At 60.6% G+C, this 57,443-nt stretch carries 52 protein-coding genes, 1 tRNA gene and 1 pseudogene (1 of these 54 running past the window's edge); 26 read left to right on the forward strand and 28 right to left on the reverse strand.

The window, feature by feature from the left end; translation table 11 throughout:
* From U5K31_03575 to U5K31_03595, 5 genes are all read right to left on the reverse strand, one after another.
* Positions 1–205, reverse strand: a 205-nt coding sequence (locus U5K31_03575) for a hypothetical protein (protein MDZ7771806.1), incomplete at its 3' end; no start/stop codon positions are given.
* Positions 166–1,218, reverse strand: coding sequence for an AsmA family protein (locus U5K31_03580; GenBank protein MDZ7771807.1), 1,053 nt, complete (start codon positions 1,216–1,218; stop codon positions 166–168). The genes U5K31_03580 and U5K31_03575, both read right to left, overlap by 40 nt.
* 3 nt (positions 1,219–1,221) lie before the next feature.
* On the reverse strand, positions 1,222–2,325 hold the full coding sequence (gene aroB / locus U5K31_03585; protein MDZ7771808.1) for a 3-dehydroquinate synthase: 1,104 nt from the start codon (positions 2,323–2,325) through the stop codon (positions 1,222–1,224).
* Positions 2,309–2,887, reverse strand: a complete 579-nt coding sequence (locus tag U5K31_03590) for a shikimate kinase (GenBank protein ID MDZ7771809.1) — start codon at positions 2,885–2,887, stop codon at positions 2,309–2,311. Before U5K31_03590 ends, aroB begins: the two co-directional genes overlap by 17 nt.
* A gap of 19 nt (positions 2,888–2,906) precedes the next feature.
* Entirely contained in the window at positions 2,907–4,427 is a 1,521-nt protein-coding gene (locus U5K31_03595; protein MDZ7771810.1) for an NFACT RNA binding domain-containing protein, read from the reverse strand.
* A gap of 149 nt (positions 4,428–4,576) precedes the next feature.
* Here U5K31_03595 and U5K31_03600 point away from each other — a divergent pair, with 149 nt between their 5' ends.
* The gene (locus U5K31_03600) at positions 4,577–5,227 is read left to right on the forward strand and encodes a hypothetical protein (protein ID MDZ7771811.1); all 651 of its coding nucleotides are present in this window, start codon (positions 4,577–4,579) and stop codon (positions 5,225–5,227) included.
* 390 nt (positions 5,228–5,617) lie between these two features.
* Here U5K31_03600 and U5K31_03605 read toward each other — a convergent pair whose 3' ends face one another.
* Positions 5,618–5,917 (reverse strand): HU family DNA-binding protein, encoded by a 300-nt coding sequence (locus U5K31_03605; protein ID MDZ7771812.1) that lies wholly within the window; start codon positions 5,915–5,917, stop codon positions 5,618–5,620.
* Between the two features lie 202 nt (positions 5,918–6,119).
* Between U5K31_03605 and U5K31_03610 the strand changes: the two genes are divergently transcribed.
* From U5K31_03610 to U5K31_03625, 4 genes are read left to right on the forward strand one after another with little or no spacing between them, the layout of a single operon-like run.
* Positions 6,120–7,787 carry a sodium:alanine symporter family protein gene (locus tag U5K31_03610; GenBank protein MDZ7771813.1) on the forward strand — a complete coding sequence of 556 codons (1,668 nt, stop codon included), beginning with the start codon at positions 6,120–6,122 and terminating at the stop codon, positions 7,785–7,787.
* Between the two features lie 60 nt (positions 7,788–7,847).
* The gene (upp, locus tag U5K31_03615) at positions 7,848–8,495 is read left to right on the forward strand and encodes a uracil phosphoribosyltransferase (GenBank protein MDZ7771814.1); all 648 of its coding nucleotides are present in this window, start codon (positions 7,848–7,850) and stop codon (positions 8,493–8,495) included.
* Positions 8,461–9,054 (forward strand): LPS export ABC transporter periplasmic protein LptC, encoded by a 594-nt coding sequence (lptC, locus tag U5K31_03620; GenBank protein MDZ7771815.1) that lies wholly within the window; start codon positions 8,461–8,463, stop codon positions 9,052–9,054. Before upp ends, lptC begins: the two co-directional genes overlap by 35 nt.
* Positions 9,054–10,799 (forward strand): OstA-like protein, encoded by a 1,746-nt coding sequence (locus U5K31_03625; GenBank protein MDZ7771816.1) that lies wholly within the window; start codon positions 9,054–9,056, stop codon positions 10,797–10,799. The genes lptC and U5K31_03625 overlap by 1 nt, the downstream gene beginning before the upstream one ends.
* Here U5K31_03625 and U5K31_03630 read toward each other — a convergent pair.
* A complete protein-coding gene (locus tag U5K31_03630) occupies positions 10,796–12,925 on the reverse strand; it encodes an elongation factor G (protein ID MDZ7771817.1) in 2,130 nt (709 codons plus the stop codon). The two genes, U5K31_03625 and U5K31_03630, sit on opposite strands and share 4 nt — an antisense overlap.
* A 153-nt stretch (positions 12,926–13,078) precedes the next feature.
* Between U5K31_03630 and U5K31_03635 the strand changes: the two genes are divergently transcribed.
* Together U5K31_03635 and U5K31_03640 are read left to right on the forward strand one after the other, a co-directional pair.
* Entirely contained in the window at positions 13,079–14,125 is a 1,047-nt protein-coding gene (locus U5K31_03635; GenBank protein ID MDZ7771818.1) for an asparaginase, read from the forward strand.
* 14 nt (positions 14,126–14,139) lie between these two features.
* Entirely contained in the window at positions 14,140–14,847 is a 708-nt protein-coding gene (locus U5K31_03640) for a ribonuclease H-like domain-containing protein (GenBank protein MDZ7771819.1), read from the forward strand.
* Between the two features lie 123 nt (positions 14,848–14,970).
* On the opposite strand, the gene U5K31_03645 is transcribed toward U5K31_03640, so the two are convergent.
* Together U5K31_03645 and U5K31_03650 are read right to left on the reverse strand one after the other, a co-directional pair.
* A complete protein-coding gene (locus tag U5K31_03645) occupies positions 14,971–16,269 on the reverse strand; it encodes a glucose-1-phosphate adenylyltransferase (GenBank protein ID MDZ7771820.1) in 1,299 nt (432 codons plus the stop codon).
* Positions 16,266–17,777, reverse strand: coding sequence for a glycogen/starch synthase (locus U5K31_03650; GenBank protein ID MDZ7771821.1), 1,512 nt, complete (start codon positions 17,775–17,777; stop codon positions 16,266–16,268). The genes U5K31_03645 and U5K31_03650 overlap by 4 nt, the downstream gene beginning before the upstream one ends.
* A gap of 191 nt (positions 17,778–17,968) precedes the next feature.
* Here U5K31_03650 and U5K31_03655 point away from each other — a divergent pair, with 191 nt between their 5' ends.
* Together U5K31_03655 and U5K31_03660 are read left to right on the forward strand one after the other, a co-directional pair.
* The gene (locus U5K31_03655) at positions 17,969–18,889 is read left to right on the forward strand and encodes an ATP-binding cassette domain-containing protein (protein MDZ7771822.1); all 921 of its coding nucleotides are present in this window, start codon (positions 17,969–17,971) and stop codon (positions 18,887–18,889) included.
* 3 nt (positions 18,890–18,892) lie between these two features.
* Positions 18,893–20,188, forward strand: a complete 1,296-nt coding sequence (locus U5K31_03660; GenBank protein ID MDZ7771823.1) for an ABC transporter permease — start codon at positions 18,893–18,895, stop codon at positions 20,186–20,188.
* Here U5K31_03660 and U5K31_03665 read toward each other — a convergent pair.
* The 8 genes from U5K31_03665 to U5K31_03700 form a co-directional block, all read right to left on the reverse strand.
* The gene (locus U5K31_03665; GenBank protein MDZ7771824.1) at positions 20,157–21,629 is read right to left on the reverse strand and encodes a HEAT repeat domain-containing protein; all 1,473 of its coding nucleotides are present in this window, start codon (positions 21,627–21,629) and stop codon (positions 20,157–20,159) included. The two genes, U5K31_03660 and U5K31_03665, sit on opposite strands and share 32 nt — an antisense overlap.
* On the reverse strand, positions 21,577–22,566 hold the full coding sequence (locus U5K31_03670) for a hypothetical protein (GenBank protein ID MDZ7771825.1): 990 nt from the start codon (positions 22,564–22,566) through the stop codon (positions 21,577–21,579). The genes U5K31_03665 and U5K31_03670 overlap by 53 nt, the downstream gene beginning before the upstream one ends.
* 170 nt (positions 22,567–22,736) lie before the next feature.
* Positions 22,737–23,513: an inositol monophosphatase family protein gene (locus U5K31_03675; protein MDZ7771826.1), complete on the reverse strand. Its 777-nt coding sequence runs from the start codon at positions 23,511–23,513 to the stop codon at positions 22,737–22,739.
* A gap of 15 nt (positions 23,514–23,528) precedes the next feature.
* The gene (locus U5K31_03680) at positions 23,529–24,731 is read right to left on the reverse strand and encodes an aspartate aminotransferase family protein (GenBank protein ID MDZ7771827.1); all 1,203 of its coding nucleotides are present in this window, start codon (positions 24,729–24,731) and stop codon (positions 23,529–23,531) included.
* Positions 24,732–24,733: 2 nt separating this feature from the next.
* Positions 24,734–25,195, reverse strand: coding sequence for a beta-eliminating lyase-related protein (locus tag U5K31_03685; protein MDZ7771828.1), 462 nt, complete (start codon positions 25,193–25,195; stop codon positions 24,734–24,736).
* Positions 25,180–25,761, reverse strand: coding sequence for a threonine aldolase family protein (locus U5K31_03690; protein ID MDZ7771829.1), 582 nt, complete (start codon positions 25,759–25,761; stop codon positions 25,180–25,182). The genes U5K31_03685 and U5K31_03690 overlap by 16 nt, the downstream gene beginning before the upstream one ends.
* A complete protein-coding gene (locus U5K31_03695) occupies positions 25,758–26,759 on the reverse strand; it encodes a threonine/serine dehydratase (GenBank protein MDZ7771830.1) in 1,002 nt (333 codons plus the stop codon). The genes U5K31_03690 and U5K31_03695 overlap by 4 nt, the downstream gene beginning before the upstream one ends.
* A 33-nt stretch (positions 26,760–26,792) precedes the next feature.
* Positions 26,793–27,647, reverse strand: a complete 855-nt coding sequence (locus tag U5K31_03700) for a 3-hydroxybutyryl-CoA dehydrogenase (protein MDZ7771831.1) — start codon at positions 27,645–27,647, stop codon at positions 26,793–26,795.
* 140 nt (positions 27,648–27,787) lie between these two features.
* On the opposite strand from U5K31_03700, the pseudogene U5K31_03705 reads away from it, so the two are divergent.
* From U5K31_03705 to U5K31_03760, 12 genes and pseudogenes are all read left to right on the forward strand, one after another.
* Positions 27,788–30,351, forward strand: a pseudogene (locus U5K31_03705) (penicillin acylase family protein).
* 134 nt (positions 30,352–30,485) lie between these two features.
* On the forward strand, positions 30,486–33,398 hold the full coding sequence (locus U5K31_03710; GenBank protein ID MDZ7771832.1) for a glycoside hydrolase family 3 N-terminal domain-containing protein: 2,913 nt from the start codon (positions 30,486–30,488) through the stop codon (positions 33,396–33,398).
* Complete coding sequence (locus tag U5K31_03715) at positions 33,395–33,523, forward strand: hypothetical protein (GenBank protein MDZ7771833.1); 129 nt, start codon at positions 33,395–33,397, stop codon at positions 33,521–33,523. Before U5K31_03710 ends, U5K31_03715 begins: the two co-directional genes overlap by 4 nt.
* The gene (locus tag U5K31_03720; protein ID MDZ7771834.1) at positions 33,514–34,125 is read left to right on the forward strand and encodes a cytidine deaminase; all 612 of its coding nucleotides are present in this window, start codon (positions 33,514–33,516) and stop codon (positions 34,123–34,125) included. The genes U5K31_03715 and U5K31_03720 overlap by 10 nt, the downstream gene beginning before the upstream one ends.
* Entirely contained in the window at positions 34,122–34,769 is a 648-nt protein-coding gene (locus U5K31_03725; protein MDZ7771835.1) for a hypothetical protein, read from the forward strand. The genes U5K31_03720 and U5K31_03725 overlap by 4 nt, the downstream gene beginning before the upstream one ends.
* Before the next feature lie 198 nt (positions 34,770–34,967).
* The gene (locus U5K31_03730) at positions 34,968–35,150 is read left to right on the forward strand and encodes a histone H1 (GenBank protein ID MDZ7771836.1); all 183 of its coding nucleotides are present in this window, start codon (positions 34,968–34,970) and stop codon (positions 35,148–35,150) included.
* Positions 35,151–35,476: 326 nt separating this feature from the next.
* Positions 35,477–36,412, forward strand: a complete 936-nt coding sequence (locus U5K31_03735) for a PstS family phosphate ABC transporter substrate-binding protein (protein ID MDZ7771837.1) — start codon at positions 35,477–35,479, stop codon at positions 36,410–36,412.
* The gene (gene pstC / locus U5K31_03740) at positions 36,409–37,284 is read left to right on the forward strand and encodes a phosphate ABC transporter permease subunit PstC (GenBank protein ID MDZ7771838.1); all 876 of its coding nucleotides are present in this window, start codon (positions 36,409–36,411) and stop codon (positions 37,282–37,284) included. Before U5K31_03735 ends, pstC begins: the two co-directional genes overlap by 4 nt.
* Complete coding sequence (gene pstA / locus U5K31_03745) at positions 37,277–38,134, forward strand: phosphate ABC transporter permease PstA (protein ID MDZ7771839.1); 858 nt, start codon at positions 37,277–37,279, stop codon at positions 38,132–38,134. The genes pstC and pstA overlap by 8 nt, the downstream gene beginning before the upstream one ends.
* 27 nt (positions 38,135–38,161) lie before the next feature.
* Positions 38,162–38,980, forward strand: coding sequence for a phosphate ABC transporter ATP-binding protein PstB (gene pstB / locus U5K31_03750; protein ID MDZ7771840.1), 819 nt, complete (start codon positions 38,162–38,164; stop codon positions 38,978–38,980).
* Between the two features lie 89 nt (positions 38,981–39,069).
* Positions 39,070–39,747 (forward strand): phosphate signaling complex protein PhoU, encoded by a 678-nt coding sequence (phoU, locus tag U5K31_03755; GenBank protein ID MDZ7771841.1) that lies wholly within the window; start codon positions 39,070–39,072, stop codon positions 39,745–39,747.
* Between the two features lie 37 nt (positions 39,748–39,784).
* On the forward strand, positions 39,785–40,822 hold the full coding sequence (locus U5K31_03760) for a hypothetical protein (GenBank protein ID MDZ7771842.1): 1,038 nt from the start codon (positions 39,785–39,787) through the stop codon (positions 40,820–40,822).
* Here the strand turns inward: U5K31_03760 and U5K31_03765 are convergent.
* Genes U5K31_03765 through U5K31_03775 form a run of 3 tightly spaced genes read right to left on the reverse strand, consistent with a single transcriptional unit; the run spans position 40,800 to position 42,760 of the window.
* A complete protein-coding gene (locus U5K31_03765; GenBank protein ID MDZ7771843.1) occupies positions 40,800–41,669 on the reverse strand; it encodes a HAMP domain-containing sensor histidine kinase in 870 nt (289 codons plus the stop codon). The genes U5K31_03760 and U5K31_03765 overlap by 23 nt on opposite strands.
* A gap of 18 nt (positions 41,670–41,687) precedes the next feature.
* Positions 41,688–42,110 (reverse strand): cobalamin-dependent protein, encoded by a 423-nt coding sequence (locus tag U5K31_03770; GenBank protein ID MDZ7771844.1) that lies wholly within the window; start codon positions 42,108–42,110, stop codon positions 41,688–41,690.
* The gene (locus U5K31_03775) at positions 42,092–42,760 is read right to left on the reverse strand and encodes a B12-binding domain-containing protein (protein MDZ7771845.1); all 669 of its coding nucleotides are present in this window, start codon (positions 42,758–42,760) and stop codon (positions 42,092–42,094) included. The genes U5K31_03770 and U5K31_03775 overlap by 19 nt, the downstream gene beginning before the upstream one ends.
* A gap of 396 nt (positions 42,761–43,156) precedes the next feature.
* Between U5K31_03775 and U5K31_03780 the strand changes: the two genes are divergently transcribed.
* A complete protein-coding gene (locus U5K31_03780; protein MDZ7771846.1) occupies positions 43,157–44,305 on the forward strand; it encodes a sensor histidine kinase in 1,149 nt (382 codons plus the stop codon).
* Between the two features lie 13 nt (positions 44,306–44,318).
* Here U5K31_03780 and U5K31_03785 read toward each other — a convergent pair whose 3' ends face one another.
* The 3 genes from U5K31_03785 to U5K31_03795 all read right to left on the reverse strand — a co-directional run bounded on the left by U5K31_03785 (position 44,319) and on the right by U5K31_03795 (position 46,327).
* Positions 44,319–44,840: a hypothetical protein gene (locus tag U5K31_03785; GenBank protein ID MDZ7771847.1), complete on the reverse strand. Its 522-nt coding sequence runs from the start codon at positions 44,838–44,840 to the stop codon at positions 44,319–44,321.
* Positions 44,841–45,013: 173 nt separating this feature from the next.
* A complete protein-coding gene (locus tag U5K31_03790; protein MDZ7771848.1) occupies positions 45,014–45,283 on the reverse strand; it encodes a GIY-YIG nuclease family protein in 270 nt (89 codons plus the stop codon).
* A gap of 972 nt (positions 45,284–46,255) precedes the next feature.
* A tRNA-Asn gene (locus U5K31_03795) sits at positions 46,256–46,327 on the reverse strand.
* Positions 46,328–47,686: 1,359 nt separating this feature from the next.
* Here U5K31_03795 and U5K31_03800 point away from each other — a divergent pair.
* Positions 47,687–48,523, forward strand: coding sequence for a curlin repeat-containing protein (locus U5K31_03800; GenBank protein MDZ7771849.1), 837 nt, complete (start codon positions 47,687–47,689; stop codon positions 48,521–48,523).
* Between the two features lie 140 nt (positions 48,524–48,663).
* Here U5K31_03800 and truA read toward each other — a convergent pair whose 3' ends face one another.
* Genes truA through ccsA (U5K31_03825) form a run of 5 tightly spaced genes read right to left on the reverse strand, consistent with a single transcriptional unit; the run spans position 48,664 to position 53,313 of the window.
* The gene (truA, locus tag U5K31_03805; GenBank protein MDZ7771850.1) at positions 48,664–49,479 is read right to left on the reverse strand and encodes a tRNA pseudouridine(38-40) synthase TruA; all 816 of its coding nucleotides are present in this window, start codon (positions 49,477–49,479) and stop codon (positions 48,664–48,666) included.
* The gene (gene ccsA / locus U5K31_03810) at positions 49,398–51,962 is read right to left on the reverse strand and encodes a cytochrome c biogenesis protein CcsA (GenBank protein ID MDZ7771851.1); all 2,565 of its coding nucleotides are present in this window, start codon (positions 51,960–51,962) and stop codon (positions 49,398–49,400) included. Before ccsA (U5K31_03810) ends, truA begins: the two co-directional genes overlap by 82 nt.
* A gap of 6 nt (positions 51,963–51,968) precedes the next feature.
* On the reverse strand, positions 51,969–52,370 hold the full coding sequence (locus tag U5K31_03815; GenBank protein ID MDZ7771852.1) for a cytochrome c maturation protein CcmE: 402 nt from the start codon (positions 52,368–52,370) through the stop codon (positions 51,969–51,971).
* Complete coding sequence (locus U5K31_03820; GenBank protein ID MDZ7771853.1) at positions 52,367–52,648, reverse strand: hypothetical protein; 282 nt, start codon at positions 52,646–52,648, stop codon at positions 52,367–52,369. Before U5K31_03820 ends, U5K31_03815 begins: the two co-directional genes overlap by 4 nt.
* Positions 52,645–53,313, reverse strand: a complete 669-nt coding sequence (gene ccsA / locus U5K31_03825; protein ID MDZ7771854.1) for a cytochrome c biogenesis protein CcsA — start codon at positions 53,311–53,313, stop codon at positions 52,645–52,647. The genes U5K31_03820 and ccsA (U5K31_03825) overlap by 4 nt, the downstream gene beginning before the upstream one ends.
* A 144-nt stretch (positions 53,314–53,457) precedes the next feature.
* Between ccsA (U5K31_03825) and U5K31_03830 the strand changes: the two genes are divergently transcribed.
* The 3 genes from U5K31_03830 to U5K31_03840 form a co-directional block, all read left to right on the forward strand.
* Complete coding sequence (locus tag U5K31_03830) at positions 53,458–53,985, forward strand: PH domain-containing protein (GenBank protein MDZ7771855.1); 528 nt, start codon at positions 53,458–53,460, stop codon at positions 53,983–53,985.
* Positions 53,986–54,094: 109 nt separating this feature from the next.
* On the forward strand, positions 54,095–56,482 hold the full coding sequence (locus U5K31_03835; GenBank protein ID MDZ7771856.1) for a DPP IV N-terminal domain-containing protein: 2,388 nt from the start codon (positions 54,095–54,097) through the stop codon (positions 56,480–56,482).
* Between the two features lie 145 nt (positions 56,483–56,627).
* Positions 56,628–57,443 carry the 5' end (the start) of a DPP IV N-terminal domain-containing protein gene (locus U5K31_03840; GenBank protein MDZ7771857.1) on the forward strand. Its footprint extends 1,539 nt past the window's final position, so the window shows 816 of its 2,355 coding nt (coding positions 1–816); its start codon is at positions 56,628–56,630; its stop codon lies off the right edge, out of view.

Raw genomic sequence — 57,443 nt, forward strand, 5'->3', positions numbered from 1 at the left:
GAAGCGTGCCGTCGGCGCGTAGATTCTCCAGCAGCTGGTAGTGTGGCTGGGGCAGGCTGCCCGCCAGAGTCTCCACATCCTGCCGGCGCAGCACCAGGTTCAGCAGCGAGGCACGGTAGCGCAGGCTGTCGGTTCGATCCAGTCCCTCCACGAAACCGTCGGCCGTCAGGAAACTCTCGCCCAGGCCAAAACGGAATTCATCCACCCAAAGGGAGTCGACGCGTCCCTCCGCGTGCAGGCTGAAATCGAGGGGGCGTCCCACCTCGGGGATACGGGGGAGAGCTCCCGGAAATCGTCCAGCACCAGCCGGGAGGAGCCCAGGTTGAGGTCGTAATGGGCTTCCCTGAACTGTCGTGCCAGCTGGCCGGCATAGAGGTCCACTCCTTCCACCTCCCCGGAGAGCTCCAGTTCAGAGTCGCCCAGCCTCAGGGTGAAGCCGTTGAACTCCAGAAAGCGGTTGTCGTTGTAGACCTGACCGCTGAGGGCGACGTCACCCGCCTGCAGCTCGCCCACCTGCATGGAGAGCGAGCGGATATCCCAGAAACGCTGCCGCTCGGTGAGTTCCAGGAAAAAGGAGGCCTGCAGCTCACCGATTTCTAAGGGCTGCGGCAGACCCGCGCGTCCGGCGGCCCCGTGGAGACGGTCCACGTAGACCGATCCGCCGGTGATGCTGACCTCGGGAGCGATGATACGTATGTTGTGGAACCAGGAACGGGAGGTGGTTTCGGGCGCCGGGTCCCCCTCACGTTCTGCGGTGCGGATCGCGGCGGCCGTATCAGGCCGGGCAGGTGCCAGGGCCTGGGCCCAAGTGTAGGCGCCGGTGGAGTCGGTGAGCAGTCGCAGCCGCGGTCCCTGCACCGAAAACCCGGTGATGCTGAGGCGGTTGCTCAACAAACTCCAGGGATCGAGGGTTACGTCCACGCGCTCGACCGAGAGCAGGGTGTCGGCCCCGGCGGCGCCGTCCGTCCGGGCATGGGTCACGGTCACCTCATCCAGGCTGGCACGGAAAGGCAGGGTACCCCGGAGGCTGCCGACGTCAAGTTCGGAGCGGAAGGCCGTCCGGTAGTCGCGCTCCAGGCGGTCAACCAGCCAGGAACGGGTGGCTTCAAGCTGCAGCAGTCCGAAGGCAATGCCTCCGAACAGCAGCAGCAGAAGCGCCGCCCCGAAAACCAGTCTCAGCAGATAGGTCCAGGTGGTATGTAGCCAGCGTAGCAGCAAAAGTCAGGCGGGCGTGGAATTGATATTTCGAAATGCGTAGCGCCACGCCTCCCCGATCAGCTCCTCATCTTCGCAGGGTACCAGGCGTGGTTCGCCCCACCGGTCCAGCAGCACCAGCCGTATGGTGTGGTCTTTCACTTTCTTGTCTCTTTTCATGGCCTCGATCAGTTCCGGCACCCGATCGGCGTAGCGGCCGTAGGGTGCGCGGTAGAGGGGAATAAAGGGTTCGAGCCGTCCGGCGTCCACCGGGGCGCCGCGCAGTTCGGAGGCCCGGCAGGCGGCGATCATACCCAGAAAAACGGCTTCCCCGTGGGAGATATTACCGTAACCTGCGATCTTTTCGAGGGCGTGTCCGAAGGTATGGCCGAAGTTGAGCCAGGCGCGCCGGCCCTTCTCCAGGGCGTCCTCCTCGACGATCTCCGCCTTGATGCGCGCGCTGCGGTGAATGAGGTCCTCCCAGCGCGGGGAGGGGACGAACCCCTGTCCGGCGGCTTCCTCGATCTCCCCGAACAGCTGCGGTTCGCGAATGGCGGCGTACTTAAGCACCTCCGCCAGCCCGTTGATCCACTCCCGCCGCTCCAGGGTCTCCAGGAAAAAAGTCTGCGCAAAGACGGCGTCCGGCTGGTGGAAAGCGCCCACCAGGTTCTTGCCCGCAGGGTGGTTGACCCCGGTCTTGCCCCCGATGGAACTGTCGACCATGGCCAGCAGGGTGGTGGGCATATGCAGCAGCGGCACCCCTCGCAGCAGGGTGGCGGCGGCAAAACCGGCGAGATCGCCGGTCACCCCTCCCCCCACGGCCAGCAGGGGTGTGCCGCGCTCCGGGGAGTTCTCCATCAGGGCGTCCGTCAGGCGCTTCCACTGCGACACCGACTTGCTGGACTCCCCCTCGGGCACCTGCAGGAAAACGCATTCGCGGAAGGACTCGCCGCATTCCGCCTCCAGGGTCTCCCCGTGAAGGCGCATCACCTTCTCGTCCACCACCACCATGAGCCGTGCGTCGCCGTAGCGATCCCGACCGAAGGTGCGGAAAGAGTCCCATAACCGCTCGCCCACGCTGTAGCGGCTGGACCAGCGCCGTTCGGCGCCCAGTTCAAAGGTGTGAGACATGAAGACGTATCTTGTCCATAAGTTGGTCAACCATCTGCTCCGGATCCTGCCGTTCGTCCGGGTCGAGACGCAGGCTCAGTTCGGCCTGCTCGTAGAGAGGGCGGCGGCGTTCGAGCAGGGCCTGCAATGCCTCCCTGCCCTTTTCGTGATCGGCCCCCGGCTCCCCCGCCGCGTCGGCCAGCGGTCGGCCGGTGTCCTTGCGAATACGCTCAAAGATAACAGAAAATGGGGTATCAATAAATATAAGGAGGCCGTTGAGCTTGAGATCATCCACCAGAGACTGGTTCTGAAGGGAGCCCCCGCCCAGGGCGATCACGCCGGACGCTTCACGCATGGCCTTCTTAAGCCAGGCGCGTTCGCGTCTTCGGAAGCCCTCTTCTCCCTCCTCCCGGAAAATCTCGGAAATCTCCATGTCCGCCTGCCGGGCCACGCGGCGGTCGAGGTCCGCAAAAGGCACCTCAAGGCGCTCGGCCAGCAGGCGTCCCACGGTGCTCTTGCCGGCGCCCATGAAGCCGCAGATCCAGATCCGTTCGGGAAGGTTGGGGATGTCGGTCCTGTTCACGTCGCCGGGATTATTCCATTCAACGGCGGTGCTGCGCCCGCGGTTCCACCGGGGGCACCATCACCACCTGCTCGCGCTCCACCTTCACGGCGCCGGGTCCGGCCCCTTTGGGCTTTCGCACGTATTTGCGTTTGGTATACATGACGGGCGCGCTTTTCATTCCCTGCGCCTTGGAAAACCAGGCTGCAAAGCCCGCAGCCTGCAGGATGACCTCCTGCGGGGGATAGTCCGAGGTGTTGCCCATGCGGATCACCACATGCGAGCCGGGGACGCCCCGGGCGTGCAGCCAGACGTCTTCCTTATGGGCCAGGCTGGTAAGCTGGTCATTGCTACGGGCGCTCTTGCCCACCCAGACTTCGTATTTTCCCACCTTCAGCTTGCGGTAGGGGGAGGAGGCCACCTCGCCGGACTCGTTGCCGAAACCCAGCTCCTCCAGCTTTTCCCGGCGCTCTCCGAACCAGTCTTGCATCTCCCCCAGGTGCGTCACCTTCCCCAGCTCCTCCCGCAGCCGGCGCACCGCCTCCAGCTCCCTCTCCACCCGCGGGATCCGCCGGCGGGCCTCCTCGTAGTTTCTCCGGGCCGACCGGGCTTTCTCATAGTACTGTTCGGCGTTGCCCGAAAAGCCCCTGTTCGGGTCCACCGCAATGGAAATTTCCCGGTCCTCCTCGTAGATATCAGGCAGGCGTACAACGGTCTCCCCCTCCCCCGTCTCCAGCCGGGGCTCCAGCTCCTCGTGGGCATGGGCCATCAGCAGGTGGGCGCTGCGCTCGTAGGTGTCGGCCCTCTCCAAACTTCTGTCGGCCTGGCGTAGCTGCTCCAGGCGGCTCGCCTTTTTCGATTCCATGCGTTCCAGGAAGCGGCTCACCTTCTCACGGCGGTTGTTGAGTCTCCTCAGGTGCACGGCGTTGCGGTAGGCGTGCCGCACGGCGTCGTTCACCGAGTCGAAGGCCCGGTCGGTGGGCAGGTCGAGCAGCTCCTCGTCCCACAGCGTCAGGTCGCCGGTCTGCAGCACCCGCGGACAGGGCTTCTCCTTCATGGCACGGACGATGCGCTCGCCGAAGGCGACGGTCTCGGCGGCGTCCATCCCATCCACCGCGTGCTGCTCTACCAGGTGCGGCAGCAGATTGCGAGGCAGCTTGGGATGCAGACCGGTAAGTCGGTTCTTCGGGATGGCCCGCATGCGCGGCTCCTCATCCCTGTCCGGGGGGTGCGCCTCCGGGGGCGCCTCCCCGCGCACCTCCTCCGGATTCTTGAAGGCGTCAAGGATCTCCTTCCCGTCGGTGAGGTAGACGTTGGGACTGCCCCCGTAGAGCTTGAAAAGCAGGGAATACTCCCCTTCGAAACGAACCTCCCAGAGGCGGTCCTCCTCCGCCAGCCGGGTGCCCTCCACGCGCCGGCCCTCGAGCTCGCCGAAAAAATCCATCACGTTGCTTTTTTTCGGAGGTCTGTAGTCGTCCAGGAAGATCGCCGTCTCCGAGGGATTGGCGCTGAATATCAGCCGGTGGCGCTCCCCGCCGGCCTCCAGGTAGAGCTCCAGCACATCCTTGTGGGGACTTATCCCACGCAGGTATACTCCCCCCCGGATCTTTTCTTTTATCTCGGAGTTTAGATATATTAGGACGAAATAATTATTCATGCATTAGAGGAGTGACCCTGAACAAAAACCGTAACAATTTGCAGGTTCGGTGAATGATCTATCCCATCTTTAATTCCGTTGTAAACTGCATTGAACAGGAGCTGAACAAGAGGGAAGCGGAAATCAAGACCTTCAAGACATGGAATGAAGATAGAATAAATGCCACAGGGTTGGAAATTCTCATCGACCTCTCCGGGCAGTCCCATTTCCTCGACACCCTCTCCATCAATTTCGACTGGGACCGTTTCCGCGAGACTGTGCTGGCCCGTCAGCTTGAAGGCATGGAAGAGCATCCCTTCCTGCAGGAGGAGAACATGGTGAGCACCTCCATCGCACCGGTCATCGACATCGAAATCACCTGGATGTTCAACGAGGAGAAGTCCCAGCCGCAGGTGGAGGGCCACAGTCAGTCGCGCCGCCTGGAATCGGCCAGCGAGTGGATGGAAGAGATCAGCCGCGACGTGAACCAGCTGCTGGGGGACGACAACATCATCACCCGCTGGCATGTGGAGGTGGAGGGCGACAGCACCGACAAGTACCTCTCGGCTATCAATCTCATCTCCTATTACCAGTACACCCTCTCCGACATGGAGAGCCTCAACGACGTACACCGGTTCGTGACCCGCCAGCTTCGCTCCCTGCTGGCCAAGTCGCGCAAGGTCAACAAGATCGTGGACAACACCCTCGCCTCGGTGGCGGCCTGAGCTCCCCTGCAGCGGACGCCCCTGCCCGCAAGCCTTTACCTACCCGCAAATTCTTCCGCCAAAGAAAAAGGCCCTCCTCCTTTCGTCCCGCACAGGGCGGGGAGAAAAGCGGCAGGGCCTGAATAGGCGTACGGTCGTCCCGCGCTACTTTTTCTTCTTGTGGCGGTTCTTGCGGAGACGCTTCTTGCGCTTGTGCTTGGAGATTTTCGCTCGTTTTCTCTTCTTTCCGCTGGGCATAATAGTCACCTTCGTTTTAACAGTGATGGTTGGTCTCTCTCCGCCTCTGCGGTTCGTCACCGCCGGGAGCGCCAACCGGCACCCACGGTGGACGGGGGATCTTAAAGGCTGTCAAGATACGAACAATTCCGATATTTCCTAGTCCCGACCGGGTTATTCCTCCTCGCCATTCATCATCGACTTGTTGACCTCCTCCTTGAAGTCCTTCGACATCTTGAGGGTGGGTACGTACTGCTCGGGCACGATGACCTCCTCGTTGGTCTTGGGGTTGCGCGCCACGCGTTCGGCCCTCTTGACCACCTTGAAGCTGCCGAAACCGCGCAGCTCGATGTGTTCGCCGCGTTTCATGGCGTCGATCACGGTCTCCATGAAGCCGTTGACCACCGCCTCCGTCTCAACCTTGGTGAGTCCTGTCGATGAAGATATCACGTCTACGATGTCCGCTTTCGTCATAACCAGTCACCTGTCTCGATTTAAAATTATTCCCCGTGAGGGGAACGTGCGCTTCTTGATCTGCAGTAAGCTTTTATTTTCTTCGATTTTAACGTTTTTTAATGTCACTTCAATGTCGAAACTTCATTTGAATCTAAAAAATTCAAATTTCTTTTATACTTTCATCCAAAATCGTTAACGAACATATCACCAACAGGAGCTCATGGAGACATTTGAACGGGTCATAGCGTGGCTAGAAAACGCAATCTGGAACTTTCCTGAAGCGATGCCGGCCATGGTGGTCCTCCTGCTCGCCTTCGGCCTCTTCATCACCTTCCGCCTCGGATTCGTTCAGATACGGCGTTTTGCCCACGGCCTCAAGGTGGTCTCCGGCTTCTACGACGACCCCGACGACGACGGGGACATCAACCACTTCCAGGCCCTCACCACCGCCCTTTCGGCTACGGTGGGCATCGGCAATATCGCCGGGGTGGCCCTGGCCATTCACTACGGGGGACCCGGCGCGCTTTTCTGGATGTGGGTGACCGCCATCTTTGGCATGGCCATCAAGTATACGGAGGTAACCCTCGCCCAGGAGTACCGCGGCAAGAATCCCGACGGCTCGGTTTCCGGGGGACCCATGTACTATATCGAACGGGGACTGGGCTCCAACTGGAAGTGGCTGGCCGTGGCCTTCGCCATTTCCGCCGCCATCTGCGCCTTCCTTACCGGCAACGCCGTGCAGGCCAACACGGTGGCCGACATGATGAAAACCGACTTTCAGGTACCCGTGGCCATCACAGGACTGATTACCGCCAGTCTGGTGGCCATGGTGGTGCTGGGCGGCATCAAGCGCATCGGTCGGGTAACCTCCCGCCTTGTGCCTGTCATGGGCATCCTCTACGTGCTGGGCGCGCTGGTCATCCTGCTGATCAACTACGAAGCCGTGATCCCCTCCTTTGTGACCATCGTCAGCAATGCCTTCAACCCGCAAGCCGGCGCTCTCGGCGTGGGTTCGGGCGCCCTCATCTTCACCCTGAGCTACGGAGTGCAGCGAGGCATCTTTTCCAACGAGGCGGGCCAGGGATCGGCCCCCATCGCCCACTCGGCGGCCAAAACCGACCAGCCTGTGCGTGAAGGCGTGGTGGCCCTGCTGGAACCCTTTATCGACACGCTGATTATCTGCACCATGACCGGCCTGGTTATCGTCTCCACCGGCTCCTGGGACGCCCATCACCCCTCCTCGGTGGATCCTTCGGGTGACGTGACGCACTACACCTACACCGCCTCCCAGGAATCGCCGGGCATGGAGAGTGACGCGCCGGTGCTCTATTTCGAGAACGGCATACCCGTAAACGGCACCATGTACTATAACGAATTCCCCGCCGACACCATGTACGTGGATCAAGGCTACTCTACGCCCTTCAACGGCCGCATTGAGCTGCAGCAGAACGAGGAGGGCGACTACATGGCGGTAAGTACCTTTACCGACGACGACAGCCGTATCACCACCCTCTACGGGGGCGTCGTGCAGCTGGGCGCGCCGCTCACCTCGGCCGCCTTCGAACGGGGACTCGCCCCGCTGACTTCGGGCGGCGGCTACATCGTGACCCTTGCCGTGCTGCTCTTTGCCATCTCCACCTCCATCAGCTGGAGTTACTACGGCGACCGCGCGGCACAATACCTCTTCGGCTTCGAATCCATCTTCTGGTACCGGATCGCCTTTGTAGGCATGCACTTTTTCGGAGCGGTGGTCTCGGTGGCCGTGATCTGGAGCTTCGGCGACGTGATGCTGGGTCTGATGGCCTTCTTCAACATCATCGCCCTCTTCGCCCTCTCAGGCGTAGCCTACAAGATTCACAAAAAGTACTTTGAGAATACGGACGTATAACTTATAAAGTCTGGTAAGTCCTAAAGTCTAGAAGTCGGGAAGTCTGAAAGTCGGATAGTCTTGAAGTCTGAAAGTCGAAGAGTCGATAAGGTGACCGTGGTGGACCATCCCCTGGTGGCGCGCGACGTCACCCTGCTGCGCGATGCGGGCAGCGGGGCCGACGCCTTCCGCCGGGCACTGCACCGGGTTTCGCTGGCCCTAGCCATGGAAGCCCTCCGCGGGGCGCCCACCGAGGAATGCCGCGTGAAGACGCCCATCCGTGAGACCACCGGGCGGCGACTATCCGGAGACGTAATCGTGGTGCCCATCCTGCGGGCCGGTCTGGGCATGGTGGACGCCTTCCTGCAGCTGCTGCCCGAAACGCGGGTGGGTCACCTGGGCATGTACCGCGACGAGGAGACCCACGAGCCCGTGGACTACTACGCCAACATCCCCGGCGGGGTGGAGTCGGCCCTGGTGCTGGTGGTCGATCCCATGCTGGCCACCGGCGGAAGCGCCTGCGGCGCCCTCTCCCATCTACGCAGGCGGGGCGCACAACATTTACGTTTTATTTCGTTAATTTCAGCGCCTGAAGGGATTCGCAAGCTCCGGGAACAGCATCCCGACGTGCCCCTGATCACCGCCGCAATTGACGAGAAACTGAATGATGAGGCCTTTATCGTACCGGGACTGGGTGACGCGGGGGACCGCTATTTCGACACCCTCTGATGCCCTGCGCAGCTTTCTGCTCGCCGCCCTTCTGGCGGCCTTCGGCTTCGGCCTCTCCTCCTGCAACGACCTGAGCAGCGATCAGGTACAGCAGATCAACGAGGCCCTCAACGACTCCCTCACCTCCTCCACCGAAGCCTGGGACGTTGAGATCGCCATCATGGAGAAGGAGCGGACCAAGGCGCGCCTGACAGGCTCGTACGCCGCCACCTACACACGGGGCGACTCCAGCCGCACCCATATCGACGGACCGGTGCACATCGACGTCTACGACTCTACCGGCGCGGTAACCACCCGCGTGCGTTCCGACCGCGCCATCTATCGCGCGGCCACCCTTCATTTCGAGTTCTTCGGCGACGTGCAGGTGGAGACCGACGAGGGACGCACCCTCTCCTCGGAGTACCTGCGCTGGAACCAGGGCGAGAACACCATCGACACCCCGCGTTTCGTGGTGGTGACCACCCCCACCGACACCCTGGCCGGTACGGGACTGACGGGTACAGCCGATCTCTCCAGTGTTACTCTGCATGACGCCCGCGGCAGCATCACGCTCGACTAATGGATAGGAACCGACTCCGCATAACCCCCGCCCGCCGTCTGCCCGCGTTCCCGGCCCTGACTGCGCTGCTGGTGCTGCTGGCGACCGCTCTCCCCGCAGAGGCCCAGCAGCGGGTCAACATTCTGGATTCAGAATCAGTCACCGATGAAATGGTGGACGGAGAGCCCGTCCAGGAGATCCTGGGCGACGTGCACCTGCGCATGGGCGATTTCGAAATGTACTGCGACAGCGCCTACCGTTTTTTTGACCGCGCAGAAGTCCGCGCCTACGGCAATATCGAGATCATCACCGCGGAGGAGCGCATCTGGGCCGACTCGCTGGCCTACTTCACCGACTTGGATTTCAGCCAGCTGCGAGGACGCGTGATTATCCGCTCCGACTCCACCACCCTCTTCGGCAACAGCGTGGACTACCGCTTCTCCACCAAGGTGGGACACTTTCTGGACGGGGTGCGCCTGGAGGATCCCCAGGGCGTGCTGCGCGCCAACTCAGGATTCTACCACCGTGAGGCCGACAGCGCGGTCTTCCGCGGGGAGGTCCAGCTTGCCGACTCCACCCAGTACCTGGAGGGCGACAGCCTCTTTACCAACCGCAGCACCGGGTACTACAAACTCTACGGGCAGATCTATGCCCGTGACACCGAAAACCGGAGCACGCTGACGGGGCGCTACCTGGAGGCCGACTCCACCGGGCGGCGCCTGCTGCGAGGAGATGCCTGGCTGCGGCGGGTTTCAGCGGATACCCTTGATGCCGACAGCGCAGACAGCGGTCCGCTGCGTCGGCCCGATCCCATCCCGCGAGACGCCGACTCCACCGGGACGCCCCATCCCGCCGCCGGCATCAGCGGGGCGGTCCTGCCGGACAGCGTAGCCGGCCGCCTGGAAGCCGACGCGGAGCTGCCGGACAGCCTCCGTGAGGCCCTGCCGGACAGCCTGGACGCCGGACGAGCCGACAGTCTCGGCGCCCGTCCGCCGGACGGCCTCTTTCCGGACACCCTCTACGCGGCATCCCGCGACAGCGCTCCGGAAGTACGGCGCGACACCACCCATATTATGGCCCGCGAGATCCTCATGCGCCGGCAAGCCGGGGCGCAGGGCGACACGGTGAATACGGTGGACGCCCGCGACAGCGTGCGCATCTGGTCCCCGCGCTTCTCCTCTCTTTCGGACAGCGCGCGCTACGACGGCGGCTCCGAAACCTTCGAACTGCACAAGGAGCCGCGCGCCTGGTACCGCAACATTCAGCTCAGTGGCCCCTACATACGCGTGGAGCTGCAGGGCAGCCAGGTGGAGCGCCTGGTCTCCCACACCCGGCCTTTTGCGGTGCAGCAGGATACGGCCATCGGGCGCCTAAACCAGATCACCGGCGACACTCTGACGGCCGATTTTTCCGGCGGGGCGCTCCACCGCATAAGGGTGTGGCCGGAGGGTCGGCTGCTGCGCTATTTCGTGAACGACGAGGGGCAGCCCGACGGGGCCATCGAACTCTCGGCCTCCGACATCCGCATTCTTTTTGAGGAAGGTCAGCTCGTGGAAATGCGCGTGCTGGAGCAGCCCAGAGGATTCACCCTGCCCGAAAGCGAGGATACGGCCAAACGCCGCCTGGAGGGCTTCCGGTGGGAGCCGGATCTGCGGCCCTCGCGTCCCGCACAGCCCATGGAGCGTCGTTTCCCTACCATACCGGCGGAGCGGCCCTTCGAGCTGCCCCCCCGCTACCTCGACTTTATAAGCTCACAGGAGCGCTAAGCGCTTTCCGACAGCGCCATGGTCTGCTCGACGATGCGCTGCTGGTGCTCGCGTGGTACTTCGGCATAGTGGGCGTAGCGGCGCGTGTGGGAGGCGCTGCCCTGGGTCATCGATTTGAGCCGCGTGGCGTAGTGGTCGAGCTCTTCCAGCGGCACGAGGGCCTTGACCTTCTGGATGGAACCCTCGGCGTCCATGCCCATCACCTGTCCCCTTCGCGTGCTCAGATCGCTCATCACGTCGCCCATGTAGTCGGCCGGCACGGTGATCTCCACCTCATAGATGGGCTCCAGCAGCTTGGGGCTGGCCCGCAGAAAACCGTCCCTGAAGGCCATCAGGGCCGCCGTTTTGAAGGCCGCCTCGTTGGAGTCCACCGAGTGCATGGAGCCGTCGAAGACGGAAACCCGTATGTCACGCACCCGGCAGCTGCTGATGGGACCGTTCTGCATCTTTTCCATGATGCCCTTGAGGATGGCGGGCAGAAATCGGTTGTCGATCACCCCGCCCACGATGCAGTTGCGGAATACCAGCTTCCCGCCCCACTCCAGCTCGATTTCCTGCACGTCGCGCACCTTGAGGTCATCATGCTCGGGCATAGGGTCGGTGAGCGGCTCGATCAGAAGATGCACCTCGGCGTACTGCCCGGCGCCGCCGGTCTGTTTCTTGTGGCGGTAGTGGGCTCGCACGGCCTGGGTAATGGTCTCGCGGTAGGGAATGCGCGGCTGCACAAAGTCGAATTCCAGCCCGAATCGCTTCTCAAGCTCGTAGCGGATCACGGCCAGGTGCTCCTCGCCCTGCCCGTGCAGAATAACCTGGTTGAGCTCCTGGCTGTGCTCCACTTGCAGGGAGAGGTCTTCCCGCTGCAACTGGTGCAGGGCCTGCCCCAGCTTGTCCTCGTCCCCCTCCTTCTTCAGCCTGACGGCCGTCCGGATGGTAGGCTCGGGAAATTGAATGGGTTCCAGGGCCACCGGCTGCGCCTTGGGATGAAGGGTGTCGTTCACGGCCGTGTCTTTCAGCTTGACCGCCGCGCCTATATCGCCGGACCTGAGCTCCCTGATCTCCTGGCGCTTCTCCCCCCGCGTCAGGTAGAGGGTGGACAGGCGCACCCCGTTGCCGGTGCGATGGTTGACCAGGTCGGTGCCGGGGCTGGCGCTGCCGCCGTAGACCTTGAAGTAGAGCAGGTCACCCACGTGCGATTCCGCGCTGTTCTTGAAGGTAAAGAGCACCGGCGGCCCGTCGGGATCCAGCGGAAACTCCTCCCCTTCCTCCGTCCTGGGAGGGTTGGCCTCCAGGGGATTGGGAGAGACGTTTCCCAGGAATCCCATCACGCGGCCCGTGCCCATGTTGCGCTCGGCACAGCAGCAGAACAGGGGAAAGAGGTCGCCGCTGAGCAGGGACTTCTGCAGGCCCTCGCGCATCTGCGCCTCGGTCAGCTCGCCCTGTTCGAGGTAGAGGTCCAACAGCGTCTCGTCGTTCTCGGCCACCGCCTCCACCAGCTGGTTGTGCAGCAGGTCAGCCTGGGCCTGGTGAGCGTCGGGAATGGGCAGCTTGTCGGGCTTGCCTCCCCCCTCCGGAAATTCGTACATGGTCATTTTCAGCACGTCGATGATGGCGTGGAAATCCTCGCCCTCGCTGTAGGGGTACTGCACCACCACTACGCCGCGTCCGAAGCGCTCCCTGGCCATGTCCACCGTACGCTGAAAATCGGACTGCCCCGTGTCGGGCTTGTTGACAATGAACAGCGAGGGGATGCGGTAGTTGCGGGTGTACTTCCAGAGGGCCTCCGTACCCACCTCCACCCCGTACTCGGCGTTCAGGGTAAAAATGGCGGTGTCGGCCACACGCAGCGCCCCAACTACCTCTCCCACGTAGTCGGCCGTGCCCGGCGTGTCGATGAGGTTGATCTTGCTGCCCCTCCAGTCCAGGCTCAGAAAGGATGAAAAGACCGATTTACCTTTCTCCTTTTCGATCTCATGGTAGTCGGAAAGAGTGGATTTCTCCTCCACCGACCCGCGGCGGCTTACGGTTCCCGATTCGTAGAGCATGGTCTCGGCCAGGGTGGTTTTGCCCGAACCGGCATGTCCCAGCAGAACGACGTTGCGAATGCGTGAAGGAGGGTAGACGTCCATAATTCCTCTTGCTTGCGGGCGCCCGCTGTTGCAGGTGTACGATTGCTGTAAAGGCTATATAATGGAAAAAATGGAGTCGCGCCAAAATATTTTCTCCAAAAATTGCTAACATGGCGCCCGCGCAGGAAGCGCAAAACAGGCAGCATCCCAATCATGAAAAACATCCTGCTCATCCAGACCGGCGGCACCATCGCCATGGACATAGGCGCCGGGCAGACGCCCGGGCTCGATCCGGAGCGCTGGGAGGAGCTCATCTACCGGGAAATCCCCGAACTCGAGGAGATCGCCTCCCTCCACCCCGAGAAGCTCTTTTTCGAAGACAGCTCCGATGTGAGTCCCCTGCACTGGGACCGCCTCATCTCGCGCATAGGCGAGCGTTACGAAGACTTCGACGGCTTCGTCATTCTGCACGGCACCGACACCATGGCCTATACCGCCTCCGCCCTCTCCTTCGGGCTGCGCAATTTGGGCAAGCCCGTGATCCTGACCGGCAGCCAGGTACCCATGCGCAATATCCGCAGCGACGCCCGCCGCAACCTGGTCAACGCCATCGAAATGGCCACCCTGCCCTTCAACGAGGTGGGCATCTGCTTCAACGACTTCCTCTTCCGCGGCAACCGCGCCACCAAAATGAGCATTGGCGACTTCGACGCCTTTGCCTCCCCCAATTTCCCGCCCTTGGCGGAGATCGGCCTCAACATCGAGCGCAACGTGGAGCCTCCGCAGCCGGCAGGCGATTTTGAAGCGGCGCCGGGCTTCGACGACCGGGTACTGCTGCTGAAGATCTTCCCCGGCCTCTCCCAGCGGCACCTTGAGGCCCTTCCCCTGGAAGAGGTACAGGCCCTGGTCATCGAATCCTTCGGCAGCGGCAACTTCCCGCTGAAGGAGCCCTACAGCCTGCTCCCCTTCCTGCAGCGCTGCCTGGACCGCGGCATCCTGCTGGTGATCACCTCCCAGGCGGCCTACGATGCGGTGGACCTCTCCAAGTACGAGAGCGGGCGCAGGGCCCAGGAGATGGGCGTGCTGGGTGCGGGCGACATGACTACGGAAGCGACCCTCACCAAAATCATGTACCTTCTGGAACAGACCGGAAGCGTGGAGGCCACCCGCGGGCGTTTCCCGCAAAGCCTGGCCGGGGAGGTAAGCGCGGCCGGCGGGTCCCGGCCGGACCGTTCCGGGACCCGCGTTAAAACCGATTAACCAGCCATTTTGCCATGTTTTTCGTATTCGATATTGAGACCGTCAACGACTTCGACTTTATCCGCTCCGTGCTCACCGATCCGGACGACGACAATGAGACCATGATGCTGCAGGCCGCCGAGGAGCTCTCGCGCGGCGGTTCCGGCTTCATGCCTCCCATGTACCACCGGATGGTCTCCTGGGTGGGCCTCTGGATCGAGAACAACGGCATGCCCAAGCAGAAGATCTCCTGGAGCGGGGAGGACGAGAAGGAGGGTCTCCAGAAACTCTTTGAAGCCCTCGGAACCTACAAGGACTTCGGGCTCATCCACCACAACGGGCGCTCCTTCGACCTGCCCGTGCTGCTCTACCGCGCCATGAAGCACGGGCTGCAGATGCCCAAGCGTCTGAGCCACTACGACATCCAGTACCGCTACAGCGACGACAACGTGGACCTGATGGACGAATTCAGCAACTACGGGGCCAGCTCCTGGCCCAAGCTCAAGCACCTGGGGCGACTTATCGGCATCCCCTTCAAGAAGACGGGCGAGGGGGGCGACGTGCAGCGCATGTACCTGGACGGGGAACTGGACAAAATCGAGCGCTACTGCTACGAAGACGTGATGGGCACCTACATCGTCTGGCTGCACCTGCGTTTCACCAACGGTGTCATCGGGCGCGAGCTCTTTGAAAACCTGAAAGAGCGGGCCATGAACAAACTCTCGGACATTCAAAGTCTTTAAAGTCTATAAAGTCGAAAAGTCCTAAAGTCGGGAAGTCGGGAAGTCGGGAGGTCGGGAGGTCAAAAAGTCCGAAGGTCCACCGACTTCAAGACTTTTCGACTTCGAGACTTTTGGACTTTAGTGTTAGACTTTTGTTCCTTTCGGGATGACGGAGTTTTTTGGCACGATGACGATGCCGTTGACCACATGGTAGTCGCCGTAGTCGCCGTCCTCCAGGTGATCGCCCCCCTTGATACGCACGTCGTCGCCTATGCGGCAGTTCTTGTCGATTATGGCCCTGCTGATAAAGCAGCGCTCGCCTATACCCAGGGCGGGCAGGTCGTCGTCCCTCTCGCGCTCGCGATCCTTGCGTTCATGATCGCCGGAAGGGAAGAAATCGTTGCCCATAACGATGGCGTGCTCGATGGTGGTGCCCTTGCCAATGCGCGAACGGATGCCGATCACAGATCGCTCGATACGGCTGGCCTCCACGATACAGCCCTCGGCCAATACCGAGCGGTCGAAGGTGGTGCCGGAGAGCTTGGAGGCCGGCAGCAGGCGCGCCCGGGTATAGATAGTGGCCTCGTTGTCGTAGAGATTGAAGCGGGGCAGGTCGTCGGTGAGCGCCAGGTTGGCCTCGTAAAAGGAAGTAATGGTCCCGATGTCGGTCCAGTACCCGTCGAATTCGTAGCTGGCTACCTCGAAATCCCGTTTGATAGCGTGGGGGATGACCTCCTTGCCAAAATCGGTGGCGTCGGGATTGCGGTTAAAGAGTTCGGTGAGCACCTCTCTGCGGAAGACGTAGATGCCCATGGAGGCCAGGTACTCCCTCCCCTCGGCGCGCAGATGTTCGGGAGTCTTCGACTTCCAGCGGTCCAGCTCCCCGGGGTCGGGTTTTTCCACAAAATCGACAATACGTCCCTGGTCGTCGGTCTTCATGATGCCGAATCCTGTAGCGTCCTCCGCCCTCACCGGTATGGTGGCGATGGTGATATCGGCCCCGCCGGTCTCATGGTTTTCCAGCAGGTCGTGGTAATCCATCTGGTAGAGCTGGTCGCCCGACAGGATGAGCACGTGGTCGTGGCGGTGATTCTCCATGTGGTGGAGGGACTGGCGCACCGCGTCGGCCGTGCCCTGGTACCAGTTCTGGCTCTTGGGCGTCTGCTCGGCTGCCAGAATATCCACAAAACCGCTGCTGAAGACGTCGAAGTTGTAGGTGTTCTTGATGTGGCGGTTGAGGGAGGCCGAGTTGAACTGCGTAAGCACGTAGATGCGGCGGATCCCCGAGTTGAGGCAGTTGGATATGGGAATGTCCACCAGCCGGTACTTTCCCGCGATGGGAACGGCCGGCTTGGAACGCAGCTTGGTGAGCGGGTAGAGGCGCTTGCCCTGCCCGCCGCCCAGGATAACCGATATGACCGATTGCTCCATGCTCTCCTTCATTTTCCTGTCATCCGTTCATACAGTTCAATGTACGCTATTGCAGAAGCATTCCACGAATAATCTTTTTTCATGACGCGGCGGCGTAATTCCCCCATGCGGCCGGCCTCGCTGTATAGCGCCACGGCGCGGTCCAGCGCTTCTGCGGCAGCCTCCAGGGTAAATTCCTCGAAAACGATGCCGCAGCCCCCCTCTTCGGAGTGGTCGGTCACCGTATCGCGCAGGCCGCCGGTGGACCGTACCACGGGGAGCGTGCCGTAGCGCATGGCATAGAGTTGATTCAGTCCACATGGCTCCACCCGTGAAGGCATGAGCAGGAAATCGCTTCCTGCGTAGATCTGGTGGGCCAGCGCCTCGTTATAGTCAATGACCGCCGAAAAACTCCCCTGCTCCCCGTACCACCTGCTCATGGCCCGGAATCGCTCATGCAGCGCCGGGTCGCCGGTGCCCAGCAGCAGGAAACGCACGGGCACCTCACGGTCGAGCAGGTCGGCGAAGAGGTCAGGCAGCAGGTCCGCCCCCTTTTCGCCCACCAGGCGTCCGATAAAGGAAATCAGCGGCACGCGGCCGGCGTCGGCCTGCGGAAGGCCGGTCTGGCGCAGCAGGAAGGCCTTGTTGCGCTCCTTGCCGTTCTCCAGATCGCCCGAATCGTAGTTGTAGTGGATATGGGGATCGGCGGAAGGGTCCCATTCCCGCGTGTCGATGCCGTTGAGGATGCCGGTGGACTTGTCACGCTCAATACGGAAGAGCCGCTCCAGTCCCGCGCTTCGCCGGCCCAGCTCCTGCAGGTACGTGGGCGAGACGGTGGTGATATGCCAGCAGCACTTAAGGCCGGCGGCCAGGCTGTTGAGGGTGTCGCCCCATTCCAGCAGCCCGCTGTCCGAGGGGTCGAAGTCCGGCAACAGGGCCGTCTTTTCCCAGTCGTAGCGACCCTGGTACTGCGCATTGTGCACAGTCAATACCGTGGGCATTTGTGCGAGGTCGCCGTAGCGTGGGCATCGGGAGGTCATGAAGGGCACCAGGGCGGTATGGTGGTCGTGGCAGTGCAGCAGGTTGAAGCCGGGACGCTCCTCCCACACCCAGTCCAGGACCGCCCGCTGGAAGGCGATAAAATGGCCGGCCTCGCCGGGCACGCCCCGGGCAGGATCGCCGGGACCCGGGTAGATGCCCTCCCCCTCGAAGAGCCCCTCCAGTTCCACCGCGTACAGATCAAAGCCCAAGCCAGGTTCCTCGATTTGCAGCACGCGGAAGGGACGCGCCGGGACCTGCTCACCTCTTTCTGTTCCCTCCAGGCCCGTCTTGCGGCCCTCTTCCGCGGGAATGACGCCCTCGCAGACCGTGCGGGCCGCCGCGGCCCGGTCGCGAAGCCAGGGGGTCTGGTAGCAGGGCATGATTACGGAGGCTTCCACCCCCTCCTCACGCTGGTAGCGCGGCAGGGCGCCCACCACGTCGGCCAGTCCCCCCACCTTGGCGGCGGGATGGCACTCGGCACTCAAGTGGAGAATTTTCATGGCATATAGGACTGGAGTTGAACCGCGGCGGCCGCCTGCGGCAGGATTGCGCGCAACAATGGAGCAGGATAGCACGTACCCGTGAACTTGCGGTAAACCTGAAGTAAGAAAATCTTTAAACTTCAGTCAAAGCTTTGTTTGTCAGGGCAGATATCATATGTTCGTGATCAAATTGTAAAAAATGGGATGTCATGGCCGTCATAGAGATTGACAACATCAGCAAAAGCTTCGGGGACAACCAGGCGGTGAACCGCGTCAGCTTTGAGGTCAACCAGGGTAAGATTTTCGGACTGCTGGGACCCAACGGCGCAGGCAAGACCACCGCACTCCGCATGATCAACTACATCCTGGTGCCCGACAGCGGCAGCATCGCCATCAACGGGCGCACCGCCAGCCCGGAGACCCAGCAGATGATCGGCTACATGCCCGAGGAGCGGGGGCTTTACAAAAAGATGAAGGTGGGCGAGCAGCTGCTCTACCTGGCCCGCCTGAAGGGCATGAGAGACGGGGAGGCGCGCAAGGCCATCCGCTACTGGCTGGACCGCTTCGAGGCGGCCGATTGGCTGGACAAGGAGGTGGGCGAACTATCCAAAGGCATGTCGCAGAAGGTGCAGTTCATCGCCACCATCGCGCACGAGCCCGACATTTACATCTTTGACGAGCCCTTCAGCGGACTGGATCCCATCAACAGTGAAATGCTCAAGGAGATCGTCATCGAGCTGCGCCAGAAGGGCAAGACCATTCTCTTCTCCACCCACCGCATGGAGCAGGTGGAGCAGATGTGCGATGAGATTTGCCTTTTCAACAAGGGACGCGCCGTGCTCAAGGGCAACCTGCGGGATATCAAAAAGAAATTCGGCAAAAACACCGTCAACCTGGAATTCGAGGGGGACCCCTCTTTCCTAGACAGCCTGGAGGAGGTGCGCATCAACAACCGCTCCACCAACTTTGCCGAGATCCGCGTGCTGGGCGACCGCAGCATGCAGGAAATCCTGCGCCTGGCCATGGACCACGCAGAGATTCACAAGTTTGAGCGCGTGGAACCCTCGCTGACGGAGATCTTCATCTCCACCGTGGGCGATGACAATATCAATCCGAAAGAGCTGGGCTGACCCATGATCGATTTCAGGAAAGTACGCATCATCATCGGGCGGGAATACATGACCCGCGTCCGCGGCAAGGCTTTTATTCTTACCACACTGCTGCTCCCCCTGGGACTAATCGTTTTCTTCGCGGTGGCCATCGGCGTGCAGTTCCTCGGCAGCGACACGCAGTATGAATTCGCCGTGCTCGACCAGACCGGGGAGGTCTATCCCAAGCTGGCCGAGATAGATTCTCTTCGCTACAGCGACTACAGCGGCACCGAGGTAGCCGATCTTCGTTCCCTGATCATGGAAGGCGACCTCAGCGGTTATGTGCGCATAACCGAGGGCAGCATCTCCGAGAACAGCGACATGGAGATGGTACACGGCGGCAGCGGCGGCATCGAACTGACCGGAAGCATCCGCTCCGACCTGCGCAACGCCATTCGTGAGGTGCGTCTGGACCGCGCGGAGGTGTCCGGCGAGATCCGCTCCATCCTGGACCAGCAGCCCCAGCTGGTCTCCCGCGAGCTCACCGAGGAGGGCGAGGAAGAGGAATCCAACACGATGTTTTACTTCTTCCTGGGCTATATGATGGCCTTCATCATGTACTTTGCCATGTTCGGCTACGGGGGACTGGTCATGCGGAGTGTGATAGAAGAGAAGACCAACCGCATCGTAGAGATCATCGCCTCCTCCGTCAAGCCCTTCGAGCTTCTGCTTGGCAAGATCCTGGGCGTGGGACTGCTGGGCGTTACCCAATTCGTAGTATGGGTGGTGGCCGCCGTGGGCATCCTCACCTTCGCGGGTCCCATCGCCGCCTCCTTTATGGACGCCCCCGCCGATACGGCCCAGCAGATGGCGGACGCTACCGGGGGTGCCGCATCCGCAATGCCTCAAATTCCCGCCATCGACCCCGTAATCGGCATCTACTTTGTCGTTTTCTTTGTGCTGGGCTACCTGATCTACAGCGCCGTCTTTGCCTCCATAGGCTCGGCGGTGGATTCCGAGACAGACACCCAGCAGCTCATGCTTCCGCTGATGCTGCCCATTATTATCGCCATCCTGCTGCTGCCCAAGGTGGCCTCGGACCCCGACTCCACCATCGCAGTGGTCAGCTCGCTCATCCCCCTGCTGAGTCCCGTGCTCATGATCGCACGCATCCCCATCACCGACGTCCCGCTATGGGAGCTGGGACTCTGCATCGCCCTGATGATCGGCACCATCGTCGGCTTCCTGGCCCTGGGCGCCAAGATCTACCGGGTGGGTATCCTCATGTACGGCAAAAAGGCCTCCTTCAAGGAGATCTGGAAGTGGATGCGGGCCTGACCCTGGCGTCGTACTCCTCGGCCAGGTGACGCTGCAGCAGCTCGCGCGCAGCCTCCGCCGAAAAGCTGTCCAGCGCCCGCACCGCCAGGTAACGTATGCGCGGGTCGGGATCCCCCAGAAGCTCCTCCGCCCGAGCCACCCAGTCGGTGGCCGAACGGTTGAACTGGCTCAGCAGTCCTATGGCCCGGACGCGCACATCATAGGGAAAGCGCGGCACCGTGTAGTGCTCGGCGTAGTCAACGGCCTGGTCGGTGGCGCCGGTCCCCGACAGCAGGCCTATGGCAAAGATGGCCTTTCGTCCCAGCGTATCGCTCCTGATCACGCGCGCCGTGAAATCGTTCAGCTGGTCACCGTTACCGATGCTGCTGAGCACCCGCACGGCATTCCGGTAGAGCGGACCCGCTTCGGCTCCCATAGCGAGGCTCTCCACGCGCGAACGCACGCGGTCGTTGTCCGGGTAGTTCTGGAGGGCCATCAGCGCGGCGTCGCGGACCTCCCGGCTGCCGCTGTCCAGGGCGTCCAGGAACTGCTGTTCGGTGCCCGCGGCTCCGCCGGTGATGTCGGCCAGCGAAAGCATAAGCGCCGCCCGAACACGCGGGTGGGGATCGCCGCCCATAAAGTCCTGTATGGCAAGCTGCAGATCGGGATTCCCGGTGTGGCTGCCCAGCCGGCGGGCCGCCTCCACGCGCTGCTCGAGCGATTCGGCGTTGCGAATCTCATAAATGAGGTAGGGCGCCGGCTTGTACTGCTCCAGGTAGAGGTTCGGGTGGGCGGAGCCCTCCAGGGTGAAGGTACGCGCCGTGGGCGGGACCGACACCTGTACGGAGTCGCTTGCCCCGGTGAAGGTCACCTCGGTGGTATCGCGACCCCCGCCCGCCCCGAAGGCGATGCCCCGCAGGGCGGTCAGCTCGCTGTATACCCCTTTGCGGGCGTTGAATACCAGACGCAGGCTGCCGTTGGCCTCGTCCAGGCGGTAGTCTACGCGGTAGATCACCGAATCGGACGCCGCACGTCCGCCTTCCGGGCCGGCCTGCATGCCCTCACGCCCCTGGACGACGTCGGCAAGGTCAGGTGGATCAAAAAGAGGCTGTCCGCTGCTGCGGTACCATCCGGAGGCGTAGTCCTCCCAGCCGTAGACGCCCGGCCCTTCGGAAAGTACGCCGCCGATGCTCTCGCGGATCACCCTTTTGAGTCCCCTGCCCTCCCAGGCCGGCAGCCCGCGCTGCCAGCGGTTCCAGGCGGCGGGTCCGAAGACCCCGTAGGGCCCCGCGGCCGTGCTGTCACCGGGGCGTTCATCGAGAGTGAGCGGCAGATTCCCTTCGCCGGCGCCTCCTGCGGTTCCGGCAGCGGCCGTCGCCCGCCGCCGGCCAGCAGGGTCTGGTAGAGGTTCATGGCCTCGGCGTCGGCCCAGCGCTCCTCGCGCTGCCAGGCTCCGAACCACTGGGCGGCCAGCCCCCTTCGCAGCTGCGTCTGCAGGGGTCCCATATTCCGGTAGAGGAAGACCGTGGAGGCGCCCCAGCTCTTGGTCTCCCAGAGGTGATCGTCCAGCAGCAGCACGTGCAGCCGTGAACGGGGTATTCGCGGCCGGCCGCCTCCTCGAGCTCATCGAGTGTTTCGTACGCCTCTTCCAGCAGGGCCTGCCGAAGCGAGTCACCCGCCGCACCCTGCTCGGTGTAGAGCTGGATGCGCTTGGACCCGAAGGAGGTCTCGTCGACCTCCAGGCGTCCCACCGCCCAGGCCAGGTCCGGCGCAGCCAGGGCTTCCGCGCTCTCGAAGCGGTAGGTCACCCGGTCCACCGACTCCAACTGTTCGCCGGTGCGGCGCCCGGGTGCCATGACCCGGTAGCCCGAGGGAACCGAAACGGAGAGGGCCAGCGTGAAGCGCACCCTGGGATGGTCCGGCAGGGGCACCCAGTGGCGGTTGGAAAGGGGCAGGCGGGAAGTCCATACCGTGCCGTTGTCGCTGCGCAGCAGTCCGAATCGGGGCTCGGCGCGGTAGGTAACGTTCACCCGGTGGATGGCGCCGCGGACGGTGGAATCGGCTACAAACACGAACAGGGAGTCGTTATGCATATGGTAGTCCGCTTCGGCCTCGTCCACGCTCACCGATTCAATTTCCATATGCGCCGCATCCAGCACCAGGCTGTCGGCTCCGTCCACGTTCGCCTCCACGCGCCAGGCGGCCTCCCCGGCCACGGCTCCCTGCTGCGGGTCCACCTGCATTTCAAGGCCCAGGTGCAGGAAGGTGAAGTCGAGACGGGGCCGGACCTGGTAGTCGGCGGTCTGGGCGGCCGCAGGCAGGGCGGCCAGGGTGCCCAGCAGCAAAATAAGTCCGCAGGCGGCAATGAACAGACGTCGGAGGCGCTTTAAAGCTTGCATGTAGGGATCATATGATGGCATTTACTGCTTACAGGGATTAAAATAACAATTGTTCCGGCTACGACGAAGTCCATCCATCGCGGGCGACAGGTCTTGCAATGCGACACTACCGGTCTCGTGCCAGCACCATCGTGAATAGGGAAAGGGGCTTGAGACTGCGTTGGGTCAGCTCAGCCACCGAAAAGCTTGAGCACACCGGGCAGCAGCTCTTTCCCGCAGGAGATGCCGTTGCCCGTGCGTATCGTGGCCTCCCCGTGCACGTCCCGAAAGGCGCCTCCCGCCTCCTCAAGCACCGGCAGCAGGGGGGCGGCGTCCCATAGATTCTGAATGGGATCGAACATTAGATCGGCGCGGCCGGCGGCCACCATCATATGCCCGTAGGCATCACCCCAGGTGCGGTGAATCCGGCAGCGATCCAGCATCTCGCGGAAGGGATCTCCGAAACCGTAGTCCTCGGCGCTGACCGCGTCGGTGGAGAGAAAGGTGGCCTCCTCCAGGGAGCCGCAGGGGCGTACCTTGCAGGCGCTGCCGTTCATACGGCATCCCCGTCCCCTGGCCGCCTCGCAGAGCTCTCCTGTGGCCGGCGCAAAGATCACTCCGCAGAGAGGCGTCCCCTCCACCTCCACCGCCACGAGGGTGGTGTAGAGAGGCATGCCGTGAATGAACGACTGCGTGCCGTCCACCGGGTCGAGGATCCAGCGCACCCGGGCGCCGGGATTGCTCTCCCCGTACTCCTCGCCCAGGATGGCGTGGTCCGGGAATCGGGCGCCGATCTCCGCACGCATGATCTGCTCGGCCTCGCGGTCGGCCGCGGTCACCGGTGTGGCGTCGTCCTTGCGGTCCACGTCGATGGACTTGCCGAAATAGCTGAGGGTATGCTCCCCGCCCTTGCGGGCGACGGCCACGGCGGTCTCGTGAAGTTCGTCCAGATTGATGTGCAGGCTCATGAAGGGGGGGGCTGTTCAGGATTCGCGTTCTTCCGTTTGTCGACCGCCCGCCTCGCGGACGGAGGCCGCCAGGACGTCGGCCAGAATCTCCAGCTGTACCTGCGAGATGACCAGGGGCGGCACCAGTCGAATGACGTTGCCCTGGGTGCAGTTGGAGAGCACGCCGCGGCGGAGCATGCCCTCGACGACGTCCCGGCCCGGGAAAGAGAGCGCCACGCCCAGCATGAGTCCCATGCCCCGGACCTCCCGCACCAGGCCGGTAGGGCCGAGCTCTTCGTCTATGCGCCCGCGCAGCCAACGGCCTTTTTCGGCCGCGGCCCCGGCAAGGTCCTGCTCCCCGGCGGCCTGCAGGGCGGCGTTGGCGGCGGCACAAGCCAGGGGATTGCCGCCGAAGGTACTTCCGTGGGCTCCGTGATCCATGGCTGAGGCGGCCTCTTCGGTGGCCGCAAAGGCACCGACGGGAAAACCGCCTCCCATGGCCTTGGCCAGGGCAACGATATCGGGGCGAATGCCGCTGTGCTGCCATGCAAACATTTTCCCGGTGCGTCCCACGCCCGTCTGCACCTCGTCGACCACAAGCAGGGCGCCGTGGCGGTCGCAGAGCGTACGCGCAAGCCGCAGGTAGTCGCCTGTAGCCGTATGCAGCCCCCCGGATCCCTGCACCACCTCCACCACCAGTGCGGGTGTCTGCCCGTCCATGGCCTCCTCCAGCGCCGCAGCATCGTTGAGGGGCACCCGGCGAAAGCCGGGCAGCAGCGGGCCAAAGCCCTCCGCGTACTTCTCCATGCCCATGGAGATGGTAGCCACGGTGCGGCCGTGGAAGGCATTTTCCAGGGTGATAACGGGCCCCTCCTTGCCGTGTTTGCGGCCATGCAGCCGGGCCAGCTTGAGGGCGCCCTCCATGGCTTCCCCCCCGCTGTTGCAGAGGAACACGCGGTCCAGGCCGGTCAAGCCGGCCAGTCGCCGGCAGAGCTCGGCCTGAGGACGGCTGTAGTAGAAATTGGAGATGTGCATGAGGCGCCCGGCCTGGCGGCGGACCGCCTCGACCACGGCGGGGTGGCAGTGTCCCAGGCTGTTGACAGCGATGCCGGCCAGGGCATCCAGGTAGCGGTTACTGTCGGTATCCCACACCCAGGCGCCTTCACCCCGCTCCAGGGTGACCGGATAGCGGCCGTAGACGTCCAGGTGAAATCGGTCGGTGGTCTCTCGGGCGTCCATGGTCACGGTCTGTTGAATAACTCGCCGAGAACCTCGCAGGCACGGCCCAGGCCCTCGTCGTCCACCTGGAAGTGGAAGGTGGCGCGCAGGGTCTGCGGGCCGAAGGGCACCATCTTCACGCCGCGTTCCTCCAGGCGGGCCACGGCCTCCCCGGCGCTCTCCCCCTCCACATCGAAGATCACAATGTTGGTCTCCACGGTGGCGGGATCGACCGACAGGCCGCTGCAGCCTGCGGCGGCTTCGGCCAGCTTCCGCGCCCTGCGGTGATCATCCTCCAGCAGCGGCAGGTGGTGGCGCACGGCGTAGTCGGCGGCCGCAGCCAGAAGGCCGATCTGCCGCATGCCCCCGCCCAGCATCTTGCGGATGCGGCGGGCCTCCGCCGCGCGGTCGGCCGCGCAGAGCACCATGGAGCCCACGGGAGCGCCCAGGCCCTTGCTGAAGCTGACGGTCATGGTGTCGGCCACCTCCCCGAAAAGGAGGGCGGCACCTCGGTGGCGGTGACAGCGTTCCAGACGCGCGCGCCGTCCAGGTGCACGGCCAGGCCCAGCTCGCGGGCCGTCTCGCGCACCTCGATAAGCTCCGAGCGGGTGTAGCAGGCGCCTCCCCCCTTGTTGGTGGCATTTTCGATAATCACGGCGGAGGAGACCGGCTCCCAGTCGCGCCCGCTGCGCATGGCGGCGCGGATCTGCTCGCCGCCGATTTTGCCGCGCTCGCCCTCCACGGGGTGGAGCTGCACGGAGGAGAGGAGGGCGGCGGAAGTGTTTTCGTAATTGAACATGTGGCCGGTGCGGTCGGTGACCGCCTCTTCGCCGGGAGAGGTGAGCATCTTCAGGCAGATCTGGTTGCCCATCACCCCGCTGGGCACGAAAAGACCCGCTCCGAAGCCGAATAGATCGGCCATGCGCTCCTGGAAGGCGTTGGCGGTGGGATCCTCGCCGAATACGTCGTCACCGGTCTCCGCCTCGGCCATGGCCCGGAGCATCTCGCGGGTGGGACGCGTAACGGTATCGCTGCGCAGGTCGACGTTCATTCGGAGGAGGCGTGTTCGGTGATATTCCGATGGAAGGTAGCAAGGTCGATGTTGCTGCCGCAGACGATGATACCCGTGCGCCGGTCCTGCAGTTCCTCGCGCAGGGGACCCATGGCCGCCGCGGTGGCGGAGGCGCCCGCCGGCTCCAGGCCCAGCTTCATCTGCTCGAACAGGATCTTCATGGCGTCGGCCATCTGCCGGTCGGTGACGGTCACAATGCGGTCCACCGCCCGTTTGCAGAGGGCAAAGCTGTAGGGGGCGGCGTGCGGGGCGCCGAGGCTGTCGGCGATGGTGCGCACCTTGTCGATGGATTCGGGCTTGCCGGAAGCGAAGCTGCGGGTCATGGAATCGGCTCCCTCGGGCTCCACTCCGTACACCTTGCAGCCGGGCTGCAGGTGTTTGACGGCAGTGGCGATGCCCGCACAGAGTCCCCCTCCCCCGATGGGTACGATGACCGCATCCAGCTCGCCGGCCTGCTCGGCCAGCTCCAGTCCCACCGTGGCGGTGCCCAGGGCGGTGAGCCTGCCCTCGAAGGGATGCACGAAAGCGCGCCCCTCCTCCTCTTCGATGCGCTCCACGGTATCGAAGGCCTCGTGCACGTCGGCCACCAGCACCACCTCGGCCCCGAAACGCTTGCAGCGTTCGACGCGGGCGGGATTGGCCGTTTCAGGCATGACCACCTTGGCGCTCATGCCCAGGGAGCGGGCGGCGAAAGCCACGGCGATGGCGTGGTTGCCCGCGCTGACGGCGGTGACGCCCCGCTCGCGCTGCGCCTCGCCGAGGTCAAGCATATTCATCAGGGCTCCGCGCGGCTTGAAGCTGCCGCCGTGCTGGAAGAGTTCCAGCTTGAGCCAGATCTGTGCCTCCTCCCCGAACAGCTCCCGGGGCGTGTCGCCCTGCCAGTGCCATACGGGAGTCTCCCGCACCCGGTGGCGCAGCTTCTGCCGCGCCTGGCGGATCTCCTCAAGACTGGGTATGTCGATGTTGTGGTCGCTCATGGTCCTCGGCCTGGGTTGGGGTGGGAGAGCGTATCAGTCGTGCGTGAAAAATCCTTCACCGGTCTTGTCGCCCAGCTTACCGGCGTCCACCATCTTGACCAGCAGGGGACAGGGCCGGTACTCGGGATCCTCGAATCCCTCGTAAAGCACCTCCAGGATGTCCAGGCAGACGTCCAGCCCGATAAAATCGGCCAGGCGTAGGGGTCCCATCGGATGGGCCATGCCCAGCTTCATCACCGAGTCGATGTGTTCGGCGGTGGCCACGCCCTCGTGCACGCAGAAGATGGCCTCGTTGATCATGGGCATGAGCACGCGGTTGGAGACGAAGCCGGGATAGTCGTTCACCGGCACGGGCGTCTTGTCCAGCAGGCGCGCGGTCTCTTCCACGGCCTCGTAGGTTGCGTCGTCCGTTTCGAGTCCCCGTACCACCTCCACCAGCTTCATCACGGGCACCGGGTTGAAAAAATGCATGCCGATGAAACGCTCCGGCCGGGAGGTGCCGGCGGCGATTTTCGTAATGGAGATGGAGGAGGTGTTGGTGGCCAGGATGGCGCGGTCCGGCGCCGCCTTGTCCACCTCCCCGAAAATCTTCTTCTTGAGCTCGTAGTTCTCCGGCACCGCCTCCACCACCAGGTCCACCTCCTTGACCGCCTCGATGAGGTTGGTGTGGGTGGAGATGTTCTTGAGGGTCTGCACCTTTTCGGGAGCCTCGATCTTATTCTTCCGGACCATGCGTTCCAGGTTGGAGTCGATGGTGGAGACCGCCTTCTCGGCCAGCTCCTCGCTGGTTTCCACGAGGTTGACCGGGATGCCGTTCATGGCGAAGACGTGGGCGATGCCGTTGCCCATGGTGCCGCCGCCAATTACCGCTACCTTCTTGATATCCATGTGTGACGTGCCTTTATGCTTTCAAATGGGATGCAATGTACGTGCAGAGAGTAGAGAATTCTGAAGGTTTTATCAATACCGGCGCTTTCGTACCTTCCTCCAGACGCCGAGCCTGAACCCCGACGATCCACGCTTCGCCCATGAAGAGACTTGCACGCTGGCTGCTTTTTCTGCTCATCCTGGCGGCCGGCCTGGGCGCGCTGGCGGTCTACTGGACCTTCTACCGTCCCCTCCCCGACTACGAGGCCACCCTGCGCCTGGAAGGCCTGGAGCAGCCGGTGCAGGTGCACTGGGACACCTACGGGGTGCCGCATATCTATGCTGGCAGCGAGGAGGACCTCTGGTTCGCCCTGGGCTACGCCCACGCGCAGGACCGCCTCTGGCAGATGACCCTCACCCAGCTGGCCGCCGAAGGGCGTTTCGCGGAGTTCCTGGGACCCGAACTGGTGCCGGTGGACCGCCTGATGCGTACCATAGGTTTCTGGAAAATTGCACAGCGGACCGAGGAGCAGCTCGGCGATCGCGAGCGTGCCGTCCTGGAGGCCTATGCCCGGGGCGTGAACCGCTACGCCGAGCGAAATGTCAAATCCCTGCCCATCCAGTTTTCGCTGGCGGGCATGGAGCCGCTGCGCTGGACCCCCACGCACTCCCTGGCCCTGGCCCGTCTGATGGCCTGGGAGCTGAACCTGGCCTGGAAGTCAGAGGTGGTCAACGCCCTGCTTCGCCAGAAACTCTCCCCCGCCCTCTACGTCGACCTCTTCCCCGGCCGCGAACCGCCGGCCGGCGGCCGCGCGCTGCCTCACGCGGGACCGGCGGGAGTGTCTCCCGACAGCGCGGCGATCCCCGATTCCGCCGGGACAGGCGCTGAGGACTCCTTGCCTGATACCACTAGTGGGGTCTTCTCTGGCGCGGGTGGAGGTGCCGGCCTGGCTGCCTCGAAGGCACTGCTTCCCATGCTGGAGGCGGGCGACCGGCTGCGGCGGCTGCTGGGACACGCCGGCAAGCGCGTGGGCTCCAACGCCTGGGCGGTGGACGGCAGCCGCACCGAAAGCGGCTATCCCTGCTGGCGGGCGACCCGCACCTGGGACTCGACATTCCCGGCACCTGGTACGAAGCCAGCCTTCACCTGGACGGCCGCTCCCTTTCCGGGGCCACCCTCCCCGGGGCCCCTGCCGTGGTGCTCGGACAGAACGACCACCTGGCCTGGTCGCTGACCAACGTGATGCTGGACGACACCGATTTCTTCGTGGAGCAGCTGCATCCGAACGACACGGACCGCTACCTGGCGGACTCGTCCGACGGGGAACCGGTTTGGGAGCCGTTCACCGTGCAGCGGGAAGTTATTCGTGTAAAAAACGCCGACGACACCCTCTTCACACGGCGGCTCACCCGGCACGGACCCGTGGTATCCGACGTGCATCCCGACAGCGCCCTGGTGGACGGGCGCGTGATCACCATGCGCTGGACCGGACAAGAGGCCAGCAACGAGCTCGGGGCCCTGCTGGACATGGGCTGGGCCACCGGCCGCGAGGAGTTCCTGCAGGCCGCACGAGCCTTCCGGGTGCCTGCCCAGAATATCATCTACGCCGACCGTGACGGCAACATCGGCCGCTACACCCTGGGGGCGGTGCCCCTCCGCGAGGGCAGTCCCCTGGCCTTCCGGGAGGGCTGGGAGCCCGCACTGGACTGGCAGGGCTACGTGCCCTTTGAGGAGCTGCCCCGCGAGGAGAATCCCCCCTCCGGCTGGGTGGCCAATGCCAACAATCCCATAGGCGCGCCCGACTACCCCCACTACCTCTCCTCCTACTGGGATTCCGAGGCGCGCTACTACCGCATTTCACGCTACCTGGAGGCCGCCGACACTGCCAGCACCGCCCTCTTCCGCACCATGCAGTACGACGCCTACTCTTCCTGGTCGGCCGAATTGGTGGACTACATCCTGCCGGTGCTCGAGGAGGCCGGCCCCAATGAGTTTTCCACGGCCATCTCCTACCTGGAGAATTGGGACTACACCTACCTTCCCTCGGAAACGGCGGCCTCCATCGTCGACCTCTTCGCCCTGAATTTCAGCCGAAACGTAATGGGCGACGAAATGGGCGAATCCGCCTACGAGTCCTACATCCGCTTCTCAGGCCAGCCCGAACGTGCCCTCATGCGCTTCGTGCGCCGGGGAAGCGCCTTCTTCGACGACGTGAGTACCACGGAGCGGGAGACCGAGCGGGAGATGATTCTACGCAGCATGCGCCAGACCCTGCAGACGCTGACCGGGCGCTACGGCAGCGAGCCGGTGGAGTGGCGCTGGGAGCAGCTGCATACGCTTACCCTGCGCCCGCCCCTCTTCGGGGAGGCCGCCCGCGACTCCAGCGCGCCCGGGGCCCTGCGGCTGATCGTCAACAACCTGATGAGCCGGGGCCCCTATCCGGCCCATGGGCACAGCATGAGTCTCAACAACGGGGAGTACCGGTGGACCGATCCATTTGAAATGGTGCTCGGCCCCTCCATACGACGCATCGTTGACCTGTCGGACACCCGCAGCAGCCTCTCCATCCTGCCCACGGGCCAGTCGGGCAATCCTCTTTCCGCCTACTACGGCGATCAGACCGAGAGCTGGCTTAACGGCGAGTACCGAATCTTTTACCGCGACAGCCTCCTTTTCCGACAAGCCGAAGTGAAGACCATGCGGCTGCTGCCCGCAGACCGCTGAATGACGTCGCCGAAGGGGCAATCGTACCTCCCCCGGAGACCCGCCCGATGTTCTGAATTCTCGCGCTATTGTGCTATATTCCCTGCCAGGAAACGCTGCAGGCAAGGTCCCCAACCTCTACCGCGCAAACAGAGATGAACGCCCCAGACACCGGATCCGCACGTATTTCTTCCCTGGTTCTCCCGGTCCTCGTGGCCCTCCTTGTGCTCCTGCCGGGATCCGACAAGCCCCTGGAAGGGACCGCCTCCGCCCTTTTCGGCGAACGTGATCAGACCATCGCCGCACGCGACGCCCTCCCCTCCGATACCGACATCGACAGCCTGCTTCAGCAAATGAGCCTGGAAGAGAAGATCGGCCAGCTCTTTTTCATCTCCGCCGAGGGCGAGTTTCACAACGCCTCCGACCCCGCCTACCAGCGGCTGCTCTCCGGCATACGCGACTACCATGTGGGCGGGCTCATCTTCTTCAGCGGCAACGTCTACGGACAGGCGATGCTCACCAACCGCTTGCAGCAGGCCAGCGACATCCCCCTCTGGATCACACAGGACATGGAATACGGGGCCGCCATGCGGGTGCGCGACGCCACGCGCATCGTACCCGCCATGGGCATCGCCGCCACCGGAAATCCCGGCTACGCCTACGCGGCCGGGCGCATAACGGCCTCCGAAGCCCGGGCCCTGGGTGTACACCAGGTTTTTGCGCCGGTCCTCGACGTGAACAACAATCCCGACAACCCGGTGATCAACGTGCGCTCCTTTTCGGGCGACCCGCAGACGGTGGCCCGTTTCGGCAACCGTTTTATCGAGGGGGTGCAGTCGCAGGGCCTGGTGGCCACCGCCAAGCACTTTCCGGGCCATGGCGACACCGACACCGACTCCCACATCTCCCTGCCGGTAATTCCCTACGATTACAGCCGGCTTGACACCCTGGAGCTGGTACCCTTCCGATCGGCCATCCAAAACGGCGTGGGCAGCGTAATGAGCGCCCACATCGCCTTTCCCGAACTCGGTAAGCCCGAATTGCCCGCCACCATGGACCCGCACGTGCTCAACCGCATCCTGGTCGACTCCCTGGGTTTCGGTGGACTGGTGGTGACCGACGGGCTGGAGATGAGCGGCATCTCCTCCAACTACTCTCCCGGCGAGGCGGTGATCCGCTCCCTGCAGGCCGGGGCCGACGTGATGCTGCTGAGTCCCGATATGATCACCGCCGTCAACGAAGTACGGCGCGCCGTGGAGCGCGGCGATCTGAGCGAGGCGCGTATCGAGCGTTCCGTGCGCAAGCTCCTGGAACTCAAGCGCAGCCAAGGCCTCTTCGAGAACGCGACGGTGGACCTGGACGCCCTGAACGACCGCATCGACACCATCGAGAACCGCGTGACGGCCGAAGAGATCAGCCGTCGCTCCATCACGGTGGTCCGCAACGAGGGCGGTATTCTTCCCATCCGCGCCGCCGAATATCCCGAGGTGCTGGTGCTCTCGGTGGCCGATGACGAGTCGGGCAACACCGGCTCCTACCTGGGCTCCCGCTTCCGCGACTATCACCCCAACGTCACCTTCCGGGTCTTTGACCGGCGAAGCGGGGAGGAGGAGAAACGCGAGATCCTGCGCGAAGCCCGCGAGGCCGACCTGGTGGTGGTGGGCTCCTTTATCTACGTGCGGTCCGGTCAGCCTGTTCAGCTCACCGACGAGCAGCTCTCCTTCGTCCGCAAGGTGACATCCTCGAAGCCTTCCGTGCTTATCGCCCTCGGCAATCCCTACGTGGTGCACGACCTGCCCGAGAGCGAAGTGCAGGTGATGGCCTGGTCGGCCAGCAGCGACCAGATCGACGCGGTGGTCCCGGCCCTCTTCGGCGGTTCGGCGGTGGACGGGCGCCTTCCCATACGCATTCCCGACATGTACGAAATGGGCCATGGACTCACCCTTCCACGCACCACCCTGCGCCACGGCCGGCCGGAGAGCGTGGGACTCTCCTCGGACTCCCTGCGGAGGGTGGAAAACCTCATGCGCGAGGCGGTTTTCGACTCCACCTTCCCGGGCGGTACCGTCACGGTGGTCAAAGACGGGGTGATCGCCTACCAGGAGGGCTTCGGCTACCACACCTACGAGAAGACCCGCCGCACGGAGTCCGGCGACGTCTTCGACCTGGCCTCCCTCACCAAAATGGTGGCCACCACCGCCGCCGTGATGAAGCTGACAGACGAAGACGAGCTCAGCCTGAGCGACCGTGTGGGTGACTACATCGAGGAGTTTTCCCAAGGTCCCAAGCGCGCCATCACCGTCCGCAACCTGCTGCTGCACAATTCAGGCCTCCCGCCCTTTCGGGTCTACGTCGACTCCCTGCAGAGCCGCGGGGCCATTCTGGAGGCCATCCGCAACGAACCCCTTACCTACGAGCCCGGCACCCAATACGTGTACAGCGACCTGGGCTTCATTCTGCTGGCCGAAATCGTGGAACAGGTGTCCGGCCTGCCCCTGGACCGCTATGTCAGAAGTGAGCTCTTCTATCCCATGGGACTCAGGGATACCCATTTCAATCCTTCGGCCATAGGTAACTGGTTTACCCGGCGCATCCCTCCCACTGAAATCGACACCGTCTTCCGCAACAAGACCATACACGCCGAGGTGCACGATGAACGCGCCTGGTTTCTGGAGGGCGTGGCCGGACACGCCGGGCTCTTCTCCAGCGGGAGCGACCTGGCCGCCTTCGCCCAGATGCTGCTGGACGGAGGCACCTGGGCCGGCAAGCGCTACTTTCAGACCTCCACCGTCCGCATGTTCACCTCTGACCAGTCGCCGCACAATACACGGGGACTCGGTTTCGACCGCAAGAGCGAGGGTTTCAGCACAGCCGGCTCGCTGACCAGCCCGTCCACCTTCGGACACCTGGGCTTTACCGGCACCAGCATGTGGATCGATCCCGAACGCGAGCTGGCCGTTATCATTCTTACCAATCGCACCTGGCCCCACCGCTCCTACGGGGAGAACATCAGCCGGGTGCGCGCCGCCGTGGCCGACGCGGTGGTCTCATCCATCATCGATCCATGAGCGCCGGCTCCCCAGACAAATTGACCGACCAACTTCGCGGGCGGTCCTACGCGCCCTACTCGGGCCGCCCCGCCTGGGCGCTGGCCGAAGACGGCTCCGGAACCCTCTACCCGGCGTGCGGGTAGAGAACCTCTCCTTCCCGCTGACCATCTCCGCCCCGCAGGCCGCCCTCTTCCACTGCCTGAGCGAGGGGGCCGAGCCGCGCCGGCTCTACCTGGAGCGCCCGGAGGGCGCCGAGGCGGGTTACTGGAGGGAAGAGTACGGACTGGAGCTGCGGTCCCTGGAGGAGGCGGGAGAAGCAGGAAAGGCCCACCTCCCCCTGCTGGAGGAGCGGGACGACATCCCCGCCCTGCTGGCGGATTTACTGGGACAGGCCCGTACGGCGCACTCCGGCTTTCCCGTGTCCGCCGTGCTCGAAACCGATCTGGGACTGGTGAGCGGTGTCAACATCGAGTGCAGCGACTGGAGCCGGGGACTCTGTGCCGAAAGGGTGGCCCTTGCCAAGGCCGTGGCGGCTGGCGCGAACGCTTTCCGGCGTCTTCACATTCACACCGGTGAAGGGGAGTTCAGCTCGCCCTGCGGCGCCTGCCGGCAGGTGCTGGCCGAACACATGCCCGGGGCCACCTTATGCCTGCATCACGCCGACCGGTCGCGGTCGGACTTCTTTGCGTGCGACCTGCTCCCCTACGGTTTTCACTCCTCCGCATTGCGTAACTCATCATCATGAACTACCTGGCGGTACTCGATTACGAGCACATGGACGACGGCGTCTTCCTGGGCACCCTGGCCCGCTCCATCGCGGCACACGACTACAGCGGTTCGATACTCCTGCACGGGGAGAGCGCCTACACCGAGCGCATCATTCAGACCGGTGTGATGCGGGAGGACGCAGTGATACGCGCCCACAAGGACCTCAACCACCGCCTCGTGGCCCTGCTGGCCGACGAGGGCGTTTCGGCCACCGGCCTCAACGGACATCGGCGTTCGCTGATCACCCTCCGCGACGGAGAGCTCTCGCTGGACCGTTCCTTCCTGGATGCCATGCCGAAGGAACCGCTACTGCTCGTCTCCTCCCTGGCCATGGATACCGGCACCGGCCGCCCCGTCACAGTTAACCTCCCCCGAATGGCCGATTTCCTGCGGGAGGAACTGCGGCCCGACGAACTTTTTCTCTTCACGCCGTCGGACGAAAACGAGATATTTACCGACCGTTTCCCGCGCGAAGATACCTGTTGGAACGAGCTTTCGCAGGAGCAGTTGGAGTTCCTGGTGCCGAAAGAGTTCCGCGACTACGGGCGTCCCCTGCGCCTTTCAACAGCCCGCGACTTCCAGAAAATACCTGATTTGGGACCTACCAAAGCCCTTTTATAGTCCGAATGCCCTCGACAGGTTCCTGCGCGGGTACCTAAGTGCCATAAATTGCAGGAAATCACCCCTAATTCGTTAAAAATGCCCTGATTAACTTGACAGGACACCTGCATATACCTAGATTCGCATATTCGATGTTATCGAAGTGAGTCGGGCATCGAGGGATTCACCAAGCCAACGCTAACCAAACGGAGTCACAATATGAGCCGATTTGACGAAATGCAAAGCTTACTGGAAGAACTGGAACCTGATATCAACAAGTTCTATAACAAGGGCAACAAGGCAGCCGGCACGCGTGCTCGCAAAACTCTTCAGGATATGAAGAAGAAGGCACAAGATATCCGAATGGAAATCCAGGAATGGAAAAACACCGGCAAGGTCTAGTCCGGTAGCAACCGATATTTACAGGCGGCTGCATGGGGTTTCCCGCGCAGCCGTTTTTTTATACCTGTCACCCGCCTTCCAATCCAGGTCCGCCGCTTCGCACCACGGCTTTGACATCCCTTGCCCACTGCGGCCGGCCGCCCGGAACATTGCCTCCCCTCCCCCGAATGCATGGTATCCCCCCAGCGTATCCTGATGGACGATTCCGCCCCACAGGTTAATACAGCCTTTACGGTAATTTAACATACAGTTAACAAAAGACACGGGCCTTCCACATACCTTTGAAGCAGAAAATCAGCACACTTCGATAACACATCCTACAGAGTATGAACAAGCAATTCCTCCTCCTTGCGACAGTGAGCAGTCTGCTGCTGACCGCCTGCGGATCCGGCGGTACGTCCAATGAAATACAGATCGACGGCTCGAGTACGGTATATCCCATCACCGAAGCCGTGGCCGAAGAGTACCGCTCCGCCTCCCCCGAGACCAGGGTGACCATCGGCGTTTCGGGTACCGGCGGGGGCTTCCAGAAATTCCTGCGGGGCGAGACCGACATCAACAACGCCTCCCGTGACATTCAGCCTTCCGAGGTGGCAACGGCCGAGGAGAACGGCATCGACTACCTGCGCCTCTCCGTGGCCTTTGACGGCCTGGCGGTTCTGGTACATCCTGATAACGACTGGGTAGATTATTTCACCGTGGAGGAGCTCCACACCATATGGGAGCCCGAAGCGCAGGGCTCAATTACACGATGGAACCAGGTACGGTCCGGCTGGCCGGACGAGGAGATGCATCTCTACGGACCGGGGGTCGCCTCCGGCACCTACGACTACTTCACCGAGGTTGTGGTAGGCGAGGCCGGCTCCAGCCGCGGCGATTTCACCGCCAGCGAGGACGACAATGTGCTCGTACAGGGAGTATCCACCGACCCCTACGCCCTGGGATTCTTCGGGCTGGCCTATTACGAAGAGAACAGCGAGCGGCTGCGCCTGGTGCCGGTGAAAGACGGCGAAGGCGCCCCTGTGGAGCCCAGCATGCAGACGGTTTCCAACGGCACCTACACCCCCCTCTCACGTCCCCTGTTCATCTACGTCTCGGAGAACGCCGTCCAAAAAGCAGCGGTGCGCGACTTCGTGCGCTTCTACCTGGAGCATGCGGGCGAACTCTCCCGGCAGGTAGGCTACGTGCCCATGCCCGACTCGGCCTACCGGGCGGAGCTGGACCGCTTCAACAGTTTTGCTGACTCCGTCAATGCAGAATGAGGTGGAAAGAGAAACTTATTGAGAAGGTCCTGGCAGCCTGCGCGCTGCTGACCATTCTTACCACGGTGGGAATCGTGCTCGTGCTGCTGGTGGAGGCGGTGAGCTTCTTCAGCGAAGTATCCATGGTGGATTTCTTCACCGACACGCAGTGGACGCCGCTGTTCACCCAGAAAAACTACGGCATCCTCCCCCTGCTTTCGGGCACCTTCCTGACGGCCTCCATCGCCATCGCGGTGGCCCTGCCGGTGGGACTCACCGTGGCCGTCTACCTGAATGAGTACGCCACCCGGCGCATGCGCACCCTGCTCAAGCCCATGTTGGAAATTCTGGCGGTGGTGCCCACGGTGGTTTACGGATTTTTCGCACTGATGATCGTCACGCCCTTTCTTAAAAACTTTTTCCCGGGGCTCTCCGGTTTCAACGCCCTCTCCCCCGGCATCGTGATGGGTATCATGATCATTCCCTTCATCTCATCGCTGAGCGAGGACGCCCTCAGCTCGGTGCCCAGATCCCTCAGGAACGCGTCCTTCGGCATGGGATCCACCCGCTTCCAGACCGCCTTTCGCGTGATGGTGCCGGCGGCCTCCTCCGGCATCATCGTATCGGCCATACTGGCCGTCTCGCGCGCCATCGGGGAGACCATGATCGTAGCCATCGCGGCCGGCCAGCAGCCCAGGCTGGGACTCGATCCGACGGTCCCCATCCAGACCATCACCGCCTACATCGTGCAGGTGAGCATGGGCGATGTGCCCTACGGCACCCTCGCCTACAAGACCATCTTTGCCGCCGGCATCACGCTTTTCGTCTTTACCTTCCTGCTGAACAACCTCAGCTACTGGGTCAAATCCAAATACCAGGAAGAATATGAATAGCACGCAGCGCAGCCGTTTGAAGGACAAGATATTCCAGGGCGTGGGTATCACCGCCACGGTGGGCTGTGTGGCCGTGCTGGTCATTTTCCTGGCTTTCATCCTATACCAGGGTGTGGACCGATTGAGCTGGGAATTCATCACGAGCCTGCCCTCCCGCTTTGCCGGCCAGTCGGGCATCTACACCGCCTGGATCGGGACGGTGTGGGTGCTGGTGCTCACCACCCTGGTCTCCTTCCCGCTGGGGGTGGGCGCGGGCATCTACCTGGAGGAGTACGGCAAGAAGAGCCGTCTAAATAAATTTTTGGAAATCAACATCGCCAACCTGGCCGGAGTGCCCTCGGTGATCTACGGCCTGCTGGGCCTGGAAGTCTTTGTGCGGCTGATGCGCATGGGCAACAGCATCCTCGCCGGCTCGCTCACCCTCTCACTGCTCATTCTCCCCATCATTATCGTCTCCACCCGCGAGGCCATCCGCGCCGTGCCGAAGACCATCCGGGAGGCCTCCCAGGCCTTGGGCGCCTCCAAGTGGCAGACCATAAGGGGACAGATCCTGCCCGCCTCCTTCGGGGGCATCCTCACCGGGGTGATCCTGGCCATCTCGCGCGCTGTCGGGGAGACAGCCCCCCTCATCGTGGTGGGCGCCCTGGCCTACGTGCCCTTCGCCCCGCGCGGTCCGCTGGACGAATTCACGGTGCTGCCCATACAGATCTTCAACTGGGTCAGCCGTCCCCAGCACGAATTTGTCATCAACGCCGCCGCGGCCATCATCGTGCTGCTGGGCATCACCTTTGTGATGAACGGCATTGCCGTGTGGATGCGCTACCGCTGGCAAAAGAAACTGGACTGGTAATTGGACTTCCAATAATTTTGTAAAACCATGATTGACCTCGATACGCCCAGAAAAAACAAGCCGGGTACCGACGCCCCCTCCATCAGGGAGAAAACCTACAAGTTGCGTGCACGCAACATCGACGTCTTCTACGGTGATTTCCAGGCCATCCGCAACATCAGCATGGACATCAAGGAGCATTCGGTGACCGCCTTCATCGGTCCCTCGGGATGCGGCAAGTCCACCTTCCTGCGGCTGTTCAACCGCATGAACGATAACATTGACGGGTTCCGCATGAACGGCGACATACTGCTGGACGGGAATAACATCTACGATGAGGACGTCAGAGTGGAGGTGCTCCGGAAAACGGTGGGAATGGTCTTTCAGAAACCCAATCCCTTCCCAAAATCCATCTACGAGAACGTGGCCTTCGGGCTTCGAATTCAGCACATCAAGGATGAGCAGCTCATCGAGGAGCGCGTGGTGGAGTCGCTCAAACAGGCGACGCTCTTCGATGAGGTAAAAGACAACCTGGGCAAGCAGGCCCTCACCCTGAGCGGGGGACAGCAGCAGCGGCTGTGCATTGCACGCGCCCTGGCGGTAAAACCCTCGGTGCTGCTCATGGACGAGCCCACTTCCGCCCTGGATCCCATCTCCACCGACAAGATCGAGGATCTTATTTACGAGCTAAAAAAGCATTATACTATCTCTGTGGTTACCCACAACATGCAGCAGGCGGGAAGGATCAGCGACTATACTGCCTTTCTATATATGGGTGAGCTTGTGGAGTTCGACCGTACACGTAAGCTCTTTACCTCACCCGAAAAAGACCGTACCCAAAACTACATTACCGGGCGCTTCGGCTGATCAGCCCTGCGGCCCAAACGCCTGCAGCCGGCGTCCCACGAGACAGTCACCTGAAATAGCGATTCAGCACACAGCATACACCATACACCATGTCACACCTGGATACCGAATTACGGCTCCTGAACGAAGACATACAGGAGCTTATGCACCTGGTCGGCGGACAACTGGAGAAAGGCCGCGAGGCCATCCGGAACTTTGACAAGGACCTGGCCGTGGAGATACGCGCCGACGAGCGGAGAGTGGACGCCCTTGAGCTCAAGATCGACCGGGACTGCGAAAACATCCTCGCCCTTTTCAATCCTGTGGCCATCGATCTGCGCTTTGTCATCGCCTGCTTCAAGATCAACTCCGATCTGGAGCGGCTGGGCGACCACGCCTACAGCATCGCGGGCTATCTGACTGACATGGACGGTCCCATGGACGAGGATCACATGCGGCAGATGCGCCTGGACGAGATGTACGATATGGCCATACGCATGCTGGAACATGTGGTCGAGGCCTTCGATGCGGAAGACTCCAAGCAGGCGCGCAAGGTGCTTGTCATGGACGAGACCCTTAACGAAATCAACCGCGACGCCTCTAAGATAACCTCGCAACTGATCCGGGAGGATCCCGAACGCATTCAGCGCTACCTCTACCTCTTCTCCATAATCCGCAAACTGGAGAGGGTGGGCGACCTTGTGAAGAACATCGGCGAGGAGATCGTATTTTACCTGGAGGCCAAGGTGCTCAAGCACAAGAAAAAGAAGTACCGGAACAGTCCTTGATCACCACCAATCCATACCCAACCAAAACACCTCTCCCATGAGATCTTCGGCATTGTTCGGTCTGTTTATAACCCTCTTGCTGGCACCCCTGGCCGCCGACGCCCAGGTATCGGTAGGCGAAAGCGGCACCCTCAGCGGCCGGGCCTACATGGACTACTACTGGGTGGCCGCCAACCACAACGAGAGCTTGGAAGGGCGTAACGGCTTCTGGTTCCGGCGCATCTATCTCACCTACGACCGCGACATGGCGGGCAACTTCAGCAGCCGCCTTCGTCTGGAGATGGACAATCCCGGCAACTTCATCTCCAACGCCAAACTGGAGCCCGTAGTCAAGGACGCCTGGCTGCGGTGGAGTTCCAAGGGCCATCAGCTCACGGCAGGCATCTCCTCCCCGCCCACCCTTGCGCTGGTGGAGGACGTCTGGGGCTACCGTGCGGTGGAAAAAACCGCGGTGGACCTTCACGGCATGGGCGCCTCCCGCGATTTCGGACTCTCGGCCAAAGGCACTCTCGGAGAGGAAGGCCGATTCAGCTACCACGCCATGGTGGGCAACGGGGTGAGCAACCGCACGGAGGTGGACCGCGGAAAGAAGGCGATGCTCTCCCTGAGTTACGAGCTGACCCCTGAACTGGTGGTTGAGGTCTACGGCGACTACAACGACTTTGCCGGGGACCGATACTGGACCACCCTGCAGGCTTTTGCCGGTTACCAGGGCGAGTCCTTTCAGGCGGGTGCTCACTTCACCCGGCAGTACCGGCGGGGCGCCACGTCCGGCGAGAACCTGGAGATAAAGCTTGTTTCGGTTTTCGCGCGCGGTGATTTCTCCGACCGAGTCACCGGTCTGGTGCGGGTGGACCGTTTGTTTAACCCCAATCCGGCGGGGGAAAACACCTCCTATCTGCCCTACAGCAATATGGCCAGCCCCACCGTACTCATTGGCGGCCTGGATGTCCGGCTGGAAGAAGACATTCACCTCATTCCCAATTTCGAAGCCGTATTCTACAGCGAAAACGACCAGGAGGTCCAGCCCGACAGCGATTTTATCCCGAGGCTTACCCTCTACTATCGTTTCTAGCACCGCCCGTCGGAAGGCTTACGTAAAAGGTGCTCCCGCGACCCACCTCGCTCTCCACCCGGATACGTCCCCCATGTGCCTGCACAATCTTGCGGGTGATAGCCAGTCCCAGTCCGGTACTCCGTTCACCGGCGGTGGGACGTGACTTCAGCTTGGCAAAAGGCTGGAAAAGCTTATCTATATCCTCTTCGGAAATGCCTACGCCTTCGTCCCGCACAAAAAAGGTGACGCTGTCATTCGCCTTTTCCTCGTGCATGCCCAGCGTAACCGTGGTGCCGGACTCCGAGTACTTGATGGCATTGGACAGCAGGTTGTTGAGAACCTGCACCAGCTTGTGACGGTCCGCCTCGATGCGCCTGGGTTCATCCGTCAGCTGCAGGCATAAGGCTATACCTTTTTTATCACTCTCCCCCCGGTAGAGAGAAGCCGTGTGCCTCATCAAATCCACCAGGTCCACCTCCTGCCGGTTTATTTCGACCTTGCCCGATTCGATGGACGAGATATCGAGCATGTCCTCGACCATGTGCAGCATGAGTTTGCTGGAAGAGTGAATCTCACGAATGAAATCCAGCTGCTGATCGGTAAAGCAGCCGCTCTCCTCGTGATCCTCCAGCAACAGGGATGAAAATCCAAGGATGGCGGACAGGGGATTTCTCAGGTCGTGGGCCGCCATACCGAGCATCATATTCTTCTGCTCGTTAATCCGCTCAAGCTGGCTGGTCTTCTTGGCCAGCTTCCGCTGGGCCATGGCCAGCTCGTTGTTAAGCTTGGTCATCTCCTCGTACAGCGCGCGGGAATTGCTCTGGTCCGTGTCCCTCTCCTCACGGTTCTTGTTGCGTTCGTCCATGGAAAAATTCGCTTTCCTTTACAGGATATTCCCGGTTCTTGTCGCCACCCGCTCCGGTCCGCCTTGAATAAGCTCATTCGCCGTGCGGACCGCCGCCTCGGGTTCGGGTGCCCACGCATCTGCCCCAATATCTTTCCACAATCCAGGAAATTGCATGAATGGTTTCCCTCCTACGATGACCCGGCATGGTTCCAGGTCTTGTTCGTTTTCCAGCTGCCGAAGAATTTCCCGGGCAGTGCCCAGCGACTGGTGCATGGTCACGGAGAGCGCCAGTACATCCGCCTTTCGGCTGCGAACCTCCTCAAACAGGTCGTCCGTCGGGCAGTTGGCACCCAGGTAATAGGTATCCCATCCCTCCATCTCGAAAAAATCCGCCACCATGCGGATCCCTATTTCGTGCAGTTCCCCTCCCACGGCAGTAGCTACAAGAGTCTTTCCCACCCTGTTCGTGCTAAAGATAAGGGATAGAGCTGCGACATAAGAGACTGAACAGCGGCGCTGCAATAGTGCTCTTGTGCCACGTTGATCTGATTCAGCTGCCAAAGACGGCCCACTTCGTACAGGCTGGGTTGGAAAATTTTCGTGTAAAGGTTTTTTACGGACGTGCCTTCCTCGACCGCTCCGTCTACAAGCTCGCCGGCGCGCCGGCGGTCACCGCCCAGCAGGGATTCGAAAAAGTCTTTTCTGACGTCCCTCAACGGGTCGTCTCCCTCCAGGTGGGATCTGCCTGCGTCCTCCTCACCGGATTCACGACTGCACTCCTTCTGGAAAAATTCCAGTGGATGGTTTGGGGCGGTCTCACCGCTCTTTTCCAGCACCCTTTCGAACGCCTCACAGAAATTGTTCATGCGGGACGGTTTCATGCCGTGATGTTTGATAAGGCTGCGGGACCAGTGGAGAAAATCGGCGAACATACCGGGTACGCCTAACGCGTAAGCTTCATAGAACTGCCGCAGGAACAGCTCCATGTACTCCTCAAAGCCGATACTGATGTCTGTACTCCAGATATCACCTCCCCGTATCCCTTCCAGCTCCTCCAGCAGGAGACTTTGCATACGGTTGCGGGATAGATGAATACCTTGATCGTGCATAGGCTGGTTACCTGCGGTCATTAAAGCGTGCCAGACAGATCCTCCAACTGTAAGAAGTACCCGTCTTGCTCTGGCAAGGTTGAATGCGTGGGTGGCACTCTCCTATTTCAAGGTTTAAATTAAGAAATTTTAATGGTAATTTCTTTTAATTATCTGGTCAGAAAATGCAGTCCTACATTTAAATTTGCGGGGTCGCCTTGCCGATAAGAGGCAGGAGGGCAAAGAGAATATAAGAAGAGCCGTACCCCGAATGGATGGGAGTGACGATTGAGAGCGATTTGGAACCAATATAAAAAAACGGTTTTTCGAAACTGCACCGAAGCGGGCGTACCCCGTAACTCCGTACGGTACTGGAAGAACCAGCTCTTCGCCGTTACCGTCACCTATATTATACCCATGAGCCTGGTTGCCCTGGTTCCCGGCATTCACATGGCCTGGAAGATGGGATTTATGGGCATGCTGGCGGCCGACGTTCTCGCCGTCGCATCCATCCTTTGGGTGGCCTTCCATCCTGGCATCTCCCTCATCCAGCGTAAGCTTATTTTTAACGCCGCGCTATATTTGGTAGCCGTCGTACTTCTCTATTACCTGGGTTCCCATGGGCCCGGACTACTCTACCAGTTGACGATCACTATCTTCGTACTGCTTACGCTGGATCGTGTTTACGGGTACAGCGCCCTGGCGCTTAATACCTTGGTCTGTCTCATCCTGGGGGTTGCCATATATTTCGGCTTCGCCGGCCACGCCTTATTACAGCAGTACCAGCTGGACTCCTGGATCGGCGTCTCCTCCAACCTGGTGTTCCTCAGCGGCACCGCGGTATTTTTGTTTCCGAAACTTTTTGAAGGACTTGAGACCGCGTTCACCGACCAGGAACAGGCAGAAAGCATGCTGCGGGAGTCGCTCTCGGAAAAGGAGACCCTGCTCATGGAGATCCATCACCGCGTGAAAAACAACATGGCCATCGTATCCGGCATGCTGGAGCTTCAGGCAATGGATGAGGAGGATCCCGGCCTACACCAGAAATTGAGAGGAAGTATAGGCCGCATCAAGACCATGGGCACCATCCATGAGCTTCTCTATCGCTCCAACAGTTTCTCCAGGCTGGAAGTGAACCAAAATATCCGCAAGCTGGTCAACCAGATTACCGCGACGGTGACATCCTCCCTCGAAATCGAAGTTGACTGCAAACTTCAGCCCGTCGTCCTGAACATCAACCAGGCCATTCCCTTATCGCTGATCATCAACGAGGTTGTCACCAATGCCGTCAAGCATGCCTTCAAAGGGCGGGATTGGGGCATGCTACATGTTTCCCTGCAGGAGAAGGACTCCAGGGTGTTCCTGCGTATAGTAGACAACGGGGGAGGATTTCCGGACAACGGTGAAAGTCCAGTAACCGACTCTCTGGGCATACAGCTCATTCAAACGCTCTCCGCCCAGCTGGAAGGTGACTACACCTACCGTAACGTCGAAGAAGGGGTACGATTCACTCTGGAATTCACCAGGCAGGACGTCAAGGGAACCGGGAATGCGCACCTCCGCTGAATACGGCCTGTAGTCAGCGGTTGTCGAAGGCCTCGGGAATGGGGCGCCCCTCCCCTTCGGAGGCCCAGTAGATGTTGACCACCCACCAGCGTTCGCCGTCATGCAGGAGCTGAATACTGTTGATGCCGCGGGCGATGATGGGGCCGTCCGCCGAATTGCGCGAGGTGTAGGTGCTGAAGACCTGGGCGATGGGATCGAAACGATGCACCTCGCGGTGAATTTCCTCCTCGATGAAACCGTTTTCGACCAGGTAGGGACCTGACTGCTCGATATACTGTTCGGGCGTAAGGTAACGCGTGGTGAACCTGCCCTCATTCTCTCCTGTGGGAATTAGCTGGGCTCCGTCGCGGAAAAGCTGGCGGAAAGTGTCCCAGTCGCGCGCCTCGCCCTGCTCTCCGGAAATGGAGCCGTAAAGCGCCTCCAGAACCCCGTCAATGGTGGTCAGGTCGTAGGGAGTTGGCGTGCTGTCCTGCGCAAAGGCCAGTCCGGGAGCGATCAGGAAACATATAATCAGGGGGGCGATCAGGTTTTTCATGGGTGGAATAATTGGCGTATGTAGAACTTGTTTGAGGGATGTGGAAGAATATGCACAGATCGCCCGTCAATCCAAAGTCCCCCCTAATCCCCAGGCCCGGTATTCTGCGGTAGCTGTGACATAACGACCCCCAGGGCTCCATGCTACCAGTATTCAAGTACCGAATGCACTGCTTACAGGTAATCGGTCAGCACAATCTCTCCATGAATCAGCCGGCGAAGCATAACCTTGCTTTTCCAGCTCTTTATTTTTTGTTCTGCTTCCTGTGCCTCCTCCCGGCTATCAAACGAGTGCTGGTAGACCACATTCCACGGGCGGTAACGGCGGGTATGGCCTTGCCGACCGTGGTTGTGGAAGTACAATCGACGCTCCAGATCATTGGTAAGACCCACGTAGTAGCTCTCACGGACTTCCGATCGCAATATGTACAGCACATGCTCCATATGTAAAAAAAGCCCTGCTCACAGGAGTAAGCAGGGCTTCGCTCCCCGGGGCGGATTCGAACCGCCGTCCCGACATCGTCGGGATAACAAGCCGATTGCTCTGCTCACAAATTATTGGTCATCTATTGACCATATGTAAAAAAAGCCCTGCTCACAGGAGTAAGCAGGGCTTCGCTCCCCGGGCGGATTCGAACCGCCGTCCCGACATCGTCGGGATAACAAGCCGATTGCTCTTGCTCACAAATTATTGGTCATCTATTGACCATATGTAAAAAAAGCCCTGCTCGCCGGGAGTAAGCAGGGCTTCGCTTCCCGGGGCGGATTCGAACCGCCGTCCCAACATCGTCGGGATAACAAGCCGATTACTCTGCTCACAAATTATTGGTCATCTATTGACCATATGTAAAAAAAGCCCTGCTCACAGGAGTAAGCAGGGCTTCGACTCCCGGGGCGGATTCGAACCGCCGTCCCGACATCGTCGGGATAACAAGCCGATTGCTCTGCTCACAAATTCTGGTCATCTATTGACCATATGTAAAAAAAGCCCTGCTCACAGGAGTAAGCAGGGCTTCGCTCCCCGGGGCGGATTCGAACCGCCGTCCCGACATCGTCGGGATAACAAGCCGATTACGCTGCTCACAAATTATTGGTCATCTATTGACCATATGTAAAAAAAGCCCTGCTCACAGGAGTAAGCAGGGCTTCGCTCCCCGGGGCGGATTCGAACCGCCGTCCCGACATCGTCGGGATAACAAGCCGATTGCTCTGCTCACAAATTATTGGTCATCTATTGACCATATGTAAAAAAAGCCCTGCTCACAGGAGTAAGCAGGGCTTCGCTCCCCGGGGCGGATTCGAACCGCCGTCCCGACATCGTCGGGATAACAAGCCGATTACTCTGCTCACAAATTATTGGTCATCTATTGACCATATGTAAAAAAAGCCCTGCTCACAGGAGTAAGCAGGGCTTCGCTCCCCGGGGCGGATTCGAACCGCCGACCCATCGGTTAACAGCCGATTGCTCTGCCGCTGAGCTACCGAGGAATAAATAACAGTATGTCAACTTCCGGTAGCTGCGATTCGAACGCCGTCCCGACATCGTCGGGATAACAGCCGATTGCTCTGCCGCTGAGCTACCGAGGAATAAATAACAGTATGTCAACTTCCGGTAGCTGCGATTCGAACGCCGTCCCGACATCGTCGGGATAACAGCCGATTGCTCTGCCGCTGAGCTACCGAATGAAATAGCGGATTCGCTTCCCGATAGCTCCGATACAGTACTGTCAACTTCCGGTAGCTCGCCGCGACTCGATAACAGCCGATTGCTCTGCCGCTGAGCTACCGAGGAATAAATAACAGTAGGTCAACTTCCGGTAGCGCGATTGACGCCGTTCCACACCGTCGGAATAACGCCGATTGCCTCTCCGCTCAGCTACCGAGGAATTGAGAACCCGAATATAACCACTAGAGGGAACGTAAGTCAAGGATTTTTTCCAATCTTTATCGATGAATTCCTGGTCTAGTTTCCTTCAACCGTCCAATAGAACCTAATATAAGCTATGAGGATTATAGGCTTGTACCTGCTGCAAAAAAATATTAACGCATTTTAATCACTAACTATTTGATATTTATAGCTCTATCTTTGATATTGAAAAAGAACAAAATCTAAAGAGCGCTTCATTCAAAAATAATCTAGAATCATGAGGGAGTTTCGAATAGAAACTGTTGCATTTCGCCTCTCAGCGCTCTATATCGATAGCATATCACTCCGCAGAGGATACTAAAATGATTCGTTGAATCTACATTCTCTGTTAGATGTTTGCCGGAGGGCAGGTCGGCGACAAGAATCATATTTCTTGTAGCTAAATAAGATACAGTTTAGATTTTGGACCTGATTTCTCACGGCCAGATACCCTTTCTCACTCCCTACGCAACATGCCGGCAGCCGTCTGAGCTGACACGGCAGGTTTCAATGGAATCACAGCCGACTTATACAGGGATTTCTTTGCGTTTTTTCGAATACAAAATGCACTCTGAAATCGATATCACCGTAAGATCTAAAGGAAAATAAGTATAGAAAACGGTAACGACCCATGCGAACTTTCACGCAATTGCAACAAGAAATCGGGAGCTGAACAAATAAAGGAGGCAGCACCAGAGAACTTCTCCAAAGCCTCAAGGCTTCGGAGAAGGGTCGACACCCTGGTACCGCCCGTATAAAGACCTATAGTAGGTATATATCTTAGCAAGGTATAGTTACTGAACGAGTTGTTCAACGGGCTCCTCTTTTTCCCTGTTTTGCTCCTTTTTCATCCGGGGAATAACCCCACTGGGATTCCGCGAGGGCGGATTAATAAATCTCAGCTAGTTACACCAATCCGAATAAATCATAGGAGTAATACTATGAGACGCTTAATAATGCTATGTTTTGTTCTGCTTTTTGCCAGTTCCATGGCAATCGCGCAGAATAACGAAACCGACATTACCCAGGCATCCGATAATAACGATGCCATTGTCGATCAGTCAGGAGAAGCCAATATCGCCACTGTCACTCAGAAAGGCGTAGGCGTAAACACTGCCATCATCAATCAGAGCAGCAATCCTGGCGAAACCGGCATCATCGAGTCCACTATTCGACAGATCGGATACCATAACACCGCGATTGCCAACGGATCGCGTAAGAACTACAGAAGCTCGACTACCAAGCAAGTTCAGCTTGGCAACCACAACAGAGCTGTAATTAACCCGAATGGAAACATTGGAAGCAACCTTGGAACAGCCCTGACGCAGGTTCAGCAAGGTAACCAGAACTTCGCCACGATGAGTGGTAAAAACAGTTACTCTGCGGAACAGCGCCAGAATGGCTTCTCCAACGTTGCCAAGACGTCCGGTAATTCAAAGAACGCGGATGTCTTCCAGAAACAAGTCGGCAACAACAACCGTGCAATAATGGACGGAGCCAACTTCGGATACGCCTCCTCGAACCAGCGGCAGTTCGGTGATCAAAATGTTTCCATACTGGAAAATGTCGGACACGACGGTCCGGGCGAATCCTACGTAACCTACCAGAACGGCACGCTCAATACAGCAAGACTATTCGCCAACGGTTATGGCGGCGTGCTTGACATCAGCCAGATCTCCAATCAAAATTCCGCAAAAGTTACCTGGACAACACCCGGTAACTCGACGGATATCAATCAGACCGGCTTCAGCAACTCCGCCGTAGTCAATTCCAACTAATTTGAATAGGAAAAAAGATTTGAGAAAGCATCCCTTGAATGGGGTGCTTTCCTTTTTTGTCCCTCTCCAACCGGACAAACATTCTCGGCCAAAACAAATCCGGAGCTAAACTCCTCGTGGCAAACCGGTCTCGTCGTTATCTACGTACCATACTCCACGCTCTCCAAAATCAATCCCCTGGCCTTGGCCCCGTGCCCGCCCCTGTTTTTGTTGGGCTTATCTACCATTGCGCTGAATTCCTCGTATGTTCGCTTTCCCTGTCCCACCTGTATAACGGTTCCGGCCAACCTGCGTACCATGTGCCGGAGAAATCTGTTGGCGGTGATCCGCCAGGTGATCAGGGTATCGTCCCACTCCATGTCGGAGGCGAGAATCTCGCAGCGGGTGTTGGACTCGCCATCGGGATCGGACTTGGTAAAGGTCTCGAAATCGTGCTCCCCGTGGATGTACTCCGCGCAGTGCAGCATCTTCTCAAGGTCGAGGTGGTCCATGACGCGCGTGGCAAAGCGGTCGAGCAGCGGCGAGGGTCGCCGCAATATCTGGTAGCGGTAGGTGCGCGACCGGGCGTGGAAACGGGCGTGAAAGTCCGTGTCCACCTTCTCCATCCTCCAGACGGCGATGTCGCGCGGCAGCACGCCCAGCAATCCGAACTGGAGTTTTTCAGGGTCGGCATCGTCGGGCAGGTCGGCATGAGCTATCTGCGCCTCGGCGTGCACGCCCCGGTCGGTCCTCCCCTGCCCCACAAGGTCGATCTGCTGTTGCAGAATCTGGCTGAGACCCTCCTCAATCTCCTCCTCTACGGTACGGCTACCCGGCTGCCGCTGCCAGCCTTTGTAGCGGGTGCCCTCGTACTCGATATAGCATTTGTAGCGGGTCAGCTCTTCTCCCGCTCGCGCAACCAGTGTCGCATGATGGAGACGCTGAAGCCGGCCATCAGCACGAAGGTCCCAAGCCACACGACAGATATCAAGGGCTTCTCCTCAGCCACCAGCAGCACCCACTCCTCCTGGTAGGTCTCATCGAGGCCGCGGATGGTGAGTTCAATCTCCCCGGATTCGGGTTTGACGTTGCTGAACTGAATGCTCACGTCCCCTGTACCGGGAATGGTCACGGGCGGGGCGTAGGACCAGCTTTGACCGTCTTTGTTGTAGATGGCGAAAAGGGGCTGCAGGCTGGCCGTACTGTTGGTGGCCCGATCGGTTACGTCGAGCTGTGCTCGCACCGCGATCATGGTGCTGTCGGGAAGGTCCAGCTCGCCTTCGGGCACCTGGCGGTAGTTGTTGAAAGCGATTTCGAAGCTGCCCACCGTTACCGTGCTCCCCCGGCTTAGACTGAGAGTCTGCGTCTGCATGCTGTCGGCTTCAGTAGTGTCAGCCGGGGTATCCTGTTGAGAGTCGGCCATATTTCCTGCCAAACCGCCAGTCCCACCAGCCGCGCCGGAACCCTGGCTCATGCGACGCTGCTGCTCTTCGGCCTGCCTGTTTTTGCGCTCCACATAGGAGCTACCGGACACGTAGAGGTAGATATCGCTTAGCAGTCCGGTACGCACATCAGGATCCACCGACCACTGTATGTTGGCGCCGCTGGAAGAGGAGAGCATGGGATAGACTTCCGGGGTCAGGTAGAACTGGCGCCCCTCCCCGTCGGCAGGCTCAAATTTGATGCGGTACTCCTGCTGGCCCGTTCGCGTCTGCCCCCGCAGCGTATATCCCTCGTAGGTCACCCGGTACTTGTCGTTGACCACCTTCGACTCGTTGAGCCGAAGCTGAAAGAAGTTTCGTTTCTGCGTGGCGGGAAGCCCGTCGGCGCCCACGGCCGTGCCCTGATCAACAGCGGCGTTGAAGCCGGCCATGGTGGGATCGAGCAGGTGCTCATTGTAGGCGGAAGAGGCCAGAATGCCCAGCATCAACAGGGCGAATCCCGTATGCGAGAGCGCACCCCCTATAAGTTTGGAATTTTGGCGAAGCAGGCGGTACATGATCACCCCGTTGCCCACAAGGGCAAACCAGCCGGCCAGGATGTAGACCATGTAATAGATATCACGTACGTTACCCAGCATAATGCTGGCCAGGGTCAGCACGCAGGTGGCTGCCACAGGCCAGGTCAGCTCGTCGGCCAGGCTCTCGGCGGTCTGACGGCTCCAGAAGAGAAACTGCCCAAATACGGTAAGGATAGCCGCAATGATGGCAAGGGGCATGGTCCAGTCGTTGTAGAAGCTTATTTCGGGAGGTGTGGGACTGACGGTAAACAGGCGGCCGATGATGGGCGAGCTGGTGCCCAGGATAATGACCAGTCCCAGCAAAAAGAGCACCATGGCCCCGGCAAAGGTCATGAACTCGCGGCTCAGGATTTTCGACTCGCGGTCCTGCGAGGGCAGATCCCGGTAGCGGTAGAAGAACATGCCCAGCCCGATGAAGGTGACCACGGCCATGAAGGCCACAAGCTGATTGTAGAGGCCCAGGTCCACAAAGCTGTGCACCGAGGCGTCAGAGAGTATGCCCGAGCGCGTAAGGAAGGTCTCGTAGACGATAGCCACGTAGGCCAGCAGCGCGAAAATGATGGAGGCCTTCTGTGAGGTGGAGCTCTTGCGCTGGATGATCATGGTGTGGATGCCGGCCGTTCCCAGCAGCCAGGGCACCAGGGAGGCATTCTCGACCGGGTCCCAGGCCCAGTATCCTCCGAAGGAGAGGGTCACATAAGCCCAGTATCCGCCCAGGAAAATGGCGGTAAGCAGTGCCACATTGGCGCCGAGGGTCCACGGCAGGGCGGGTCCCACCCACTCGTTGTAGCGGCGCTTCCAGAGCGCGGCCATGGCAAAGCAGTAGGGAATGGTCATCATGGAGAAGCCCAGAAAAAGGATGGGCGGGTGGATCATCATCCACGGGCTCTTCAGCAGGTCGTTGAGCCCCTGGCCGTCGGAGGGCACAAAATCGGGATTGGTCTGAATAAAGGGTGCGTTGGGCATGGCCTCGGCGAGGGTGCGGAAAGGGGAGGCGCCCATGGTCCAGTCGCCTATGGGAATGCCGGCGACCATAGACATCAGGAAAACCTGGGTCAGGGCCAGGAAGAAGAGCACCGGTCCCCGGTACGACTTGCGCGTCCACTTCATCAGTCCCGCCCCCATCAGGAAGGAAAAGAGAATCCAGAGCATGAAACTTCCCTCCTGCCCGCCCCAGAAAGCGGAGACCAGGTAGCGGAGCTGAAGATCCGAAGAGGTGTATTTGAATACGTAGTAGTAGTTAAACTGGTGCGTGAGGATGAGATGCAGCAGAATACCGGAGGCGGCCAGCAGGAAGAACCCGTGGGCAGCGAATAGCCAGTTGGCACGCCGGAACCAGCGATCCCCTCCCCCGGAAGAACAGCGATAGTAGGCCACCGCCGCCAGGACTACGCTCAGGAAGGAGGCGTTAATAAGTACTTCACCGATGGTGCCGAGCATGGAGGGTCAGCTCTCTAGGGTCTGCGTTCCGGATACCTCTGCGGCATCCACGGTGTTGTACTTGGATGGGCATTTCATCAGCATGTCGTTTGCGTAGAATACGCCGTTCTGCATGGATCCGATGACCACCAGGCGGTCGGCCTGTTCGAAGTTGTTGGGCTTGGGCTTGGGATAGACCACACGCCGGACATTGCCCTCCTCGTCCTTCATGTAAAAGGAGAACTGCTTCTCTTCCATGGAAAAGCCATAGTCACGTGAATCCTCCCAGGTCCCCACCACGTGGGCGCCCTCCATGTCCTGGGCCTGTTGGAAATTGACGTAGGTGCTGATGCTGTTGCCGAAATTGTACATCAGCAGGGAAGTAAAGCCTACTATGCAGAGCAGTCCGATGATTAGTTTGGGTTTCATAGGTCGCCGCTTGGTTGCTTGTCGTTCAGGTTCTGTTCAAGGGTGCTCACCTTCCGGTCCAGGCGCACCAGGAAAAAAAGCAGCACCAGCCAGATGATCAGGCTTACGGCCAGCACTACGAAAATAAGGTCGTTGGAGCCCATGGCCTGTATGAAAGCGCCCGACTGCTCAAGTCCGGCAGCTCCCTCCCACTTGTTGCCGTAACTTGTGGTGAGAGTGTCAACGGCCTCGGCCGAATCCTGTTGTATTGTCAGACGTGTAAGAAACAACAAAATCATGCTTCCCTTCCTTCCAGTTGTGCATTCACGTGTTTGTAGCGGTTAAGCAGCTCGGCCAGCCAGACCGAGAGCCCGATGAAACCCACCACTGCGGGATAGAAAATGTACCGCAGTTCCGGTGCCGTGATTTCACTGAAGGCCGGATTTCCTTCCGCCCCGGGGTGCAGGCTGGGCAGCTGTCGGGGAATGATGTAGAGTAGAAAGGGGATGGTGGCGGCCGCGAAAACGTTGTAGACCGCCGAAAGTTTGGCCCTTTTCTGCGGATCTTCGAAGGCAGTCCGCAACACAAAGTAGGCTACATAAATCATCATGGCCAGAGCTGAGAGATTCATCCGGGGCTCGGCGAAGGTCCACCACGTTCCCCAGGTGAAACGGGCCCATACGGCGCCGGTCAGGAGACCGCACACCCCGAACAGGATACCTACAAGATTGGCGGAAGAGGCTTTGCGGTCGAGGACGGGCGAGGGTGCATTGAGATACCGGATGCTGTAGATCAGCCCGGCCCCGAAACAGACGGCCATGGTGAACCACATGGGTACGTGCAAAAAGAGATTGCGGGCCGACTGTTCCAGAATGGGGATGTCGGGAATGGGTATAAGGAATCCAGCGGTAATCACGGCCGTCATCCAGACAGCTACCAGGTATTTCCAGGGTTTGAGACTCATCAGGGATCGTTTGGTGTATCCCGCAGGGCGTTTCCAGGCGTGGCAATATACGAAGAATGACATGGAAACATTAGTTAAATAATCCGGCGAATTCTCCTATATTGATACCGTTATTCGAACGCCTTTCGAAGCGAGAGGAATTCCATGGACCGAAGCCCCGAATCCAAATCCATAAACCTCTCCCCGGTCTGGCAGCGGTTCGCCCACCGGTACCTGCTAGGCGTGCTGCTCCTGCCCTTGCTGGGACTGGGCGCATGGCTGATCTGGAAGACCTGGAAGGAGCAGAAGGCCCGACGCTACCGCATTACCGACCGTCAGATATCGTCCATCGACGTCCGCTACCACCAGACCCTCGACCTCAGCAACATCGAGGAGGTGCGACTGCGGCAGACCGGCTTCCAGCGCTGGCTGGGGACGGGAGACCTGGTGCTGGAGACGGGAAGCTCCGAAATGGTGATGGTGGGCATGGAAAATCCCGCCTCACTGAAAGCTGCCATCGAGGAGGCGGCGGCCACCCTGCGAGAAGCAATGAGGCAGCAGGAGGAGAGAAAATCTCCCGAACCCGATCGCGAACCGGGCTCCATGGACCGTATGGACTACCTGACTGGTTTATGGCAGCAGGGTCTTATCTCCGACCGCGACTTCAACGAGGAACGGCGGCACTTCGAGTAGCCGTTTCCCGGTTAAAATCTTTTTACGCCCCTCCCTTGGTTTTTAATCCCCCCATTTTGTACCTATAGCTATAGGATATCAACGCGACACGGAATCCAAACTACCTACTATGAACTCCATTCATTACGGCAAGCAGCTGGTCATCGGTCTGGCGTGTACCCTGGCACTCCTATTCGGCGCCCAACCGGCCACCGCCCAGCAGGGCAAAGCCAACTATGAACTGGCGGAGCGCTTCACTTCTGACAACATGCAGAAAATGACGGGAAGCACCTCTGTATGGCCGCGATGGATTGACGAAACCAACGATTTTTGGTACACCTACGAGACCCAGGAAGGCAACTACTGGTGGTATGTTGACGCCGAGGAGGAAACCAAGCGTCCCCTTTTCGACCGGCAGCGCATGGCGGCCGAGCTGACCGAGATGTTCAATCGCACCTATAACCACAAGGACCTCGATCTGGACGAGTTTAACTACGATGTGGACGAGGAGACCTTCACCTTTCGGGTGGACAGCATCCGGCTTCACTACGACATCGACACCCAGGAGCTGGTCCGCGGGGACACCCTGCGGGAGGACGAAGAGGATGAAAACCTGCCCTGGGCCACCTATTCGCCCGACAGCACCTGGATCGCATTCGCCCGCGACCACAATCTCTACCTGATGGAGGCTGACGATCCTGACAGCACCGAATACCAACTCACCACGTCCGGAGAGCGCTTCTACAGTTTTGCGGCTGACGAGGAAGACACCAGCTCTTCCGGTGAGCGCGTGCGTTCGATCGCCCAATGGTTCGAGGATGGAGAAAAACTCTGGGTGAAGCGCCAGGACTGGCGACGGGTGGAGGACCTGTGGGTGATCCGCCATGTGGGCGTCGAGCGTCCTCAACTGGAGACATACAAATACGCCATGCCGGGAGAGGATGAAATTCCACAGGATGAGATCTGGGCCTTCGACACCGGGACCAAGGACGGCGTTCAGCTCGATACCGACAAACCCGAATGGGAAGACGAGTCCCTCGGCGGGGTCTACTTCAACAATGGCGGCATTTACGAGGGCGAGTCCTCCGACTACCTCTACATCCTCCGGCGCAACCGCCCGTGGGACACTATTGACGTGCTGAAAGCCAATACCAGCACCGGGGAAACCGAGGTGCTCTGGACCGAAACCGCCAAACCTTACTTTAATACGCGATTCGCCCAACTGGCCGTCCTGAACGAGGGCGAGGACCTGATCTGGTGGTCCGAGCGCACCGGCTGGGGACAGTTTTATCTTTATGACGGGGAAGGCAACCTGCAGAACCGCATCACCGAGGGTTACTTTACCGCCGGAAACATCACCAAGATCGACACCACCGGACGCACACTCTTTTTCGGAGGATATGGCCGCGAGGAGAGCGTGCACCCCTATCACAACCAACTCTACAAGGTGAACTTTGACGGCAGCGGCATGGAGCGGCTCACCGGCGAGGCGGCCAACCACCAGGTCTTTGCCTCTGAGGAAGACGACTTCTTCGTAGACAACTACTCCACGGTCTCCACGGCACCCCGCAGTGTGCTTCGCAACAGCGACGGGGAGATCATCATGGAGCTGGAGGCCACCGACCTGAGCCGACTCATGGAGGCCGGGTACACTTTCCCCGAAAGTTTCAAGGTAAAGGCCAACGATGATGCCACCGATCTCTTTGGGGTGATGTGGAAGCCCTTTGACTTCGATTCCACCAAGAGCTATCCCATTATCGCCTACTGCTACCCGGGCCCGCAGACCGAACCCTTCCCCACCGACTTCTCCCTCTCCAGCCAGCAGGCCCTGGCCAACCTGGGCTTCGTGGTGGTTGCGCTGGGACAGCGCGGAGGAAGTCCCATTCGCTCCAAGTACTATCACAACTACGGATACGACGACATGCGCGACTATCCGCTGGCCGACAACAAGTACGGCATCGAGCAGCTGGCCTCGCGCCATGACTTCATTGACCAGGACCGGGTGGGCATCTACGGCCACTCGGGTGGTGGATTCATGAGTACGGCCGCCCTGCTGACCTACCCCGATTTCTACGATGTGGCCGTCTCCACCTCCGGAAACCATGACAACAACATCTACAATCTCTGGTGGGGCGAGGTGCATAACGGCGTGAGCGCCGAGACGCGAACCATCAAAGTAGAGAACGAGGAGGGCGAGGAAGTAGACAGCACCATCACAGAATGGGACGGTTCCGTGGACGCCAACATGGAACTGGCTCCCAATCTCAAGGGTCACCTGATGCTGGCCACCGGCATGATTGACAACAATGTGCATCCCGCCGGCACCATTCGCATGGCCGAGGCGCTGATCCAGGCGGGTAAAAGCTTCGATTTCGTACTGCTGCCCGGCCAGCGCCACGGCTACGGCGGCATTCACGGCGAGTGGTTCGACCGCGTGCGCTGGCGCTACTTCGCCGAGCACCTGCTGGGCGACTACCGGCCCGACGCCATCGACATCAACATCCCGGCCGACAACTGAGTCCAATGCACCGCCGGGCGGGCCGGACTCAGGTTCTCCAACGCCCTTTTAAATGTTTTTACGCCAAGGGTTTCGTTTTTATGTCCGTCATTTTGTAACTATAATCCTAGCATTGAAGCGACCTCCAACCAACAGTATAGGCCATATGACCATCTCCCACAGCAGGAAGCTATTTTCACTTTTTACGGGGATCCTGATATTCCTGATCGCCGCGCCCTCCTTCGCACAGCAGGGCAAGGCCAACTACGAACTTGCCGAGCGTTTCACCTCGGACAACATGCAGAAGCTGGCAGGCAGCACCGGCGTCTATCCGCAATGGATCGAGGATACCAACAGCTTCTGGTACTCCTACGAAACCTCACAGGGTAATTTCTGGTGGTATGTGGACGCCGAGGAGGAGACCAAGCGCCCCCTGTTCGACCGGCAGCGCATGGCGGCCGAGTTGACCGAGATGTTCAACCGCACCTACAACCACAAGGACCTCGACCTGGACGATTTTGATTACGACGAGGACGAGGAGATCTTCACCTTCCAGGTGGACAGCATCCAGCTTCGCTACGACGTGGACACCCAGGATCTTGTGCGCGGTGACACCCTGCGCGATGATGAGGATGAGGAGGGCATCGACTGGGGCACCTACTCCCCCGACAGCACCTGGATCGCCTACGCTCAGAACCACGATCTCTATGTGATGCGGGCTGATTCTGACAGCACCGTGCACCGCTTGACCGACAGCGGTGAGAAATTCTACAGCTTTGGATGGAACCAGTCAGACACCACCGGCGAACGCATGAACGCCCGGGTACAGTGGTTTGACGACGGCGTCAAGCTGCGGGCCCAGCGTTCGGATGTGCGCAAGGTGGAGGACCTCTGGGTAATCCGCCATGTGGGCGTCGAGCGTCCTGAGTTGGAAACCTACAAGTACGCCATGCCCGGCGACCAGCATGTGCCGCAGCCCGAG

It is taken from the genome of Balneolaceae bacterium, from assembly GCA_034521445.1.
In the GTDB taxonomy this organism is placed as follows: domain Bacteria; phylum Bacteroidota; class Rhodothermia; order Balneolales; family Balneolaceae; genus JAXHMM01.

What these genes read in the sequence shown, in the direction of transcription:
- U5K31_03610 (MDZ7771813.1), top strand. Translation starts at nt 6,120, where the DNA reads ATGGAGACATTTGAACGGGTCATAGCGTGGCTAGAAAACGCAATCTGG.
- U5K31_03715 (MDZ7771833.1), top strand. Translation starts at nt 33,395, where the DNA reads ATGAGCGCCGGCTCCCCAGACAAATTGACCGACCAACTTCGCGGGCGG.
- U5K31_03765 (MDZ7771843.1), bottom strand. Translation starts at nt 41,669, where the DNA reads ATGGACGAACGCAACAAGAACCGTGAGGAGAGGGACACGGACCAGAGC.
- U5K31_03830 (MDZ7771855.1), top strand. Translation starts at nt 53,458, where the DNA reads ATGGACCGAAGCCCCGAATCCAAATCCATAAACCTCTCCCCGGTCTGG.
- U5K31_03695 (MDZ7771830.1), bottom strand. Translation starts at nt 26,759, where the DNA reads ATGAGCGACCACAACATCGACATACCCAGTCTTGAGGAGATCCGCCAG.
- pstA (MDZ7771839.1), top strand. Translation starts at nt 37,277, where the DNA reads ATGAATAGCACGCAGCGCAGCCGTTTGAAGGACAAGATATTCCAGGGC.
- U5K31_03820 (MDZ7771853.1), bottom strand. Translation starts at nt 52,648, where the DNA reads ATGATTTTGTTGTTTCTTACACGTCTGACAATACAACAGGATTCGGCC.
- U5K31_03630 (MDZ7771817.1), bottom strand. Translation starts at nt 12,925, where the DNA reads ATGGACGTCTACCCTCCTTCACGCATTCGCAACGTCGTTCTGCTGGGA.
- U5K31_03660 (MDZ7771823.1), top strand. Translation starts at nt 18,893, where the DNA reads ATGATCGATTTCAGGAAAGTACGCATCATCATCGGGCGGGAATACATG.
- pstC (MDZ7771838.1), top strand. Translation starts at nt 36,409, where the DNA reads ATGAGGTGGAAAGAGAAACTTATTGAGAAGGTCCTGGCAGCCTGCGCG.
- phoU (MDZ7771841.1), top strand. Translation starts at nt 39,070, where the DNA reads ATGTCACACCTGGATACCGAATTACGGCTCCTGAACGAAGACATACAG.
- U5K31_03625 (MDZ7771816.1), top strand. Translation starts at nt 9,054, where the DNA reads ATGGATAGGAACCGACTCCGCATAACCCCCGCCCGCCGTCTGCCCGCG.
- U5K31_03655 (MDZ7771822.1), top strand. Translation starts at nt 17,969, where the DNA reads ATGGCCGTCATAGAGATTGACAACATCAGCAAAAGCTTCGGGGACAAC.
- U5K31_03835 (MDZ7771856.1), top strand. Translation starts at nt 54,095, where the DNA reads ATGAACTCCATTCATTACGGCAAGCAGCTGGTCATCGGTCTGGCGTGT.
- U5K31_03790 (MDZ7771848.1), bottom strand. Translation starts at nt 45,283, where the DNA reads ATGGAGCATGTGCTGTACATATTGCGATCGGAAGTCCGTGAGAGCTAC.
- U5K31_03775 (MDZ7771845.1), bottom strand. Translation starts at nt 42,760, where the DNA reads ATGCACGATCAAGGTATTCATCTATCCCGCAACCGTATGCAAAGTCTC.
- U5K31_03725 (MDZ7771835.1), top strand. Translation starts at nt 34,122, where the DNA reads ATGAACTACCTGGCGGTACTCGATTACGAGCACATGGACGACGGCGTC.
- U5K31_03690 (MDZ7771829.1), bottom strand. Translation starts at nt 25,761, where the DNA reads ATGAACGTCGACCTGCGCAGCGATACCGTTACGCGTCCCACCCGCGAG.
- ccsA (MDZ7771854.1), bottom strand. Translation starts at nt 53,313, where the DNA reads ATGAGTCTCAAACCCTGGAAATACCTGGTAGCTGTCTGGATGACGGCC.
- U5K31_03730 (MDZ7771836.1), top strand. Translation starts at nt 34,968, where the DNA reads ATGAGCCGATTTGACGAAATGCAAAGCTTACTGGAAGAACTGGAACCT.
- U5K31_03815 (MDZ7771852.1), bottom strand. Translation starts at nt 52,370, where the DNA reads ATGAAACCCAAACTAATCATCGGACTGCTCTGCATAGTAGGCTTTACT.
- U5K31_03785 (MDZ7771847.1), bottom strand. Translation starts at nt 44,840, where the DNA reads ATGAAAAACCTGATCGCCCCCCTGATTATATGTTTCCTGATCGCTCCC.
- ccsA (MDZ7771851.1), bottom strand. Translation starts at nt 51,962, where the DNA reads ATGCTCGGCACCATCGGTGAAGTACTTATTAACGCCTCCTTCCTGAGC.
- pstB (MDZ7771840.1), top strand. Translation starts at nt 38,162, where the DNA reads ATGATTGACCTCGATACGCCCAGAAAAAACAAGCCGGGTACCGACGCC.
- U5K31_03640 (MDZ7771819.1), top strand. Translation starts at nt 14,140, where the DNA reads ATGTTTTTCGTATTCGATATTGAGACCGTCAACGACTTCGACTTTATC.
- U5K31_03670 (MDZ7771825.1), bottom strand. Translation starts at nt 22,566, where the DNA reads ATGCAAGCTTTAAAGCGCCTCCGACGTCTGTTCATTGCCGCCTGCGGA.
- U5K31_03760 (MDZ7771842.1), top strand. Translation starts at nt 39,785, where the DNA reads ATGAGATCTTCGGCATTGTTCGGTCTGTTTATAACCCTCTTGCTGGCA.
- U5K31_03680 (MDZ7771827.1), bottom strand. Translation starts at nt 24,731, where the DNA reads ATGGACGCCCGAGAGACCACCGACCGATTTCACCTGGACGTCTACGGC.
- U5K31_03710 (MDZ7771832.1), top strand. Translation starts at nt 30,486, where the DNA reads ATGAACGCCCCAGACACCGGATCCGCACGTATTTCTTCCCTGGTTCTC.
- U5K31_03605 (MDZ7771812.1), bottom strand. Translation starts at nt 5,917, where the DNA reads ATGACGAAAGCGGACATCGTAGACGTGATATCTTCATCGACAGGACTC.
- U5K31_03600 (MDZ7771811.1), top strand. Translation starts at nt 4,577, where the DNA reads ATGATCTATCCCATCTTTAATTCCGTTGTAAACTGCATTGAACAGGAG.
- U5K31_03700 (MDZ7771831.1), bottom strand. Translation starts at nt 27,647, where the DNA reads ATGGATATCAAGAAGGTAGCGGTAATTGGCGGCGGCACCATGGGCAAC.
- U5K31_03650 (MDZ7771821.1), bottom strand. Translation starts at nt 17,777, where the DNA reads ATGAAAATTCTCCACTTGAGTGCCGAGTGCCATCCCGCCGCCAAGGTG.
- U5K31_03645 (MDZ7771820.1), bottom strand. Translation starts at nt 16,269, where the DNA reads ATGAAGGAGAGCATGGAGCAATCGGTCATATCGGTTATCCTGGGCGGC.
- U5K31_03780 (MDZ7771846.1), top strand. Translation starts at nt 43,157, where the DNA reads ATGAGCCTGGTTGCCCTGGTTCCCGGCATTCACATGGCCTGGAAGATG.
- U5K31_03735 (MDZ7771837.1), top strand. Translation starts at nt 35,477, where the DNA reads ATGAACAAGCAATTCCTCCTCCTTGCGACAGTGAGCAGTCTGCTGCTG.
- U5K31_03675 (MDZ7771826.1), bottom strand. Translation starts at nt 23,513, where the DNA reads ATGAGCCTGCACATCAATCTGGACGAACTTCACGAGACCGCCGTGGCC.
- U5K31_03800 (MDZ7771849.1), top strand. Translation starts at nt 47,687, where the DNA reads ATGAGACGCTTAATAATGCTATGTTTTGTTCTGCTTTTTGCCAGTTCC.
- U5K31_03635 (MDZ7771818.1), top strand. Translation starts at nt 13,079, where the DNA reads ATGAAAAACATCCTGCTCATCCAGACCGGCGGCACCATCGCCATGGAC.
- aroB (MDZ7771808.1), bottom strand. Translation starts at nt 2,325, where the DNA reads ATGTCTCACACCTTTGAACTGGGCGCCGAACGGCGCTGGTCCAGCCGC.